The organism is Gracilibacillus thailandensis (genome assembly GCF_010994055.1).
Classification (GTDB): domain Bacteria; phylum Bacillota; class Bacilli; order Bacillales; family Amphibacillaceae; genus Gracilibacillus; species Gracilibacillus lacisalsi.
Genome location: NZ_WJID01000029.1, coordinates 1 through 57,671, shown reverse-complemented (window position 1 = coordinate 57,671; position 57,671 = coordinate 1). Strand labels below are relative to the sequence as shown.

General features: G+C 35.6%; 64 protein-coding genes, 1 other RNA gene, 1 pseudogene and 2 riboswitches (1 of these 68 running past the window's edge). Of the genes and pseudogenes, 33 read left to right on the top strand and 33 right to left on the bottom strand.

The genetic code is table 11. The annotated features are described in order from the left end of the window. The 6 genes from rhaA to cysK form a co-directional block, all read left to right on the top strand. Nucleotides 1-566, top strand: partial view of an L-rhamnose isomerase gene (gene rhaA / locus GH715_RS10395; protein WP_153835240.1) — the final stretch only. 697 nt of this gene lie to the left of the window's left edge; only the last 566 of its 1,263 coding nucleotides appear in the window; its start codon lies beyond the left edge, outside the window; the stop codon is at nucleotides 564-566. 97 nt (nucleotides 567-663) lie between these two features. Then, a complete protein-coding gene (locus tag GH715_RS10390; RefSeq protein ID WP_163578590.1) occupies nucleotides 664-2,730 on the top strand; it encodes a bifunctional aldolase/short-chain dehydrogenase in 2,067 nt (688 codons plus the stop codon). Between the two features lie 115 nt (nucleotides 2,731-2,845). Further along, complete coding sequence (locus GH715_RS10385; protein ID WP_153835241.1) at nucleotides 2,846-3,571, top strand: (Fe-S)-binding protein; 726 nt, start codon at nucleotides 2,846-2,848, stop codon at nucleotides 3,569-3,571. Next, entirely contained in the window at nucleotides 3,571-5,004 is a 1,434-nt protein-coding gene (locus GH715_RS10380; protein WP_153835242.1) for a LutB/LldF family L-lactate oxidation iron-sulfur protein, read from the top strand. Before GH715_RS10385 ends, GH715_RS10380 begins: the two co-directional genes overlap by 1 nt. After that, the gene (locus GH715_RS10375) at nucleotides 4,997-5,701 is read left to right on the top strand and encodes a LutC/YkgG family protein (RefSeq protein WP_153835243.1); all 705 of its coding nucleotides are present in this window, start codon (nucleotides 4,997-4,999) and stop codon (nucleotides 5,699-5,701) included. The genes GH715_RS10380 and GH715_RS10375 overlap by 8 nt, the downstream gene beginning before the upstream one ends. A 178-nt stretch (nucleotides 5,702-5,879) precedes the next feature. Then, a complete protein-coding gene (gene cysK / locus GH715_RS10370; RefSeq protein ID WP_153835244.1) occupies nucleotides 5,880-6,794 on the top strand; it encodes a cysteine synthase A in 915 nt (304 codons plus the stop codon). Between the two features lie 239 nt (nucleotides 6,795-7,033). Here the strand turns inward: cysK and GH715_RS10365 are convergent, their stop codons facing one another. After that, on the bottom strand, nucleotides 7,034-7,303 hold the full coding sequence (locus tag GH715_RS10365) for a hypothetical protein (protein WP_153835245.1): 270 nt from the start codon (nucleotides 7,301-7,303) through the stop codon (nucleotides 7,034-7,036). Between the two features lie 122 nt (nucleotides 7,304-7,425). Here GH715_RS10365 and GH715_RS10360 point away from each other — a divergent pair, with 122 nt between their 5' ends. Together GH715_RS10360 and GH715_RS10355 are read left to right on the top strand one after the other, a co-directional pair. Then, the gene (locus GH715_RS10360) at nucleotides 7,426-8,205 is read left to right on the top strand and encodes an alpha/beta hydrolase (RefSeq protein ID WP_153835246.1); all 780 of its coding nucleotides are present in this window, start codon (nucleotides 7,426-7,428) and stop codon (nucleotides 8,203-8,205) included. Continuing rightward, entirely contained in the window at nucleotides 8,205-8,354 is a 150-nt protein-coding gene (locus tag GH715_RS10355; protein WP_018933964.1) for a hypothetical protein, read from the top strand. Before GH715_RS10360 ends, GH715_RS10355 begins: the two co-directional genes overlap by 1 nt. Here GH715_RS10355 and GH715_RS10350 read toward each other — a convergent pair. Further along, nucleotides 8,351-8,794 (bottom strand): YaiI/YqxD family protein, encoded by a 444-nt coding sequence (locus GH715_RS10350; RefSeq protein ID WP_018933963.1) that lies wholly within the window; start codon nucleotides 8,792-8,794, stop codon nucleotides 8,351-8,353. The two genes, GH715_RS10355 and GH715_RS10350, sit on opposite strands and share 4 nt — an antisense overlap. Nucleotides 8,795-8,900: 106 nt before the next feature. Between GH715_RS10350 and GH715_RS10345 the strand changes: the two genes are divergently transcribed. Then, nucleotides 8,901-10,037: a M20 family metallopeptidase gene (locus GH715_RS10345; protein ID WP_153835247.1), complete on the top strand. Its 1,137-nt coding sequence runs from the start codon at nucleotides 8,901-8,903 to the stop codon at nucleotides 10,035-10,037. A 382-nt stretch (nucleotides 10,038-10,419) separates the two neighbouring features. Here the strand turns inward: GH715_RS10345 and dapA are convergent, their stop codons facing one another. Then, a complete protein-coding gene (gene dapA, locus GH715_RS10340; RefSeq protein ID WP_153835248.1) occupies nucleotides 10,420-11,310 on the bottom strand; it encodes a 4-hydroxy-tetrahydrodipicolinate synthase in 891 nt (296 codons plus the stop codon). Nucleotides 11,311-11,447: 137 nt separating this feature from the next. Beyond that, a riboswitch (Lysine riboswitch) is annotated at nucleotides 11,448-11,630 on the bottom strand. Nucleotides 11,631-11,780: 150 nt separating this feature from the next. Beyond that, a riboswitch (TPP riboswitch) is annotated at nucleotides 11,781-11,887 on the top strand. Nucleotides 11,888-12,055: 168 nt separating this feature from the next. Between dapA and GH715_RS10335 the strand changes: the two genes are divergently transcribed. The 5 genes from GH715_RS10335 (at nucleotide 12,056) to GH715_RS10315 (ending at nucleotide 16,386) form a co-directional block, all read left to right on the top strand. Continuing rightward, on the top strand, nucleotides 12,056-12,646 hold the full coding sequence (locus GH715_RS10335) for an ECF transporter S component (RefSeq protein WP_153835249.1): 591 nt from the start codon (nucleotides 12,056-12,058) through the stop codon (nucleotides 12,644-12,646). A 6-nt stretch (nucleotides 12,647-12,652) separates the two neighbouring features. Continuing rightward, nucleotides 12,653-14,107, top strand: a complete 1,455-nt coding sequence (locus tag GH715_RS10330; protein ID WP_153835250.1) for an ABC transporter ATP-binding protein — start codon at nucleotides 12,653-12,655, stop codon at nucleotides 14,105-14,107. Beyond that, nucleotides 14,097-14,891: an energy-coupling factor transporter transmembrane component T family protein gene (locus GH715_RS10325; RefSeq protein WP_153835251.1), complete on the top strand. Its 795-nt coding sequence runs from the start codon at nucleotides 14,097-14,099 to the stop codon at nucleotides 14,889-14,891. The genes GH715_RS10330 and GH715_RS10325 overlap by 11 nt, the downstream gene beginning before the upstream one ends. A 391-nt stretch (nucleotides 14,892-15,282) precedes the next feature. After that, the gene (locus GH715_RS10320; protein WP_153835252.1) at nucleotides 15,283-16,008 is read left to right on the top strand and encodes a YkgJ family cysteine cluster protein; all 726 of its coding nucleotides are present in this window, start codon (nucleotides 15,283-15,285) and stop codon (nucleotides 16,006-16,008) included. A 66-nt stretch (nucleotides 16,009-16,074) separates the two neighbouring features. Further along, nucleotides 16,075-16,386, top strand: coding sequence for a YckD family protein (locus GH715_RS10315; protein ID WP_163578589.1), 312 nt, complete (start codon nucleotides 16,075-16,077; stop codon nucleotides 16,384-16,386). 123 nt (nucleotides 16,387-16,509) lie between these two features. Here the strand turns inward: GH715_RS10315 and GH715_RS10310 are convergent, their stop codons facing one another. Then, entirely contained in the window at nucleotides 16,510-17,634 is a 1,125-nt protein-coding gene (locus tag GH715_RS10310) for a CAP domain-containing protein (RefSeq protein WP_153835254.1), read from the bottom strand. A 128-nt stretch (nucleotides 17,635-17,762) separates the two neighbouring features. On the opposite strand from GH715_RS10310, the gene GH715_RS10305 reads away from it, so the two are divergent. From GH715_RS10305 to GH715_RS10255, 11 genes are all read left to right on the top strand, one after another. Further along, complete coding sequence (locus tag GH715_RS10305; protein WP_163578592.1) at nucleotides 17,763-18,326, top strand: sigma-70 family RNA polymerase sigma factor; 564 nt, start codon at nucleotides 17,763-17,765, stop codon at nucleotides 18,324-18,326. Nucleotide 18,327: 1 nt separating this feature from the next. Further along, entirely contained in the window at nucleotides 18,328-18,738 is a 411-nt protein-coding gene (locus GH715_RS10300; protein ID WP_153835256.1) for a hypothetical protein, read from the top strand. After that, a complete protein-coding gene (locus GH715_RS10295; RefSeq protein WP_153835257.1) occupies nucleotides 18,731-19,810 on the top strand; it encodes a hypothetical protein in 1,080 nt (359 codons plus the stop codon). Before GH715_RS10300 ends, GH715_RS10295 begins: the two co-directional genes overlap by 8 nt. A 106-nt stretch (nucleotides 19,811-19,916) precedes the next feature. After that, the gene (locus GH715_RS10290) at nucleotides 19,917-20,447 is read left to right on the top strand and encodes a sigma-70 family RNA polymerase sigma factor (RefSeq protein WP_153835258.1); all 531 of its coding nucleotides are present in this window, start codon (nucleotides 19,917-19,919) and stop codon (nucleotides 20,445-20,447) included. Continuing rightward, nucleotides 20,440-21,384 carry a DUF4179 domain-containing protein gene (locus tag GH715_RS10285; protein WP_153835259.1) on the top strand — a complete coding sequence of 315 codons (945 nt, stop codon included), beginning with the start codon at nucleotides 20,440-20,442 and terminating at the stop codon, nucleotides 21,382-21,384. Before GH715_RS10290 ends, GH715_RS10285 begins: the two co-directional genes overlap by 8 nt. Nucleotides 21,385-21,565: 181 nt before the next feature. Further along, complete coding sequence (locus GH715_RS10280; RefSeq protein ID WP_153835260.1) at nucleotides 21,566-21,856, top strand: DUF5316 family protein; 291 nt, start codon at nucleotides 21,566-21,568, stop codon at nucleotides 21,854-21,856. A 359-nt stretch (nucleotides 21,857-22,215) separates the two neighbouring features. Beyond that, nucleotides 22,216-23,193, top strand: coding sequence for a S8 family peptidase (locus GH715_RS10275; protein ID WP_153835261.1), 978 nt, complete (start codon nucleotides 22,216-22,218; stop codon nucleotides 23,191-23,193). 135 nt (nucleotides 23,194-23,328) lie between these two features. Beyond that, nucleotides 23,329-24,231 (top strand): endonuclease I family protein, encoded by a 903-nt coding sequence (locus GH715_RS10270; protein WP_153835262.1) that lies wholly within the window; start codon nucleotides 23,329-23,331, stop codon nucleotides 24,229-24,231. Nucleotides 24,232-24,405: 174 nt separating this feature from the next. After that, a complete protein-coding gene (locus GH715_RS10265; RefSeq protein WP_153835263.1) occupies nucleotides 24,406-24,804 on the top strand; it encodes a carboxymuconolactone decarboxylase family protein in 399 nt (132 codons plus the stop codon). 220 nt (nucleotides 24,805-25,024) lie between these two features. Next, nucleotides 25,025-25,651, top strand: a complete 627-nt coding sequence (locus GH715_RS10260; protein ID WP_153835264.1) for a chloramphenicol phosphotransferase CPT family protein — start codon at nucleotides 25,025-25,027, stop codon at nucleotides 25,649-25,651. A gap of 60 nt (nucleotides 25,652-25,711) precedes the next feature. Beyond that, nucleotides 25,712-26,467 (top strand): DUF3891 family protein, encoded by a 756-nt coding sequence (locus GH715_RS10255; protein WP_163578588.1) that lies wholly within the window; start codon nucleotides 25,712-25,714, stop codon nucleotides 26,465-26,467. Nucleotides 26,468-26,530: 63 nt separating this feature from the next. On the opposite strand, the gene GH715_RS10250 is transcribed toward GH715_RS10255, so the two are convergent. From GH715_RS10250 to GH715_RS10225, 6 genes and pseudogenes are all read right to left on the bottom strand, one after another. Then, on the bottom strand, nucleotides 26,531-28,177 hold the full coding sequence (locus tag GH715_RS10250) for a thiamine pyrophosphate-binding protein (RefSeq protein WP_153835266.1): 1,647 nt from the start codon (nucleotides 28,175-28,177) through the stop codon (nucleotides 26,531-26,533). 16 nt (nucleotides 28,178-28,193) lie between these two features. Beyond that, on the bottom strand, nucleotides 28,194-29,795 hold the full coding sequence (locus GH715_RS10245; protein ID WP_153835267.1) for an ATP-binding protein: 1,602 nt from the start codon (nucleotides 29,793-29,795) through the stop codon (nucleotides 28,194-28,196). A gap of 75 nt (nucleotides 29,796-29,870) precedes the next feature. After that, nucleotides 29,871-30,050 carry a Spo0E family sporulation regulatory protein-aspartic acid phosphatase gene (locus tag GH715_RS10240; protein ID WP_240469375.1) on the bottom strand — a complete coding sequence of 60 codons (180 nt, stop codon included), beginning with the start codon at nucleotides 30,048-30,050 and terminating at the stop codon, nucleotides 29,871-29,873. A gap of 499 nt (nucleotides 30,051-30,549) precedes the next feature. Continuing rightward, nucleotides 30,550-32,052, bottom strand: a complete 1,503-nt coding sequence (locus GH715_RS10235; protein ID WP_153835269.1) for an FAD-dependent oxidoreductase — start codon at nucleotides 32,050-32,052, stop codon at nucleotides 30,550-30,552. Between the two features lie 242 nt (nucleotides 32,053-32,294). Next, a complete protein-coding gene (locus tag GH715_RS10230; RefSeq protein WP_153835270.1) occupies nucleotides 32,295-32,855 on the bottom strand; it encodes a GNAT family N-acetyltransferase in 561 nt (186 codons plus the stop codon). 80 nt (nucleotides 32,856-32,935) lie between these two features. Next, nucleotides 32,936-33,377: pseudogene (locus GH715_RS10225) on the bottom strand (recombinase family protein); the annotation flags it as partial. Between the two features lie 172 nt (nucleotides 33,378-33,549). Here GH715_RS10225 and GH715_RS10220 point away from each other — a divergent pair. Beyond that, entirely contained in the window at nucleotides 33,550-33,825 is a 276-nt protein-coding gene (locus GH715_RS10220) for an acylphosphatase (RefSeq protein WP_153835271.1), read from the top strand. Nucleotides 33,826-33,867: 42 nt separating this feature from the next. Here the strand turns inward: GH715_RS10220 and GH715_RS10215 are convergent, their stop codons facing one another. The 8 genes from GH715_RS10215 to GH715_RS10180 form a co-directional block, all read right to left on the bottom strand. Next, the gene (locus tag GH715_RS10215) at nucleotides 33,868-34,107 is read right to left on the bottom strand and encodes an indolepyruvate ferredoxin oxidoreductase subunit alpha (protein ID WP_153835272.1); all 240 of its coding nucleotides are present in this window, start codon (nucleotides 34,105-34,107) and stop codon (nucleotides 33,868-33,870) included. A gap of 115 nt (nucleotides 34,108-34,222) precedes the next feature. Then, nucleotides 34,223-34,792: a histidine phosphatase family protein gene (locus GH715_RS10210; protein ID WP_153835273.1), complete on the bottom strand. Its 570-nt coding sequence runs from the start codon at nucleotides 34,790-34,792 to the stop codon at nucleotides 34,223-34,225. 169 nt (nucleotides 34,793-34,961) lie between these two features. Beyond that, complete coding sequence (locus GH715_RS10205) at nucleotides 34,962-35,168, bottom strand: DUF6501 family protein (protein ID WP_153835274.1); 207 nt, start codon at nucleotides 35,166-35,168, stop codon at nucleotides 34,962-34,964. A 78-nt stretch (nucleotides 35,169-35,246) separates the two neighbouring features. Continuing rightward, nucleotides 35,247-36,290: an AbrB family transcriptional regulator gene (locus GH715_RS10200; RefSeq protein WP_153835275.1), complete on the bottom strand. Its 1,044-nt coding sequence runs from the start codon at nucleotides 36,288-36,290 to the stop codon at nucleotides 35,247-35,249. Nucleotides 36,291-36,337: 47 nt separating this feature from the next. Beyond that, nucleotides 36,338-37,300 (bottom strand): peptide-methionine (S)-S-oxide reductase MsrA, encoded by a 963-nt coding sequence (msrA, locus tag GH715_RS10195; protein ID WP_153835276.1) that lies wholly within the window; start codon nucleotides 37,298-37,300, stop codon nucleotides 36,338-36,340. A gap of 181 nt (nucleotides 37,301-37,481) precedes the next feature. Further along, nucleotides 37,482-37,976, bottom strand: a complete 495-nt coding sequence (gene vrrA, locus GH715_RS10190) for a VrrA/YqfQ family protein (RefSeq protein WP_163578587.1) — start codon at nucleotides 37,974-37,976, stop codon at nucleotides 37,482-37,484. Nucleotides 37,977-38,527: 551 nt separating this feature from the next. Continuing rightward, nucleotides 38,528-41,632 carry an AAA family ATPase gene (locus GH715_RS10185; RefSeq protein WP_153835278.1) on the bottom strand — a complete coding sequence of 1,035 codons (3,105 nt, stop codon included), beginning with the start codon at nucleotides 41,630-41,632 and terminating at the stop codon, nucleotides 38,528-38,530. 1 nt (nucleotide 41,633) lies between these two features. After that, nucleotides 41,634-42,785, bottom strand: coding sequence for an exonuclease SbcCD subunit D (locus GH715_RS10180; RefSeq protein ID WP_153835279.1), 1,152 nt, complete (start codon nucleotides 42,783-42,785; stop codon nucleotides 41,634-41,636). A gap of 112 nt (nucleotides 42,786-42,897) precedes the next feature. On the opposite strand from GH715_RS10180, the gene GH715_RS10175 reads away from it, so the two are divergent. After that, nucleotides 42,898-43,230: a YolD-like family protein gene (locus tag GH715_RS10175; protein ID WP_163578586.1), complete on the top strand. Its 333-nt coding sequence runs from the start codon at nucleotides 42,898-42,900 to the stop codon at nucleotides 43,228-43,230. 26 nt (nucleotides 43,231-43,256) lie between these two features. Here GH715_RS10175 and GH715_RS10170 read toward each other — a convergent pair whose 3' ends face one another. The 6 genes from GH715_RS10170 to GH715_RS10145 all read right to left on the bottom strand — a co-directional run bounded on the left by GH715_RS10170 (nucleotide 43,257) and on the right by GH715_RS10145 (nucleotide 46,395). Continuing rightward, a complete protein-coding gene (locus GH715_RS10170; RefSeq protein ID WP_018933779.1) occupies nucleotides 43,257-43,478 on the bottom strand; it encodes a YozE family protein in 222 nt (73 codons plus the stop codon). Between the two features lie 21 nt (nucleotides 43,479-43,499). Continuing rightward, a complete protein-coding gene (gene tatC / locus GH715_RS10165) occupies nucleotides 43,500-44,252 on the bottom strand; it encodes a twin-arginine translocase subunit TatC (protein ID WP_153835281.1) in 753 nt (250 codons plus the stop codon). Between the two features lie 201 nt (nucleotides 44,253-44,453). Then, nucleotides 44,454-44,627, bottom strand: coding sequence for a twin-arginine translocase TatA/TatE family subunit (locus tag GH715_RS10160; protein ID WP_153835282.1), 174 nt, complete (start codon nucleotides 44,625-44,627; stop codon nucleotides 44,454-44,456). Between the two features lie 29 nt (nucleotides 44,628-44,656). After that, complete coding sequence (locus tag GH715_RS10155; protein ID WP_018933776.1) at nucleotides 44,657-44,836, bottom strand: twin-arginine translocase TatA/TatE family subunit; 180 nt, start codon at nucleotides 44,834-44,836, stop codon at nucleotides 44,657-44,659. Nucleotides 44,837-44,931: 95 nt separating this feature from the next. Next, a complete protein-coding gene (locus tag GH715_RS10150; RefSeq protein WP_153835283.1) occupies nucleotides 44,932-45,423 on the bottom strand; it encodes a dihydrofolate reductase in 492 nt (163 codons plus the stop codon). A gap of 18 nt (nucleotides 45,424-45,441) precedes the next feature. Continuing rightward, nucleotides 45,442-46,395 (bottom strand): thymidylate synthase, encoded by a 954-nt coding sequence (locus tag GH715_RS10145; RefSeq protein ID WP_153835284.1) that lies wholly within the window; start codon nucleotides 46,393-46,395, stop codon nucleotides 45,442-45,444. A 177-nt stretch (nucleotides 46,396-46,572) separates the two neighbouring features. On the opposite strand from GH715_RS10145, the gene GH715_RS10140 reads away from it, so the two are divergent. After that, complete coding sequence (locus GH715_RS10140) at nucleotides 46,573-47,643, top strand: C40 family peptidase (RefSeq protein ID WP_153835285.1); 1,071 nt, start codon at nucleotides 46,573-46,575, stop codon at nucleotides 47,641-47,643. On the opposite strand, the gene GH715_RS10135 is transcribed toward GH715_RS10140, so the two are convergent. Further along, nucleotides 47,635-48,486, bottom strand: coding sequence for a DUF72 domain-containing protein (locus tag GH715_RS10135; protein WP_153835286.1), 852 nt, complete (start codon nucleotides 48,484-48,486; stop codon nucleotides 47,635-47,637). The genes GH715_RS10140 and GH715_RS10135 overlap by 9 nt on opposite strands. Nucleotides 48,487-48,785: 299 nt before the next feature. Here GH715_RS10135 and GH715_RS10130 point away from each other — a divergent pair, with 299 nt between their 5' ends. From GH715_RS10130 to GH715_RS10120, 3 genes are all read left to right on the top strand, one after another. After that, complete coding sequence (locus tag GH715_RS10130; RefSeq protein ID WP_018933771.1) at nucleotides 48,786-48,986, top strand: cold-shock protein; 201 nt, start codon at nucleotides 48,786-48,788, stop codon at nucleotides 48,984-48,986. Between the two features lie 210 nt (nucleotides 48,987-49,196). Then, nucleotides 49,197-49,883, top strand: coding sequence for a queuosine precursor transporter (locus GH715_RS10125; RefSeq protein ID WP_018933770.1), 687 nt, complete (start codon nucleotides 49,197-49,199; stop codon nucleotides 49,881-49,883). Nucleotides 49,884-49,905: 22 nt separating this feature from the next. Beyond that, nucleotides 49,906-50,298, top strand: coding sequence for a ribonuclease HI family protein (locus GH715_RS10120; RefSeq protein WP_153835287.1), 393 nt, complete (start codon nucleotides 49,906-49,908; stop codon nucleotides 50,296-50,298). Here the strand turns inward: GH715_RS10120 and GH715_RS10115 are convergent, their stop codons facing one another. Next, nucleotides 50,299-50,574: a DUF6123 family protein gene (locus GH715_RS10115; protein ID WP_018933768.1), complete on the bottom strand. Its 276-nt coding sequence runs from the start codon at nucleotides 50,572-50,574 to the stop codon at nucleotides 50,299-50,301. It lies immediately after the preceding gene. 89 nt (nucleotides 50,575-50,663) lie between these two features. Here GH715_RS10115 and GH715_RS10110 point away from each other — a divergent pair, with 89 nt between their 5' ends. Then, a complete protein-coding gene (locus GH715_RS10110; protein WP_324186987.1) occupies nucleotides 50,664-50,888 on the top strand; it encodes a cbb3-type cytochrome c oxidase subunit I in 225 nt (74 codons plus the stop codon). A gap of 243 nt (nucleotides 50,889-51,131) precedes the next feature. On the opposite strand, the gene GH715_RS10105 is transcribed toward GH715_RS10110, so the two are convergent. The 7 genes from GH715_RS10105 to GH715_RS10075 form a co-directional block, all read right to left on the bottom strand. Next, nucleotides 51,132-52,271: a THUMP domain-containing class I SAM-dependent RNA methyltransferase gene (locus GH715_RS10105; RefSeq protein WP_153835289.1), complete on the bottom strand. Its 1,140-nt coding sequence runs from the start codon at nucleotides 52,269-52,271 to the stop codon at nucleotides 51,132-51,134. A gap of 223 nt (nucleotides 52,272-52,494) precedes the next feature. Continuing rightward, nucleotides 52,495-52,880, bottom strand: an RNA gene (rnpB, locus tag GH715_RS10100) — RNase P RNA component class B. A gap of 80 nt (nucleotides 52,881-52,960) precedes the next feature. Further along, on the bottom strand, nucleotides 52,961-53,248 hold the full coding sequence (gpsB, locus tag GH715_RS10095) for a cell division regulator GpsB (protein WP_018933762.1): 288 nt from the start codon (nucleotides 53,246-53,248) through the stop codon (nucleotides 52,961-52,963). A gap of 62 nt (nucleotides 53,249-53,310) precedes the next feature. Then, the gene (locus tag GH715_RS10090) at nucleotides 53,311-53,871 is read right to left on the bottom strand and encodes an SLOG family protein (protein ID WP_153835290.1); all 561 of its coding nucleotides are present in this window, start codon (nucleotides 53,869-53,871) and stop codon (nucleotides 53,311-53,313) included. Nucleotides 53,872-54,052: 181 nt separating this feature from the next. Further along, on the bottom strand, nucleotides 54,053-54,490 hold the full coding sequence (locus tag GH715_RS10085; protein ID WP_153835291.1) for a carboxymuconolactone decarboxylase family protein: 438 nt from the start codon (nucleotides 54,488-54,490) through the stop codon (nucleotides 54,053-54,055). Nucleotides 54,491-54,530: 40 nt separating this feature from the next. After that, nucleotides 54,531-55,406: a sigma-70 family RNA polymerase sigma factor gene (locus GH715_RS10080; protein ID WP_153835292.1), complete on the bottom strand. Its 876-nt coding sequence runs from the start codon at nucleotides 55,404-55,406 to the stop codon at nucleotides 54,531-54,533. 105 nt (nucleotides 55,407-55,511) lie between these two features. Then, nucleotides 55,512-56,624 (bottom strand): MGDG synthase family glycosyltransferase, encoded by a 1,113-nt coding sequence (locus tag GH715_RS10075; protein WP_153835293.1) that lies wholly within the window; start codon nucleotides 56,622-56,624, stop codon nucleotides 55,512-55,514. A gap of 103 nt (nucleotides 56,625-56,727) precedes the next feature. Here GH715_RS10075 and GH715_RS10070 point away from each other — a divergent pair, with 103 nt between their 5' ends. Continuing rightward, on the top strand, nucleotides 56,728-57,576 hold the full coding sequence (locus GH715_RS10070) for a metallophosphoesterase (RefSeq protein ID WP_153835294.1): 849 nt from the start codon (nucleotides 56,728-56,730) through the stop codon (nucleotides 57,574-57,576). The last annotated feature ends 95 nt before the right edge of the window (nucleotides 57,577-57,671 follow it).

Below are 57,671 nucleotides of genomic sequence, written 5' to 3'. Positions count from 1 at the left end.
CTGAAGCATATGTTGTTGGCTCACATGAATTTTACATGGGATATGCCCTTAAAAACAACAAGCTTTGTTTACTAGACAGTGGTCACTACCACCCAACAGAAGTGGTTTCTAATAAAATATCTGCCATGCTTTTATTTAGTGAAAGGTTAGCCCTGCACGTCTCACGACCAGTTCGTTGGGATAGTGACCATGTCATTATATTGGATGATGAACTCCGTGAAATCGGGCTTGAAATTGTTCGAAACGACGCACTAGATAAGGTCATGATTGGTCTGGACTTCTTTGATGCCAGTATAAATCGTGTCGCTGCATGGACAATTGGTACAAGAAATATGATCAAGTCATTACTATACGCATTACTATTACCTAACGATCATTTAAAACAATTACAAGAAGAAGGCAATTTCACAGATCGATTAGCACTATTAGAAGAATTTAAAACATATCCGTTTGGTGCTATTTGGGATTATTATTGTGAACAGATGGAAGTACCCGCCCAAGAAAAGTGGCTCGAGGAAGTAAAAGATTACGAGAATAAAGTATTATCCAAGCGAAATAACGGATAATAAATCTTTGTTTATGTTGATTTATTTTTGTTTTGTAGTATAATCAAAACAGAACCAAACAAATCAAACAAAACAAAAATGTTGAGGAGGAAATGCAGTGGTACAAAACAAATGGAATGACAGTGAAGTTGCACAAGGTGACGGATTAGAATCATTAGTTTATCGTTCCAATCTATTAGGTTCAGATCGTGCAGTTGTTAACATCGGTGGCGGAAACACATCATCTAAGACGATGGAAAAAGATTTCAAAGGCGATGACATTGAAGTAATGTGGGTAAAAGGAAGCGGCTCTGACCTGGCAACGATGAAAGCTCATAACTTTACTGGACTCAAAATGGATGATATCCGCCCACTCCTTGAACGTGATGATATGTCTGATGAGGAAATGGTAGACTATTTATCACATTGTATGATAGATTCCAAGCATCCACGTTCATCTATTGAAACACTATTACATGCTTTTCTACCGTTTAAACAGGTAGATCATACACATCCAGATGCAATCATTAGTATTGCTTGTGCAGATAATGGAAAAGAGATAGCAGAAGAAATTTATGGAGATCGTTTTGTATGGGTACCGTATATTCGCCCCGGTTTCAAGCTGTCTAAAATGATTGCAGAAGGTGTCAAAGATAATCCGAAAGCAGAATTAGTGATTATGGAGAAACATGGTCTGGTAACATGGGGAGAAACATCTAAGGAAAGTTACAATAAAACCATTGAAATCATTAATGAAGCAGAAAGTTATATTAACCAAAAAGCACAAGGTAAGACATTATTTGGTGGTGAAAAATACCAGACGGTAGCAAAAGAAGAACGTGAAAAACTTCTCGCAGAAGTAATGCCTATTGTGCGCGGACAAGTTAGCAATGATAAGCAAATGTTAGCAACCTATAATGATGATGACGATGTCTTAACATTTGTGAATAGTGTAAATGCAGAACAGTTATCTCAAGTGGGAGCAGCCTGTCCAGATCACCTTGTTCATACTAAACGAGTACCATTATATATTGACTGGGATCCACAATCAGGTGATATCGATTTATTAAAAGAAAAAATTGTAAAAGGCATTAAAGCCTATAAAGAGGAATATGTCGCGTACTTTGAACGTAATAAGAATGAAGGCGACGAAATCATGGAAACGGCACCTCGTATCATTTTAATTCCCGGTCTGGGGATGATCAACACAGGGAAAGACTGGAAAGCAGCAAACATTAGTGAACAACTTTATCATCGCGCCATTGCAGTTATGAGTGGGGCAACAGTTCTTGGGAACTTTGTATCACTTAATGAAGAAGAATCATACTTAATTGAATACTGGCCATTAGAGCTCTATAAACTAAGCCTTGCACCACCAGAAACAGAATTTTCCCGTCAAGTTGCCTTTGTAACAGGAGGTGCTGGTGGTATTGGTACTGCAACAACCTATCGTTTAATTGAAGATGGCGCCCATGTAGTTATTGCAGATATCAACTTAGAAGGTGCTGAGAATCTAGCAAAAGAAATCAACGATAAATATGGTTGGAATCGTGCTTTTGCGGTGAAAATGGACGTTACAAAAGAAGAAGAAGTTCAAGCAGCGATAGCAGCATCTGTACGTGAGTATGGAGGTATTGATATCTTAGTTAATAATGCAGGTTTAGCAAGCTCTAGCCCTTTCGAAGAAACATCGATGGATCAATGGAACTTAAATATTAACGTTTTAGTAACAGGGTATTTCCTTGTCGCACGTGAAGTGTTCAAATTAATGAAAGACCAAGGAATTGGTGGTAACATGGTATTTATCGGATCGAAAAACTCGATTTATGCTGGCAAAAATGCTGCTGCATACAGTACAGCAAAAGCGGCGGAAGTGCATTTAGCTCGCACAGTTGCTGCTGATGGAGGTGCTCTAGGTATTCGCGTTAACTCTGTCTTACCAGATGCTGTTATTAGAGGATCTAAGATTTGGGACTCCTCTTGGAAGAAGGAACGTGCGTCTTCCTATGGCATCGGTACAGACGACTTAGAAGAACATTATCGTAAACGTACGATCTTAAACGTTAATATCTTACCAGAGGATATTGCTGAATCTGTTGCTTTCCTTGCTTCATCAAAAGCAGCAAAAACAACAGGTTGTATGGTAACTGTTGATGGTGGGGTAGCAGCAGCATTTACTAGATAATGATAGAACATGGATAAACTCTCGTTATGAGGGTTTATCCATTCTACTATATGGAGAAACCATGATAGAATGATAGAAAGAGCAATGGCAATGTTCCTAAAAGGGGAGTAAAAACATGAAAGTATCATTTTTTGTTACATGTTTAGGAGATATGTTTTATGTGAATGCAGGAAAAGCTGCAGTCGAATTGTTGGAACATCTCGGCTGTGAAGTCGATTTTCCGAAAGCGCAAACATGTTGTGGCCAACCTGCTTATAACAGTGGTTATCATAAGGAAACATTAGAGGTGGCAAAGCATTTAGTGGAAACTTTTGAAGACGCCGAATATGTTGTAGGTATTTCGGGTTCTTGTGTTTATATGATCCATGAATATGTACATTTATTTGAAGAAGGTTCAGAATGGCAGAAACGAGCGAGAAAACTGAAAGATAAAACATATGAGTTAACACAGTTTATTGTCGATGTTCTGGGTATTGAGGATGTAGGAGCTAACTATGAGGGAGTTGCTACTTATCATACGTCATGCCATATGACAAGGTTATTAGGTGTAACTGAAGCACCATTTAAATTATTGGATAACGTAAAGGGACTACAGCTGATTGATTTACCAAATCGCCACGATTGTTGCGGATTCGGTGGAACATTTTCGGTCAAGATGAGTGACATTTCAGAACAGATGGTCGATGAGAAAGTGGAACATATAGAAGAAACGAAAGCGAACCTTTTACTAGGGGCAGATGGTAGCTGCCTCATGAACATCGGTGGTCGTTTGTCTAGGAATGGAAGTTCTGTTGAGGTAAAGCATATCGCGGAAATTTTAAATAGCAGAGGTGATCTGTAATGCCGATGCACATTGGAGAGAAAGACTTTAAAAAAAGGGTGACAAAAGGATTAGAAGATGACTTTATGCGTGGAGCTGTACGATCTGCGCAAGGAAGGTTGCAAGACAAACGAGCAACTGCAGCAGATGAATTAGGTGATTGGGAAGATTGGCGTACACTTGGCTCAGAAATCCGCAGTCACACGATTGAACATTTAGATTATTATTTACATCAATTAAGTGAAAAGGTCGCGGAGCTAGGCGGGCATGTCTTTTTTGCCGAAACGGGAGCAGAAGCAAATGAATATATTCAAAAAGTAGCGACAGAAAAAGAAGCGAAGAAAATTGCTAAATCAAAATCGATGGTAACTGAAGAAATTTCCATGAATGAAGCTCTCGAGGATATCGGTTGTGAAGTAATTGAAACAGATTTGGGTGAATATATTTTGCAACTGGATGATCATGATCCTCCATCTCATATTGTGGCGCCAGCACTTCATAAAAATAAAGAACAGATCCGTGATGTCTTTCAAGAGAAATTAGCTTACTTGAAATCAGAAAAACCGGAAGAATTAGCGTTGTTTGCTCGTGAAAAATTACGGGAAGAATTTCTTTCAGCTGACTTAGGCATTACGGGATGTAATTTTGCGGTTGCAGAATCTGGTTCATTTGCTTTGGTTACGAATGAAGGTAATGCTCGCATGGTATCAGCACTACCGAAAACTCAGATTACCGTTATGGGAATGGAAAGAATTGTTCCAGGATGGGAAGAGCTTGATATCGTTGTTAGCTTGTTAACGAGAGCAGCCGTTGGTCAGAAATTAACTAGTTATATTACTGCCTTAACAGGTCCTAAACAACTAGAAGAAGCAGATGGTCCCGAAGAATTTCATTTAGTTATTGTGGATAACGGAAGATCAAAAATCTTAGGTACGGAATTTCAAGAAGCATTACATTGTATTCGCTGTGCAGCATGTATCAATGTCTGTCCTGTATATCGTCATGTTGGAGGGCATGCATATGGATCGATTTATCCTGGACCAATTGGTGCGGTGCTTTCTCCTTTACTATCAGACTATGATGAGTACAAAGAATTACCTTATGCCTCGTCCTTATGTGGAGCATGTACAGAAGTTTGTCCGGTAAAAATTCCACTTCACGAACAATTGATTATGCATCGGAGAAAAATTGTCGAGGATGAGAAAAAAACTACATTGTCAGAACGCGTTGTGATGCGAGGTTTCGAACAACTAGTCAATTCAGCAAATCTCTATCGAACTGCAACAAAAATGGCACCATTTTTAACGACACCATTTGCTAAAAATCAGTTGATCACGAAAGGTCCTGGACCATTAAAACATTGGACACACGCGAGAGATTTCCCTCAGCCTGCCAATGAACGTTTTCGTGATTGGTTTGAAGATCGCCAAAAACGAGGTGAAAAAAATGTCTAAAGGTAATATTATCAACCGTGATTCTTTTTTAACAAATATTCGTGAAAAGATAGGTGGCATTGCTGCCGATAAACCGGTAAAAAAACCTAGCTGGTCTGTGTCACCACAGAAAAAAGTGTTAGAAGGATATGATCAAGACCAATTAATTAGTGTGTTAAGAGAACAGTGTAAAGAGATTCACACAGATTTTTATCAAACAACATTAGCGGAATTAACTGGAACCATAACAGAAGTGATGGAGGAATACGAATCAGAATCCATTGTTTATTCAGATGATCCGAGATTTGATAATGCTAACATAGAGGAGTACTTACAAGGGTTGAATGCTTTTAAGTGGGACCGTAATGATCGAGAAAATTCCATTAAAATAGCAGAAAGAGCTGAGATTGGGATTACGTTTAGTGATATTACTTTAGCAGAATCTGGTACAGTTGTTCTGTTGAATGATAAAGGACAAGGGCGATCTGTTAGCTTGTTACCAGCCAATTATATAGCAATTATTCCGAGGACTTCCATCGTAAAAAGAATGACCCAGGCAACTGACTATATTCACGCTCAAGTCGAAAAAGAAGAAGATATTGCCTCCTGTATTAATTTTATTACCGGTCCAAGTAACAGTGCTGATATTGAAATGAATCTGGTAGTTGGTGTCCACGGACCAATTCGAGCTGCTTATATTGTTGTAGGTGATTTGTAAATATATACAGCTTGTTTATTGTGATGCTGTTGATGATAAAGTGCTTTAAGGTGCATCTGAATTCAGAAAAGGGAGGAAAAAGACCAAACCCTATTTTTTTCGATTCAAGTATGATGCTTGTATTTGTCGAGGATTCCTTGCTATGATAGGAGAAGATGTTGTAGGAAGGGGTAGGCAGATGAATGTTTATCAAAATATGACGGAGTTAATTGGAAACACTCCTTTAGTTAAATTAAATCGTATTGTACCTGAAGGTGCTGCTGATATTTATGTAAAATTAGAAATGTTTAATCCTTCAAAAAGCGTGAAGGACCGAGCTGCTTATAACATGATTATCGAAGCGGAAAAGGCGGGGATGTTGAAAGAAGGTTCTACTATTATTGAACCAACAAGTGGAAATACAGGCATCGGATTGGCACAGACTTGCGCTGCCAAAGGTTATCAAGCCATCTTGGTGATGCCAGATAACATGACACAGGAACGGATTAATATTTTAAAAGCATATGGTGCTAAAGTGGTTTTGACACCGAGTGCAGAAAAAATGCCTGGAGCTATTAAAAAGGCAAAAGAATTAGTTGAAGAAATTCCCGATAGCTTTATGCCACAACAGTTTGAAAATAAGGCAAATCCAGATATTCACCGAAAAACGACAGCTCTTGAAATTCTAGAACAAACAAACCATGACTTAGATGGATTTGTTGCAACAGCCGGAACTGGTGGAACTATCACAGGTACTGGTGAAGCATTAAGGGAAGAATTGCCCGAACTGCATATTGCTGTTGTCGAGCCTAAAGGATCGCCTGTACTATCTGGTGGTAAACCAGGTAAACACAAGTTAGTTGGCACAAGTCCTGGTTTTGTTCCTGATATTTTAAACACTTCTATTTATGATGAAATTATTCAAATCGCAGATGAAGACGCAGTAAACACATTCAAACGGCTAGCATCTGAAGAAGGAATTTTTGTTGGTCCTTCAGCAGGCGCAGCAGTTTTTGCTGCTATCCAAGTAGCAAAAAAACTTGGAGCAGGTAAAAAAGTTGTCTGCATTGCTCCAGATACAGGTGAACGTTATTTAAGTATGCACTTGTTCTAAAAGCATAAACGATTAACAATGCAATTCCTAAAGGTATACACTAAACACTTTAAGAGATCAGTCAGAAACTGATCTCTTTGTTATACAATGGAAGAGCTCTGTTCCTTGGCAAAAGTATGAACCGAAGGAATAGAAACGAATATCCAAGGAAGCATTCCTCATGCTCCTTGGATCATCCTGCTCTGACTTATAAATTTAGCTATTCATGTTCTCTGTTTTACAATGTTGAAATTCAATTTTTAAAAAGGTCCAAAATACGGCGATCCTGGTCCATATGGTCCTGGTGGAAATGGTGGTCCATATGGAGGATAATTGTAGTAAGGTGGATGTGGCGGGTATGGATAAGGCCCCGGTGGACCGTCAAGGATTTCGCCTCCTAAATATCCTAACCCAAAACCTAGTAAACCTGCTCCTAATGGTCCGATTGGTCCGAAAAATCTTTCTTGCCCGTGTGGCTGTTGTTGATGGCGAAAATGTTGAGGTGCCATTTGATAGTGGTGATGATGCATTAAGCATTCCCCTTCCTTCTGTAAACTTTCATCACTTGATAGTAGCCTATGCACGAAATACAATTTGGGATGGGATATACACCTATTTTTGAAAAAATAATTTATGGAAGGTGGTTGGTTCGTTGCAAATAATTGAGAAAGACAACGTAAAATGGGAAGAGGAGTTTTTGCATCAAGATGTTCCAAGTATTACACCGTACTTAATCGAAGGAGGTCGAGCAGCACCGATCATCTTAGTTATACCAGGAGGAGGCTATGGTCATCGCGCTTATCATGAAGGGGAACCTGTGGCAAACTGGTTAAATCAAAATGGATTTCATGCATGTGTATTAAGATACCAAGTTGCACCGATTTCACAACAAGAAACGATTGAACAGGCACAACAGGCTATACAAACGATGAAAATCAAAAGAACTGATTGGGGATTGAATGATCAACATAAAGTAGGGGTATTAGGTTTTTCTGCCGGTGGTCACCTGGCAGCTATAATAAGTAATCGTTACTTAGAATCAAAAGGTTATACATCAAGACCTGATTTCCAAATCCTATGTTATCCAGTGATTACCATGGACGAATTTACACATGAAGGTAGTAAAACAAATTTACTCGGTGAAAATCCAGATCAACAATTGATTGATCAGTATTCATGTGAGAAAATTGTACATGAAAATACTCCGCCCGCATTTATCTGGTCTACCGCAAATGATCAATCGGTGTTATCAGTAAATAGCTTAAAATATGCAGAGGTATTGCAACGCTATCAAATCCCTTATGAGTTACATATTTATCAAGACGGCAGACATGGTTTGGGTCTTGCTGATGAACATCCTAATACAGTAGATTGGAAACAAGCTTGTATTCGTTGGCTAAGTGCTTATATAACAGAAGGTGAGGAAGACTAATGGCAAAAAAGGTAAAAATGCTCGTGCAATCCACTTATAACAAGGAATTACTGCGAGCAGGTAAAGTATATGAAATCAATGATGAAACAGCAAAACGTTGGCAAATTAGCCGAATTGCTGAAATCATTGAAGAAGAGGAAAAAGATTAATGTAGCTCCAATAGCTTTCGTAACTTCATGCGGAAGCTATTTTTTTGTTCATCGGTAAATTTCTTTGGGCCTTTCGTTCGTATACCAGCTTTTCTAGCTTTAGCATTTACATGTCGCTCTTGTAACATTTGGTTTATTTTATCTTTTGAATAAGTAAAACCAACATGATGCAAACAATAGCAACCTTTCTCTAAACAAAGTGCTGCAAGCCCATAGTCCTGTGTAATGACGAGATCATTACGCTGAACCATTTGTACAATGCGGTAGTCAACTGCATCAGCTCCGTCATCTACATATTTTACTGTTACATGTTTAGGTGTATCTTGTAACGAAAAATGGCTGTAACTTTTTACTAGTACCACATCTATTAGAAAACGCCTAGCCTCGTCTATAATGATTTCAGTAACAGGACAAGCATCTGCATCAACAAATATCTTCATAAAATACGCTCCATTCTAAAATATTAGTAGCCATGAATAGTATAGCAAAATCGGCAAAGTTATAGTATGATTTTCATAATCAATATATAGAAAGTTAGGGAATGAGATGAAAAGTTATTTAAAAGACCAACAAGAGCATATGCTGAACATGTTAGAACAGTTAGTCAATATCGATAGTGGCTCTTACGATAAAGCTGGTGTCGATAAAGTAGGGGCATTCATGAAACAATTATATCAACAAATTGATTTTGAAGTGGAAGAAGTGAAACAAGAAGAAGCAGGCAATCATTTAATTATTCGAAAAAAGAATGTGGATCCTACAAATCAAACAATATTAATCCTTACACACATGGATACCGTTTTTGAAAAGGGAACAGCTAAGGAAAGACCATTTCATATTAATGGGAATCGAGCATACGGACCTGGAGTAATCGATATGAAAGCAAGTCTTGTTTCAGTATATTATGCGATGAAAGCATTACTAGAACATAAGAAAGCGGCTGTCGAACAGGTGGAAATATTACTTACTAGTGATGAAGAAATCGGTTCTCCAACCTCCAGAGCATTAATCGAGAAACATGCGCAAAATAAAAAATTTGCTTTAGTAATGGAACCTGCCCGAAAAAACGGAGCAATCGTCTCAGCAAGAAGAGGAAAAGGGCTTTATAAATTAGAAGTGATCGGCAAAGCAGCTCATTCTGGTATTGAACCGGAAAAGGGGAGAAGCGCAATCGAAGAGTTAGCGTATAAAATTATTCAATTATACGATATTACCGATGAAGAAGAAGGGATTCATGTCAATGTCGGATTAATAGAAGGCGGAACCTCTGTAAATACTGTTTCCGATCATGCAACAGCACAGATAGATGTGCGCTTTCGAACACAAGAACAAGCAGAAGAAATTAAAGAACAAATTGCTGCAATTATGGCTAATACAGAAGTAGATGGAACAAAAGTAAAAATCGAAGGTGATATTAATCGCCCACCGATGGAAAAAACGGAACAAACAGAAAAACTACTTCGGATTATTAAACGAGTCGGGGACGAACTAGATATTTTTATTAAAGATACAGAAACAGGTGGTGGGTCTGATGCTTCGTTTACATCAGCTTTAGGTATACCAACTGTTGATGGACTAGGACCGATCGGGGGACGAGCCCATCGAGAAAGTGAATATTTAGAATTAGAATCATTTGTTCCAAGAACAACACTTTTAGCATACGTGATTGACGAATTAGCATAAGAAAAACTGAGTAACAAACGCTCAGTCCTAAAAGCTAAAGATTTACCATTTCTCTAGCTTCCATTATGAAATAATTGAACAGCATTAACCGCCACTCCGGCTGCCCACTTCCCTTTCCGTGGGGTTTGCCCTTCAGCTAACTTTTTCGAGCAAAACCCACTCGAAAAAGTGGATCTTCAGGTCAAACCATTCCCACAGGAGTGGAAGTGTGCGGCCTTCGCTAAGATCTGCTCTACAACGCTAGCATGAGGTAACGTGGTTGTTTTTACTCATAAATAGCAATTTCTAAACCATTGTAAAAATGTTCCACCAATGGTTAAATGTTTTCTTTATATGAAAAAATAAAAACAGTTCACTTTATAGTTAGTGAACTGTTTTTATATTAACCTGCATAATAATTTTCTTGAAGGAAATGTAAATGGTGTCTTAATATTTGCATTTCTTCTTCGTTTAGTGGAACTAATGGTAAACGGACATTTCCTACATCTATACCATTCATCCCTAGAGCTGCCTTTACTGGTGTAGGACTTGGTGCCATAAACATCGTTTGCATAATTGGGAGTAAATATTGATGTAACTCCTGCGCTCTCCAAAAATCGCCATTTTGACAAGCAGCAACCATTTCATTCATTTCGTTACCAATAATATGTGAAGAGACTGATACTATTCCATTTGCTCCAATGGCAACAGCAGGGAGTGTTAAATTATCATCACCACTGTATAGAGAGAAGTCCTGGCTTGTTTCTCGAATGATTTTGGTCATCACATCGAGGTTACCACTAGCTTCTTTTACAGAAACGATATTATCGATTTTAGCAAGTTCAATAATCGTTTCGGGATTCATATTTACACTAGTTCTACCCGGAATATTATACAACATCACTGGAAGTGTAGTAGATTCCGCAATGACTTTAAAGTGTTGATACATGCCTTCCTGTGAAGGTTTATTGTAGTAGGGTGCAACAAGCATAACCCCATCTACACCAATCGTCTCCGCCTTTTTCGTCATTTCTATAGATTCACGAGTGTTGTTTGATCCTGTCCCTGCTATGACAGGTACGCGACCATTAACGGTTTTGACAGTAAATTTAATCAGTGATAATTTCTCTTCTTTTGATAGTGTAGGAGATTCTCCAGTTGTTCCGGCAATAACTAGTGCATCAGTTCCATTTTGTAGTAAATAATTAATTAATCGTTCTGTTTTTCCATAATCAATGTCTCCATTTTGATCAAAGGGAGTTACCATCGCTGTTAATACACGTCCAAAGTTCATGATATATCCACCTCTATTCAAAGATTTAAAACAATTTGACTAGTTCCATTGAATAGAGGGTATCTCATCACCAATTGAAAATAAAAAGATGCAACAATGAGGGCATTGTTGCATCTGGAATTCAAATTGGATTCGATGCGTGAGATAGCCCTCCATATAGCGTGGCACTATATGACAGCCCTGCATTTGTTCAATGAAGGACCAGTAAAATAAGTTGATGCGTACTTATTTTACTTCGGCAAATTCCCCTTTCGATAGCTTTCTCAGGCAACACCAGCCTCCCACTATGTACTAATGGTTTTTGCACCTCTATTCTCACTTCAATAAAAATTGAAGCAAAATATTTAATTGTTTTACGTTGCTACCAACTATATCAAAAAATATCGATTCATGCAATCTGATTTACAAAAAAATTTTCTTGACAATATGGAAAAATTTGATATGATGAAGTCGAATTAAATATTATCAACACATTCCACTAGGGGTGTCTTTTAAAGACTGAGATTAAAGTAATACTTTAAGACCCTTAGAACCTGATCTGGTTCATACCAGCGTAGGGAAGTGGCTAGTATCTAATATACTGCAATACTTTTTATATGGATAAGTATAGCCACTATCTCTACGTATGTATGGATAGTGGCTTTTTGTGTTTGGAGGAGGGTTTTGCTGGTAACTAAGTGTGTGATCAAGAACGGGTAAGACTCGACAAATACTTATTCTTAATTAAAAAAGGAGATGGATGTAGATGAGAAAAACGTTAACTTTGACTGATATTTTAATAACAATTGTTATTGCCTTTATTTTTAGTGTTATTTACAAACTGTGGGGTCCATTATACAGTTTTGTAGGGATACTTGGTTTACATGTGGATCAGTTAATATACGGGATGTGGTTTATGGCTGCAACTGTAGCTTTTCTGATTATTCGCAAGCCGGGTATTGCTTTATTAGCAGAACTCGCAGCTGCTCAAGGAGAATTTTTATTTGGTGGACAATGGGGTATATCTCTCCTTCTATATGGTCTTGTACAGGGATTAGGCTGTGAACTGATCTTTGCTATGTATCGATATAAGAGTTATCGTCTGTATGTTACTTGTCTAGCGGCAATAGGCGCTGCGGTAGGATCGCTCCTATTAGATGTTTTTTATGGATATATCGATTCATTAGCACTATGGAATCTTACATTATTGATCGTTGCTAGATTAGTAGGATCGATATTGATTACGGGTGTCTTTGCTTATTACTTAGTAGAAGCATTGGACAAAACGGGTGTCACAAAGGCAATCCGTCCAGTATCTAATGATGATTATCAAAGACTCGAAGATGAGATGAGGTAAATTGGCATGCTTGAAGTGAAAAATTTACGAGCTAAATATCCAAATGAAACATCATTATTATTTAAAGATGTTTCACTATCCATTCAACAAGGTGAGAAAGTATTGCTTGTCGGTCCATCAGGATCTGGAAAGTCCACCTTACTCCAGATATTGGCTGGCTTAATACCGGACGTGATAGAAGTACCTATTAAAGCAGATAAACGGAAGATTTCAGAATCGTACGGTATGGTTTTTCAAGATCCAGATGCCCAGTTTTGTATGCCTTATGTAGATGAGGAGATTGCTTTTGTACTAGAAAATAGAAACATACCACAGCAAAATATGGCTTCCTTAATTAGCCAATACCTAGATCGGGTCGGTTTACAATTAGCAGATGAGCACGTTTCTATCCAGGAATTATCAGGCGGAATGAAACAGCGGCTTGCGATAGCATCGGTATTAGCATTGGAACCTGAAGTGTTGTTCTTAGATGAACCGACCGCTATGCTGGACCAGGTTGGCACGAAACAAGTTTGGGATACCTTGAAGGAAGTTTCTGAAGATAAGACAGTGGTGATTGTAGAACATAAAATTGATCATGTTTTACCCTTAGTTGATCGGGTCATTATTTTAGATGAAATAGGAGCTATAGTGGCTGATGGTGAACCAAATGATATCTTCAGTCGATTCCGAAGTAAGTTGTATCAGTATGGGATATGGTATCCAAATATTTGGGACGACTATGCCCAGCAACTTCCTAATTATGCGCAATATGATAACGTGGATCAACCGATCATAACCATGGATTCCTTTCATGGTTACTACCAAAAACAAATAAAAATGCATGTTAATGATGCAGTGATTCATCGAGGAGACTGGCTAGCGATAACTGGTGAAAATGGTTCAGGTAAAAGTACGTTGATGCTTGCTATAATGCAATTGATTAAAACATCAGGAGAGATTAACTATTTTTTATCAAATAATATTAACACATGTGATTATCGGAAGATGGGGTATGTGTTTCAAAATCCTGAACTGCAATTTATCACCAATAGTGTTTATGCGGAACTAGAGCACTCTTTGAAAAATAGTGATGTTCACCCAGAAGAGTTTGCTGATAGGATAGAAGCACATTTGAAAAGATATAACTTATATCATGTTAAAGACCACCATCCCTATCAATTATCGATTGGTCAAAAGAAACGATTAAGTGTAGCAACCGCTACGATTTCAGATGTTGATATTCTACTATTGGATGAACCGACCTTTGGTCAAGATGCCAAAAACACTTTTCAAATGCTTGAACTTTTTGAAGAATGCCGAAAAAATGGCATCACCATTGTGATGGTTACCCATCAGCCTGAAATAGTTGAATTATATGCAACGAAGGAATGGCGAATAAAAGATGGGGAACTTATGGAAAGCTTAGATCTTTCCAGAGTGCAAGAAAATATCTTGAAGGATGATATGTATGTCTATTAGTATTAGTTACCAACCAACCTGGTTACATCAGATAAATCCTAGTTTTAAATTATTGACATTAACTGCTCTATTTATTGGTTTGTTGTTTGTCCATAATCCTAACTTTTTGTTGTATATGATTACTGGAATTGTTGTACTTTATCTTTTCGGTACCGGTCATCGTTGGAAAGTTATTGGGTTAATAGCTATTCCATTAACGATTATTTTTCTTTCCTCCTCTACAACGATGATCTTTTTTGGGGAGGGAGAGCAAACGTGGTTTAAATTCGGTCTCATACATATCACAGAGGAGAGTTTTTATCGTGGCATTCACTTAGGATTAAGAAGTATGGTTTTTGGCCTTTTAAGTTTACTATTCGCTTTAACGACTAGACCTGTATATTTATTTTACTCCACGATGCAGCAATTAAAGTTAAAGCCGAAGTATGCTTATAGTTTTATGGCAGCAATCCGTATGTTACCGATCATTGTGGAAGAATTTCAAACATTACGTCAAGCGTTAAAGGTGAGAGGTGTCCAATATTCAAAGGGGATTAAAGGGATGTACGAAAAAGTAAAATTATATGCCATTCCTTTATTAGCCCAAAGTATTAGACGAGCACATCGAATTGCCGTATCTATGGAGGCGAAACAATTCTCGAAAAATAATAAGCGAACTTTTTATTATCATTTAGGTTATACGAATAAAGATTTGTTATTTTTTCTCATCTTAGTTGTTTGGTTAATTTTTTCGTATGTTTGCAGTAATCAATTTACCGTATTTCCGGTTGAAAATGTGCGATGAAAGATAAACAATTAAGGAATAAACCTGTTTAATAAAACATGGTTTATTCTTTTTATTTCAAGACGGATTTTCATTGTAAGTAGCTTTCAATGCAAGCATAAAAATAATGAAAGCAATCTCTTAACATAATTAGAAGATGATTTACTTGGAGAAAAGAAGGTTGGTACACATTCCAAAAGACAATTAAGTACTTTTCTTCATTTAAGTAACTCAGGAAATCTTCATATTTGAGGCTAGCTTTTTTAAAAATTTGAGTCTAAAATATTGTGCAAAAAGGGGCATCATAGCATTAAAATGGAGACATATATGTAAGTATCGGGTATAAATAAATATATAGCTTTAAAAAATCTGTTACACTAGTGAAGGAAATAAAACTAGTAGGAGACCAAATATGAATCATTATTTAACACAGGAAGAAATTATAAAGAAATGTAACGAATTAAATGAAAAATACCAAATTAACGAAGATGCTTTCTATCAGATTGTTGATCAATTAATAGATAGCAATCTTTCCACAGACCAAAAATTATTTAAAAGTTTTCAGCTTCTGCTTGAAGCCGTATCAACGGAAATTAATCAGATGGAAAAGGCCGTAGACCTAGAGCCAACTTGCCGAATGGGTTGTGCTTTTTGTTGCTACTTTCCGATTGTAATTAATAAGATGGAAGCAAAGTTAATCAAGCGTTCTATTAGACAGATGCCTGTAGAGCGAAAAGAAAAAATAGCGGAGCATTTTGCCCATTACTATCGAGAGTATAAGGATAAGGTAAAACAGTTTTCCGAATTGGATGTAACAGACCACAACCACAAATATGACTATAAAAAATCTTTATTACCTTGTGTTATGTTAGACACAGATACGAATCAATGTTTGGCATACGAGATAAGACCTTTACCCTGTCGAACATACGTTAATTATAGTGATCCCGCAGTTTGTGCTGATCAAGTCATGCCTGAGGAGACAATCAGTTATGAATTTCTGTATCAGGAGTACATGGGAGCTATTAATGAGCTATTAATGTATCTATATGAGCAGGAGGATACAGGAATTATTGAATATCCGAATGACTTGTATCAGGAAGATTTGCTAATAAACTGGATGAAAGATTTCAGCTAACCACTCCATTTTTCGCATAAGTGTGCAAAAGATTGCAATACTATGGGAAAAAGGAGTGTGAACAAATTGCGGAAGTTTTTTATTGCATGTATATTGACCATTTCCATTGGAGGATTATTCCTTTCGTCTGTACAGGCAGAAACAGAGGAAGTGAAACTATCTGATGAGCAGATAGATGAAATCAAAACTCTGAAACAGAAAGTAATGGAAAAAGAAAAGCAAATCATTAAGAAATACGTAGAATATGGTGTTTTTCCAGAAGAAAAAGGTCAAAAGATAATCCAACATATGGAGAAAAAATATGAAAAGCTCCAGGAAAATAACTTCATTCCAAAATGGGATCATAAACATCACATGAAACATGATAACGAAAATTAATAAGAAAAGCGTAGAGCGCCCGATTAGAAACGTAGCGACGGGCGATTCGTGAAGTCACCTAGTTTCTGGGTGCTTGGAGCTAGACAAATCAAAAAAATAATGCTTACCTTTAGAAGGTAAGCATTATTGCGTTAAATAGGTTTCAGTATAGAATGGTTGCCCATCTTCTTGAAAAGCAACCCCTACAGACATTTGTCTAAAATCGGAGTTTAAAATATTGTCCCGATGCCCTTTTGAATTCATAAGTCCTTGATGAGCAAAGATACTGCTAGGCTGTCCTGCTGCTAAATTTTCTCCAGCCATACGGAATGTGATGTTATCTTCTTCCAAGCGGTCAAATGGTGATTGGTTATCTAAATTGGTATGTCCAAAATAATTATTTTCCGCCATATCTTCACTATGATTTTGAGCGGTTACTCTAGAGGTTTCATGCCATTCCAATATAGGTTCTTCAAATTTAGCTCTTGCAGCATTAGTAAGATCAAACAGCTGATATTCTAAACCCTCTGCTAAGGCACTATCGGGAGCTGCAAAATAGTCCTCCTTTTGGTCTTCCAGACTTTTATCAATTATTTGAATAGCCGCTATCCTATTTTCTTGATGAATGTCATAAAAAATGGTGACATAGTTATCATCGATTAAATAAGTGTCCTGTTCATCGTTATCATTGATACGATATTTAACAAATCCTTTTTTAATGGAATCAAGCGGTTCTCCAAATGTTTCTCTAACATCATTCTTATCGTTTTGTAGAGTTATATCAACGCTCGAACTAATCAAGTCTTGATTGGTGTACAGCCCTACGACCTCATTATCATCGTTATAAGCAACCATGACAAAATTTTGATAATGTTCATGGTAAGTGTACCAATTTGTCCCATATTCATTTAATGTACTTCGTTTCGAGTCATTAAGAATACTTTCAACATCTGCCTTTTTATCATTAATTACGATGTTATGAATCGAAAAAGTTTGTTCAGAAGGTTTCGTGAGATCAGGTGATTCTATATTAGGAGAAGGTACATCTTCAGAATGATCGTCTGTCACGGAGTCAAAAAAATTTTCTAATTCGAAACGAAGGTTTTTGATTGTGCTGCTTATCTGGTTATTATTTTTTAATTGATTAAAATCATCCTTCATCTCAGACCAAACACCAGTTAATCCATCTTGCTTAAAATCATCTTCATATAAAAACCATATTAATCCTCCTATTAACAGGAAGAAAACAATCGTGCGAAACCTGGGCAAATCCTCACTCCTGACTTCTTTGGTATTCTATTCTTTCATTATATCATGATTACAGATAAATATAAGTGAAAAAATTTTAATATTTTTGTAGTCATTCTCTTTTTTTAAACGTCAATTAAAGGGGAGACATAAAAAAGGAAGGGGGGAGCATCATTCAAGATGAACAACTGATCAAAAAAATAAGAGCGGGCAATCAACATGCAATCCGCTTGTTGATAGAGCGGTACAAACATCATGTTTTTAAAGTAACGTATAGTGTCGTACATGATGAAAAGATCGCAGAAGATCTAGCGCAAGAAACCTTTATTAAAATGATTGATGCTCTTTCTTCCTATCAGCATAAAGGCTTTAAAACTTGGATTAGTCGTATTGCCCTACATAAAGCAATTGATTATAAGCGAAAAAAGACAAGACAGAAAGAAGAATTAGAAACCTTTGAAGACTTTGAACCAGTAAGTATGCAGACAGATCCAGACGAACAAATCATCAGTAAGGATACATTAAACAAGGTTCATCAATACATTAATAACATGCCGGAAAAGTTTCAAATCGTGGTGAAAGCTTATTATTTTGAAGAATTATCTTATAAACAAATTGCACAAAAGTTAGGTGTGGAAGAAACGAATGTCAAGATGAGATTATATCGAGCAAGAAAATGGATGAAGGAAAACTGGAAGGAGGAGGATTTTTAACATGAAACATATGACAAGAGACGCTCTACTGGCTTATATAAATGCAGAGTCTAACCAGGAGACAGAAGTTGAAAATCATTTATTAGAATGTGAAACATGCACTGATTTATATTTATCAATCGTAGAGGAAGTCGAAATGAACAGCGGGGTTTCAGCTGATTTTACGGATGATACACTTCAGCAATTGGAAATCAGACTACCTGCTCCTCCGCAGAAGAAACAAAACCATGTATTCATCCATTACCTTGTAGCAGCTGGCTTAACGATTTTACTGACTATAACTGGTGTATTCCAAGGAGCATTAGATGTATCAGATATCCAGCAGAAAAAAGGTGGATCTATTACGGACCACCTAATGACGAAAACAGATAATGTATTACAAGAAATAAAGGGGGTTCATCGTCATGAATAAATCAGGATTAGCGGCATTTTTTCTAGGATTCATTCCAGGATTTGGACATATTTACTGGGGGCATAAAATTCGGGGTGTTCTTTATACACTTGCGTTTGCTGGAACCTTGTTATTAGCTTTTTACATGGTGATATTTGGATTTGATCCCTATCATGACACTTTTTTTATGCTAGCCTTTTTAGCTTTCATGATATGGGGTATTAATATGATGGATATTACGATTACACTTTTCATAGCAAAAGTGCACAATGGTACAAATGAGAGTAGTAGTGAAACACATCACCTAAAGGAAACATCTAACGAAAGAGTGACTACCATGTTGTTGTCGGTAATACCCGGAATGGGACATTTTTATTTAGGCTTGTCTTATCGTGGATTAACCATACTTGCTGCTTTTTTCGGCGTGATTATCATGGTTTTCTTTATTAGCTTTCTAACGAGTGCTGTCTTTTTAATTTTTCTATTAGCACTGCCAATTATTTGGATATATAGCATGTTTGATATTATCCAGCTATTAAATCAAAAACAGGCAGGTAAAGAATTAGAAGATCGGACCATCATGGACGATTTTAATCGAATGCATGATAATGAGAAAAAAAGTAAGATGATCGCGACTATCTTATCGATTTTCCCTGGAGCAGGTCATTTATACTTAGGCTTGCAAAAAAGAGGTATTCAGTTAATGGCATCCTTTTTATTTTCGATTTATATTTTGGATGTCCTAAACTTATCACTTTTTCTATTTCTGATTCCGTTAATTTGGTTTTTTAGTTTCTTTGATGCCTTACAGTTAGCGAATCGATTTGAATATGAAGTACTGAAGGATGTTCCGATTATAAAATATTTAGGTAGTTATCAAAAATGGATTGGAATTGCGCTCATTATACTTGGTTTGTTCTATTTACTTGATTCAGTGTTGATGCCCGTCTTTGCTAGTTATTTAGAAGAGTTATTTCATATCAATTTTCGCCGATTATATTATCAGTATTTCCAAGTTACAGTTATTAGTCTTTTGCTAATAGGTGCAGGAATTCTACTTGCTATCAATCAAAAAAAAGCTAAAAACAAATAACGAAGATAAAGAAGGGAAATTGTGATACATTTTCTCTTCTTTTTTCATTTATAATGAACTTATGGCATGTTTCAATACTCTTATATAGGAGAGGGGGATAGCGGTAATGAATATAGCACTAGTAAAGAAAGCAAAAAAAGGGGACAAAGAAGCACTTTTAAGCCTGATTTTAAGTCAAAAAGATGATTATTATCGCTTGGCATTTTCCTATATGAGAAAGGAAGAAGATGCTTTAGATGTCATAGAAGATATGATTGTGAAGCTTTATGAGAACATTCACTTATTAAAAAACAACAAATCTTTTTACAGCTGGAGTAAAAAGATATTAGTCAATTGTTGTCATAATGCCTATCGCAAAAGAAATAAAACCGTTCTATTAGATGAACAGGATGCAGAAAATACGTTGAAACAAGCTCATAATGATTTTGAACGAGTGGAGAGGCAATTAGACATACATAGCATGCTGGCAAATCTTAATGAAAAGCAAGCGGAGGCGATACGCTTAAGATATTTACATGACCTTGATTTCCTAACTATCGCCAACATGACGAATACTTCAATAGGAACGATAAAATCAAGAGTATTTTACGGTTTAAAAAAGTTACATTCTTTGTATCGAGGTGATCGAAATGAGTAGTGTAAAGAAAGAGATACAAAAAGAAAAGCAACAATTAGCCTCTCTTCATGCTCCGAAACATCTAGAGGATCGTTTACGTGCTGCCTTAGAGAGAGAAGATAGTAAAAAATATAATAGAACAAATGTCATTTGGAAATTTGCGGTAGCTATCATCTTTTTTTCGATCTTGATAAGTTATAGTTACCAAGGGCTAGCTTATTATGGTAAGAAAATAATAGGATTCGATAACGTCGATGTCATATCGGATACGTTACAAGATTTAAATGAAATGGGAAACGGCCAAAGTATTAATGAAAGCATAACATTAGAAAGTGGGGTAATATTTACTGTTAATGGAGTAATGGTTGACGATAATCAATTCATTCTATACTATACCGTAACGAGTGAATCGAATAATTTGGATGATCCCGAATTAGATTATACACCAATTAAACTATCTGGTTTTCTTACCAATTCTCATATGGACAGTGGAGCAGCCAATTTAAGTGAAGATAAAAGTACAGTAAAGGGGACATATTCCTTCGAACCACCAAATGGTTTTGCTAAGGAATTAACTTTACATTTTCAAATGTCAGACAAAACACTAACCTTTGACTATGATCCAAATAAAGCGATGGGGGCCAGTTTCAAACAGCGAATTGGTCAAAGAATGGATTATGATAATGGTTATGTAGACTTTGAGACGATTACGGCATCACCAACCACAACCGTGATTAGGGGTTCTACAACGAAAGAAATGATCGATCAAAATTTGTTTGATCAGCTAGAGCTTGTAGCTGATGGTAATAAAATAGAGCCTATGGGTAGTGATTACAGCAGTAAATGGACTGGTGGTTATCAATTTGAAATACGCTATGATGCATTGACTACTGACGTATCCCATCTGGAAATCAGTTCAAATGTATCTGAAGAAAGAATAGAAATTATCGCCGATTAAAAATGGTTAGGGTTGTCCCTTTATACAGGGATAATCCTTTTTAAATCATTACATACCGTTGCATTTGTATATTTTAGCAAAAAAGTTTTTTAACAGGTGAAATCGCAATAGGATGTTAGCTAAATTCCTAGGTGAAACAAAATTAATATTTATTCGTAAATGTATATCAAGGAGGGATAACTTGAGATATTTTCTTATCGGTATTATTTTCGCTGTAATCGGTGTTTTACTATCAATTATTATATGGGGAGTGGATAAGGCATATGTGATTACCGGTGGTATTGGCATCGTGTTCATTGGAATTTCGATGATTTTTTCAGGAGCCCTGCTAAGCGGAGACCGAATGAGAGCCAATTATGCAACAGAATCTGCAAAGGATAGAAGAAATAGAAATATTGTTACCTTTCGAGCAGCTTTAATTGGCATAACTAATCTGATCATTGCGTTATTCATTTATTATTTTATCAATTAAAAACATGATATCTCTGATATAAATATATTTATCTATATTGTACTAGCAGAAGATAGCTTATATTATGTAGCAAAATAATGGTAGTAAGCGCTAGAGTTACAAATGATATTACCTAAATATTAAATGAGGGATATTAACGTTCCTCATTTATTTGTTTATACATAAACGATTGAGGATATATGTATAACAAAAGGCTGATTGTATATAAAAGCCTATGAATACGAATACGACCCATTTCTCTATGTAAAAATAAAATGTCAAATATTACAAATATATTAAATATAGTAAAACTAGTAAACTTTAGCAAGCCTAGTACATATATTATAGAGAGAAGATATTTTACCGAAGGAGGATGACGTATGACACAAAAAAAGGTTCATTTAATACCTTACACGATTCAGTCAATTGAGGATTCAAGAAATGAGACTCCAGAAGGTATTCAATTAGTACAGGCTCCTGCCATTTGGGAGAAAAGCAATGAAGGGGAAGGTATTGTTATTGCGGTTATAGACACTGGTATTGAGTCGGATCATCCAGATCTAAAGGAGCGAATAATTGGTGGTAGAAATTTTACATCAGATTATAACGGAGATCAAGACAACTATGAAGACAATAACGGTCATGGCACACACGTATCTGGAACTATTGCAGCAAGCCTTGATGGAGAAGGAGTTGTAGGTGTTGCTCCAAAAGCTAAACTATTAAGTCTAAAAGCGTTAACAGGGGAAGGTTCAGGTGAATATGACTGGATCATAGATGCGATAAACTATGCAGTTGAATGGCGTGGTCCAAACAATGAGCGTGCTCGAGTTATTTGCATGTCTCTAGGTGGTCCTAATGACGTAGATGAGATGCATAAAGCGATTCAACATGCAGTTAATCAAGATGTATCTGTCGTTGTTGCGGCGGGAAATGAAGGGGACGGGGATGAGGAAACACCTGAGTATGCTTACCCTGCAGCTTATACAGAAGTGATTTGCGTTGGTGCTGTAGATATGGAATTACAGCTTGCTCCTTTTTCTAATACTAATAAGGAAGTGGATCTTGTAGCTCCCGGTGTAGATGTTTTATCAACATATATAGATAATAAATTTGCTAGATTATCAGGAACCTCGATGGCAGCGCCGCATGTTGCAGGTGCTTTAGCCTTACTAATTAATTTAAGTGAAAATGAGTTTGATAGATCTCTAGTTGAACCAGAAATCTATGCGCAACTTATCAGACGTACGCTTCCACTTGATTATCAAAAAAGCGCAGAGGGAAATGGCTTTCTCCTATTGAACCTAGTTGACCAATTAGATCGGATTAGTGCTCCAAGTGTGGAGGGAACTGATTAATCTTAAAACTAGATAGGAAAATCTCGGTCTAACTATCATGTCGTAATGTGCGTTGTTATATATGAATGGACAGGTTGGCTGTTAAAAATCCTCCTTCCTGTCCTTTTCTTATGGTAAGTAGAAGGGGGAATAATCTTGAATAAGTCGGAAGGGAAAGATTTAAAAAACGCATTGTTGGAATTAAGGGAGTATCAAAAGAAAATTAAAAATACGAAAGAGTATTATGATGAAGAGGAAGACTCTCGTATTGTCATGGATTATTACTGTGACATTAACTTTGATGAAGCGGGTAAATCTAAATTATTTGAGCAACTTCATCAGTTAATTAAAACAACACACAAAAATCAGCTTCCTTATAATTCTGAAACACGTGATCACCTTTATTCTACAATTGATCTCCATATGGACGGGAATCTTAAAAGTATCTATTCAGGTAGCCACAAAAATCCTGAGCAAACCATTAGAGAAGATCACGAAGCAGCGCTAAAAAGAAAAGAAGAATATGATAAGTTGTTAAATAATAAAACTCAAAATGATGATGTATGGAACAAAGCGGTAGCGGTCATTAAAAGGGAAAACATGTTTAATTGTGAACATGTCGTACCTCAATCATGGTTTGATCAGGGCAATCCGATGAGAGGGGATTTACACCATCTTTTCACATGCGATAAAAAGTGTAATTCGACCAGATCTAACTATCCTTACTTTGATTTTGAAGACTACACACCAGAAATGGAATCCGAAACGATAAAAACAAGTTGTGGGAAATACGAAGATGAGAAATTTGAACCCGAAAGTGGAAAAGGGGAGGTTGCCCGAGCTACATTGTACTTTTTGCTAAGATACCCAGGGAAAATTAGTCAATACAACGATAAAGACATTGAAATGCTATTAAATTGGCACAAAGCTTTTGCTGTTTCCGTCTACGAAAAACATCGAAATAAAGAAATCTATCAGATGCAAAAGAATAGAAATCCTCTTATTGATTTTCCAGAATACGCAGACAATATCGACTTTATGTTAGGTTTATTGAAATAAAGATCATATACCATTTGAGCTAGTAGAGTGTGAAGAAGCCTTAATAATGTTCTTCACACTCTTTTTTACTGATTTTGAACTGTAAAGTATCGTCATAATCGTTAGTAAAATAAAGGAATATTCAAATGAATATAGAATTAGTAATTAATGATTCTAATAGAAAGGGGTGAAAACATGGATAAACGACAAATGGGGTGGAACAAAATTAGAGAAATTGCCGGTGAGCAAGGGGTTAAAACGATGGAAGCTGTGCAGGCGTATTCTCCTAGGCTAGCCAACATGGCTTTAGAATTCGGATATGGCGATATTTATTCTAATGATACGTTAGATTCTCGTCAACGTGCTTTGGTTACGTTATCATCTCTTATTTCACAAGGTGATCACGGAACTGCGCTAATTTTCCATTTCAAAGCCGCTCTTAGAGTAGGATTAACAAAGGAAGAAATTCTAGAATTGATTAATCATTGTAGTGGTTATGTCGGTTTTCCTAAAGCGATAGCTTCTTTGAACCTTTTCCAACAAGCGTATAGTGAATTTGAAAATGAAAGAGAAGATGTAAGTTTATCCGAATAAGAGAACATTCATTATAAGGATACAAATATGAGTCAAGATCATTTAGATTTCTTAGCTACTAATACTTCTAATTCGATTGTTGCTCTTTTATCCTATAATGAATGTTGAACAAAAACTCTAGCAATAAGCAATCGAACTAATACAAATTAGTTACCTTATTGGGAAGGGGGCGCAAAGATGTACAGTTGAAACAATACAGAAAAAAGGGAGGAATGAATAGTTGTTGAATGAAAATGAATATGGAAAAATAATAATTCTAAACGGTACACCAAGGTCTGGTAAGTCTAGCATAGCATTAAGTATTCAAAACACTTTTGAAGGTGTATGGATGAACTTAGGTGTTGATCAGTTTATGCAAATGACTCCAGATCGATTTCAGCCTGGCATTGGTTTACGACCTGGAGGTGAACGACCGGATCTCGAGCCACTTGTCAATACCATGTATCAAGCTATGTATGAAGCAATAGCAGCGTTTAGTCGTTCAGGGTTAAACGTTGTGATGGACGTTGGTCATCATGAAGGATATTCTGTTCCTCTAGGAATTCTTCACAAATGTACCAAGATACTAGAAGGCTTTCCTGTTTGGTTCGTGGGTGTCCGTTGTCCCATAGACGTTGTTATGGAAAGAAGAATAAAGACATGGAACGGTGATTACAACAATGATAGTACCGTGCCAAAACCAGTTGCTTTATGGCAAAAGTTTGTCCATGTACCTGGTATTTATGACATAGAAGTTGATACTTCGTTGCATTCTTCTAAAGAGTGTGCTCAATTAATTCGCAGACGGCTCGAAGATGCTCAATCCGCAAAGGCTTTCGAATATATTAGAAAAATGATGTCACAATAATCTATGATTGTATCCAAAGGTTCGTATTTATTTTGAAACATATACATGGGAGGTTGAATGATGATCGTTTTAGATACAGGGGAATTTTTTAAAATGACTACACAGCATCACCATGCTGAATTTTCAGGAGATCTTGCAAAGCAGCTCAGAGATGACTTTTTTATTCATACTAACTATCGAGACACTGTTATACTTTCCATAACCGAGCATGATCGTGCCTGGATTAGATTGGACCAAGTTCCCATTTGGAATGATCAGCAAAATTCTCCATATTCATTTACAGATTATCCTCTTTTACCTAAAATAACGATGTATAAAAAGGGAATTGATGAAGTAGAAAAGATCAATCCGTATGCTGCTTTGTTATGTAGTATTCACTATACTTCATTCGGGGATATCCGCCAATCTGAACAACAGGATTGCAAAGACTACATGAAAAATGAACAACAAAGACAACAACAAATAAAAACGAAATACCCTGATCTCAACGATAAAGTGATTAAACAGCATTACCGATTATTACGGTTCTTAGATAAACTATCTCTTTACGTTTGTTTAAACGAGGAAGGGGCGACCAAAAATGAAGAGCATCACTGGTTTGTTAATGGGTTTAATACATGGATAAATGGTCAACAATATGCTGCGGAGTGGAGAAGTAAAAATGAAATTAGAATAACTCCATTTCCATTCAAATCAGATTTTGACATTACCTTAAAAACAAAGTATGTACCAAAAGATTTAAGAGAAAAAGATGGTATCAACTCAGCATATCATGACACTAGTTATACGTTTAGTATATTAAAAATAGTACATTGAATAGATAATTTTACTGAAAGCCCCTTATCTAATGGAACACCGAATTGTGAAAAAACTAGTAGCTTAAACCCTGTTTAAAATCGGAGGAGTTTCATTTGGATCAACCAATACTTCAACAACTGTTGGACCATTATCTGTTTTAAGTGCCTGAATAATAGCATTTCTAATATCCTCTGTATTGCGGCATTGATAAGATGTAGCTCCTAATGATTCCGCAAACAATGTAACATCTAATGCATGTTGATATGTAGCTCCAATAGAGTGTCCAATCATTTTTCTCATTCCTTTATCTACCATATCAAGAGCAATGTTATTAAATACAATATAAATAACAGGTAAACTTTGATCGACAGCAGTTGCAATTTCAGTGCCATGCATAAACGTACAACCATCACCAGTTAAGCATACAATTGTTTTTTCTGGTGAAGCCAATTTTGCACCGATAGCATATCCAATTGCATGTCCCATTGTTCCAAACACATCATCAAAATAGAAAGTTCCTGGTTCATAAATGTCGTAGTGTTTTATGGCATAAAAGGTATGACTCCCATCGTCACCGAACAATATTGAATCTTTTGGTAAGTATTTTCGAACTACTTTAATTGCTTGTTTCGCAGATAGATAGGCTTCATTTTCATTAATATCTGAAGGAGCATCATTTTCTTCAAGATATTCGGTATAGCGGGGAGTCCTTTTTATTTCTACACTTTTAACTCTAGATTTCCGTTGAAGTTCAACTAAATTAGCTTTAATATCTCCTTGAATATATAAAGTAGGGAGCGGAAGGGACTTCTGTACAAACGTAGGATCAAAATCAAATTGAATGAGCTGTTTCGGATAGACTGCTTCTGAAAAACCTGCTAAGGACATATCACTAAGTTTGCTACCAATTACAATCATTTGATCGACTCTATCTTCAAGGAACCTAGTTGCTTTTTCATTACCTCCCAACCCAAACGCACCTAAAGATAGCAGATGATTAGTTGGAAATGTCCCTTTACCACCGGGAGTAGTCATAACTGGAACTTGCCATTGTTCTGCCAACCACCTTACTTCTTCATAAGCTCGTGATAGGTGAACACCTTTCCCTAGAAATAGAACTGGGTTTTCTGCCTCGTTTAGCTTGGTGATGACAGTATCCAATTGATTGGATACTACAGTAGACTTAAAAGTTGGCACATCAACTGTAAATGCTGGAATTTCTTCTTGTAAAATATCCATCGGTATGGACAGGTGGACTGGTCCTTTTATACCTGAAGTCGCTTTTTCAATCGCATGCTTAAACAAGAGTTCTAATTGATCGCCTCTGTCAACCCGAGCACTAAATAACGTGACAGCTTCAAACATTTTGACAAGATCAGTACCAAATATAGAAGAGTCTTGTCCCTGTGCTTTACCTGTATCCTTGGCCGATGGGTGTCCCGTGATAAACAAAGTAGGGGAGTGATATGCTTTCGCTTGGCCAGCAGCTGTTAACAGATTAGTTCCTCCGGGGCCAGATGTGCCTAATGCTACACCTATCCTTTTTTTAAGTGCATAGCCAGCTGCAGCAAAACCTGCTCCTGATTCATGTCTGGCAAGAACAAATTGTATATCATAATGCTCACATTCAACTAATAATGGTACGATTGCTTTACCTGGTATTCCAAATACATGAGTAATCCCTAACCGTTTAAGGTTTTCTACCAATACTGTTGAAACTTTTTTCATCATCGATTTTCCTTTCTTATTCATTATTTTGAGGTAGGACTAAATATACTTCAGTTCCTTTTCCTTTCTCAGAATGAAATTCAATTCTTCCGTTATGAGCATGAATGATATCAAAGCAAATAGGTAACCCCATGCCAAGTCCATTTTCTTTAGTAGTGAAAAAAGGTTTACCTAAGTTATCCACTTGTTCCTTTGTCATCCCTATTCCTTCATCCTTTATACAAATATGAAACTCATTATTTTTTAAGTCTGTTTCTATCCCAAGACAAATATTTCCACCATCAGGCATAGCCTCAAAGGCGTTTTTCATAAAATTAATCAGTACTTGTTTGATCTTATGTTTATCAATATAAATTTCGGCATCTTTTACTGAACATTCGACGTATATGTTGACATTATGAAGACGAGCATTATTTTTCATTAACTCAACAGTTTCACGAATAAGATCATGTATACAGCAGCTTACACGATTAATAGTAGTTGGCTTACCATATGAGACAAATTGATTCACTAAATTATCCATTCGTTCTAATTCAGCAGTAATAATATCAAGATATTCAGCTTTATATTTATTTTCTTTCATTAGATGGGTGAGACCGATAATGGATGTAAGAGGATTTCTAATTTCGTGTGCTAATCCGGCCCCTAGCTTACCTATTGTAGATAATTTTTCAGACTCTATAAGCTTCTGTTGTAATTCGTGGTAATTAGTCATATCTCTAAATTGAGCAAAGGCACCAATCATTTGGCCTTCATCAAAAAGAGGTAACACATCGAGAAGGAGGTTTTTAGAGTAATCGCTTTCTCCCAGCTGAAATGAAAATTCAGCGTTTTCTACTTTTTTCTCCGTCTCCAGAACATAATTAGTATATTCACCTATCTGATCAATTTGTTCAAGTCCGTTAACCAATACTTCTTCTCTTTTAATACCGATTATTTCTTCAGCACTGGAATTAAATTCTAGCAAATTACCATTATTGTCTGTCATTACTATACCTATAGGTGTCGAATCTATCAATATTTGATTCAATAAATGAAGTTGGTGATTTTGTTCTTGAAGTTGAATTTCCCGCTCAATTGTATCAACAGCCGATGACAAAAGTCCGAGATAAAAGTTACTAGCAAAGTTAACGGTTGTCATCATGGAAACAGTACCAACCAAACTACTATTAGTTGAAAAGCAAAAAGGGGAGGAATAGCATGCAGCTTCTGATAAGTAATCATGAAAATGTTCTTTGCCAATTATTGCAATTGGTTTTTGGTGTTCTAAAGCTAACGAAACTGAATTTGTGCCAACATCCTTTTCGTTAAATCTAACCCCTGGCGTTATTCCAAGGGAATCAACCATTTCTTTAATACTCTGATCTCCGTAAATATCTAATATATACCCTTGATTATCTGTAGTAATAATCAATGTTGGAATACCTTCCATATACTGAATTAGCTTTTGCATAAAGTGTTGAACAACACTTAATTCTTTAACAAATCTTTGCTTTCGATTTTGTAACTCTTGTTTAGTAAGCCCAACTTTTAAAAAAGGAACTTCATTAGGAATCATATTATAGGTCGTTTCACATTTGTTTTTAGAAGCTCGTATGTAAGTATCAAAATCATTCATTGAATTCCTCCTAGCTGCTAGCTGTAACACAAACTATACTTGAATTGTAACAAATTAGTTAAGAATGTGACAATTTTACTTGTTTTTATTACGTAGTTTCAATTTCTGATAAAGGATAATTTTCTCATCCAGCTGTTTACTTAGCTCTAAAATTTCCCCGATAGAGTACTGATTTGTTTCATTTCCTAATTCATATAATTGGCTCTGCAACAAACGAATTTCAGCTTCTAACTTTCTTATATCCAAAAGCAACATCCTAACAATTTACAATTTCTTATAGAATACCATAAGTAATCATAGACTTCCTTATCTTTACTCTAAAACAGTATATTTTGACTATATTATGGAATAGAAGAACAGGAAGATTGTAACTATTATTGGGCATTATATAAACGGAGTAAGCTAATTGGCTAATGAGCAAGAATTGTTGCAAAAGTAAACAACACATATATCATACATAAAAAAACAGAGAATTAGTAAATGCATGATTACAAACCAACATTAATGAGGTTAGCTTTATTACGAGAAGGTGGAATGAATTGATGTTGTATTTTTTACAATGAAAGAGAGGGGAGGTGGCAACATACTTAAGAGAATGATGTGTGTTGAATTGTTTATCGAGAGAAAACAACTAAAGAAGAAGAAAAATCTTAATTTAATTTGTTAGTTTACATAATATATATTATAGGAAGTAATGTGAAAAAGGGTCTCAATATCTCAAATTAAAAGTATACTTAAGATATTGAGACAGAATTTAATTTTCAAGATCGATTTTCTTTAAATGTTTAGTTGCTGGACCTTCAATAATTTTACCGTCATATGAAAATCTTGATCCATGACACGGACAATCCCAACTTTTTTCAGCTTGATTCCAGTTACACTCACACCCAAGATGTGTACATGTTGTATCGACAGCATGTACTTGGTTCTGTTCATCTTTATAAATTCCTACAATTTGTCCATTGCGTTTCCTTTTTACAGCTGTTTCTGGTTCTAGGTTATCTTGTTCATTCTGGACATCTAGTTTTCCTTTGACAAATTCTTTAGTTACATTGGAATTGTAACTGATAAATTTCTTTACATCTGGATCAGTATGAAAACGCTGTGGTTGATACAGCTCTTTGTACGGATTATCTTTATCCATAATGAGATCTGTTAACAAATGTGCTGCTACAACACTATTGGTCATACCCCATTTGCGAAATCCAGTTGCAACGTATACATTGGGATGTCTTCTGTTCAATGAACCGACATACGGAATTTTATCTAACGTTGTAAAATCTTGTGTTGACCATTGATATTGCCAATCCTTTACGTCTAAGTATTGTGAACCAAAATGTTGCAAGTCACAATACGGATCAGTATTTTCTTTATGATATTGCCCTGTTTTGTGTGATTCTCCACCTAACAACCAAACGGTTTCATTTTCATGTGTTACATAACGAATAGATCGTTTCGGTTGATCAATATCTAAATACATCCCACCAGGATAATCCTGATTAGATGTTAAGCCTAGAACATATGATCTCGAAGGATACATTCTGGTGCTGTAAAATGCTTGTCCTTCGTAGAAAGGAAATTGTGTAGCAATAATAACATGGTCAGACAAGACATTATGGTTGCGAGCTGTTCTTACGATCACTTTGTTTTGATAATCAATATCTACTGCTGTCGTGTCTTCATATATTTCGCCGCCATTTTCCAGTATCTTATCGATCATTACTTTGAGAAAATCAATTGGATGAAATTGTGCTTGTTCATACATTACTAACGCCGACTTGAGTGGGATAGAAAAAGGGATGCTATCCTTTAAATCTCCGGTAATTTTCAATTTGTGATAAGCTTTTGCTTCCTCCTCTAATTTTTGTTGATTTTGTTCACTATTTGTATATAAAATGGCATCTTGGTAATCAAATTGACATGGGATTTGATAGTGATCAGCAGTATCTTTAATAAATTGGATTGCTTCAACTTGGCTCTGATAATATTTTTGTGTATTTTCTAAACCAAAATGTTCCAGTATTTCATGATAGATTAAACCGTGTTGTGCCGTTACTTTTGCTGTTGTATGTCCGGTCGTTCCATGAAGCAATCTGCCTCTTTCCAATAACACAACTCGAATACCGTTCTGAGATAAGAGATATGCGGATAAAACACCGGTAATCCCACCGCCAACAATGGTGACTTCGGTTTGAAGGCTTTCATTCAAGGCAGAAAAACGTCTAACATCTGTTGCTAACCAAATCGATTGATGCATAAGAAATCCCCTTTTTTTAAAATATTATTTCTAGCATAACCAAAAAATAGAGGAATATCACAAATTCCCCTTTGTTTGCGCATCATATTAAAATTTCTGAGAGGTTTGTCTACTTTCACTCTTACCTTCATCATCAAATGATTTCTTAATTTGTATTATTAAGCTAAGATATACTGAGCGTTAATTAAAATTTAATCATTTCATAGTTGAATAAAAAATTCCATTATTGTCTTGTTTGCTAATTATAAATCTGTTGATATTGAAATTTCAGGTTTAACAAAATAAAAAAGTAAAATTCCAGAATACTTTTTTAATAAATCATAATATTCATCTTTGCTAACAACATTTCTATTTATCATAACCTCATATAAATTTCCACTATCATTAATTTTAAGATTTGTACTTTGATACCCATTTCGTAGATAAAACTTTTTTCTTTTAACTCTTTGCTTGTAATTATATGAATTCTCATCAATCGCTTCTATATTAAGTATTATTCGATTATCAGGGTACTTTTCTTTAATTTGGGACAATACCATTTTTCCGTAACCTTTTGATCTAATTTTAGCGTTTATTGCTAAATATAAAACGAATGTTAAATCTTTATTAGTAATTAAGTAAGTAAATCCAACAAACACATCATTATCATAAATAGCTAAGAAATCCACAAAATCTCTTTTCGCTCGCCACAATAAAAACCTTAAAGGTATTTGTTCATTTTTAGGAAATGAACCATACAATAAATCTTTTACTTCATCAATTTCCTTTGATCTTTTATTTATCGACTCTACTCTTAAATTCACACCATCACTTCCTTCTCTGTCTCATTGTTTAAATAATGGAATTACCTTGCTTCTATATTTACAAGCTCTGTATTACGTTCTTATTTCTTAATTTCTTTTAACTTTCTGTATAGTGCAGCCCTTGATACATTTGTGATTTTACATATTTGATTTACAGTCATATTTCCCTCATTATACAACTCTATCACAAAAATCATTCCGGCATGCTTTTTGTGGTATTTTTTAAATCGACCTTTAAACTTTCCTTCTTTCTTGGCCAACTCAATCCCTTCACGTTGTCGCATACGAATCAAATCACGTTCTAATGCAGTGCTGTAATTAAGAATTAACTGTAGGGATTATCTTCTGATAAATCTAGACATGTATCCTTGAGTGATTTTAAGCTTGTTTTTTTACTTCGTATTAAATCAATTAAGTCAAATAAATCTTGTGTACTCCGAGTAATTAGTGTTAAATCGGTAACCTAAATTGTGTCACCATATTGTAACCCTCTAATATTTTTTGAAGTTGCTCACAATCCTTTCCTTCATCACAAATAATTACAGTGGATCCAGTTAAGGCAGTTTGACTTTGATTTTGACCGATTTTAAAGTCATCTATTTGATTTGGATAAAGCGGTTTCGTTTCAACTTCTTTCGTTAACTTTGAATTGTGAAATTTACAATGATACTATCATAGGAAAGAGGTGATTATATTGAGACAAGTTCATGTAGTAGTTTCAGGTCGTGTACAAGGTGTAGGCTTTCGTTCCTTTACGCAACAAGTAGCAGTCGAGAACAATATTATTGGATGGGTGAAGAATCTTAATGATGGATCCGTAGAAATTAAAGCACAAGGTGAAGATAATAAAGTTGACGCATTTTTGTTGCAAGTAAAAAAAGGGCCCTCCTTCTTTGCAAAAGTGAAAAATATTGAAATTACAGAAGAGGAAGTAGAAACTGCATTTCAGAAGTTTGAAATTAAGTATTAAAAAACCGCTATTCCGTTATAGCGGTTTTGCAATTTGTATGGTTTAATTATCCTCAAAGAACTTGCGGTTTAATGAGATATATTCATGCTCATCATCTGGTACTTCATCTTCCATATAAATCGCTTCTACTGGGCATACAGCTTCACATGCACCACAATCGATGCAAATATCGGGATCGATATAAAACATATCTTTTCCTTCTTCTATACAATCTACAGGGCAAACTTCTACGCATTCGCCTGCTTTTTCTTCTTTACAAGGTGAAGTAATTACAAATGCCAAGACGGTCCCCTCCTTTAACGATTAATCGTTATGTATCTCTATACACACACATTCTATCACAACTTTTAAAGTTCGAATACCATTATAGCTTATTTCATTGAGTTTGCAAATCATATTAATAAAAGTGAGATTGTTTTTCTTCCCAAATTCTTTCGGTAATATATTCGCCACCAATACGCTGAATTAAAAAGGCATCAGGGTTTGTAAGAGTTTTCCACTCATGAAACCCAAAATCAACATGAAATTTCTGCAACATAAGGGCAAGTAAGTTGCCATGTGTCACTATAATAATATTCTCATTTACCTCATCTTTCATGCACTCATTTAAAACCTGTTCTGCACGTTGATATGCTTCGTTTGATGATTCCCCACCAGGAAGCTTGAAATGGAAATTTTGAAAAGATTCTTCTAAAATATCGATCCAGTCATCTACAGGCTGCTCACTCAGCAACCGTTCCTTTAGTCGTTCATCAGTTTCTACTGGAATGCCTTGGCGAGCAGCAAAAGGTTTGATACTTTCTTGAGCACGTAAATAAGGGCTCGTAATAATACGATTTATTGGAAAGCTAAGTCTTTCTAATTGTCTTGCCAATTCATATGCTTTCTGGATGCCTTTTTTTGATAGAGGCGAATCACTGTGTTGGCCTAAAGCCTGACAATGACGGATCAAAAGAATTCTTTTCATTTTATCAGCTCCTATGGAGAATCTTTGAAAAGTTTATCATTTTACATAAACAATACGAGGCTTGCTTTAAGGAAAAAGCCTTCGTTTTGCTTATACTAAAAACTTATACGATTATATAGTATAAAATCCCTATTATATATATTTTCCCAATATATTGAATTAATAAACATTATGGGACAATTTCGAAGTAATCCTTTTTAAATCCAGCTATTCGATTGGTATTATCAATAACAAAATAAAATTCCTCTGTTTCGTTTTTTACTTCATATACTGCTCCTTCGGATAAAACAGAATTTACTTTATATTTTTTAGCATTAGTATGAACACATTTAATTTTTTTAATTGTACGGTTGTTTTCCCAATTTTGATGAATCATTTATGTCCCTCCTTCCCTTCTATCATAAACATTTATCAGCTGTTACACAAGGAACTTTACCGAGTTAACATAATATCATTATGGTTTACTGAAGGAAGAAGTCATTTTTTTAAAGATAAAAGGTAGTACCAAAATAATAAATAACAGTCGTACCAATTGCAGTGACCCTACTATCGATGGATCTGCCCCTACTTCACCAGCGGTAATGGCCATCTCTACCAATCCACCTGGTGCTAGGCTCAGCATTGCTGTAGCGAAACTGAGGTCAGACATGATAGCAAAAATATATCCAAGAACAGTCGATATCATGATAATAATGCAAGTGAATAGGAAGAAAATCCAGGAGAAATTACCCGCTTTTTTAAGGTCTGATATTGTTATGGATAAGCCTAAGTGAATACCGATTGACAATTGAGCGACATGATATAAACTCACCGGTACATCACTGACTGGTATAGATAGCAGTTTCAGACTTGCTATAACCAACATAGGAATCAGGACATATGGTGCCGGCATTTTATAGCGCAATAGGTATGCGATTCCAAATAGTAATAGATACAACAATACTGTCCAACCATTTAATGCAATTGCCGTGTCAGTCAGCATTTGTTGTGCATCTGTCTGAGCAAACATAAATGATGCCATCAGCGGTACAAGAAATAGGACGGCCATTAGTCTAATCGTGTGAAAGATGGCTACTAAGCCAGTATTAGCATTCATCGATTCACTCATTGCTACCATAACGGATAAACCCCCGGGAATACTTCCTAACATACCAGTTGATGATTCGATATTTGCATATTTAGCTAATAATTCTCCGCTTTTCATACATAGATAAATGAGTAATAACGTTATGATTAAAAATGGAATAAAATAAGGAATCACTTTACTTAAAGTATTCGAAGTAAAAGTAGATCCAATTTGTGCACCAGTAAGTAAAAAACTGATGTTCAAGATCGTTTTGTTCTGTGCAAGTGGTTCCTTTACTAACCAATTCAAGATAAATACAGCAATCAGTGGCCCTAATATCCATGGTAATGGGAAATGAAAAAGAAGGAACAATCCGGTTATGACTAATGAAGCAGCATACATGAACAAAAGATAACTAATATTTCTAACCATAGTACACGCCCTCTTTTATGTAAAAACTTCCCGAAAACAACGGGAAGTTATTCGAATAATGCCAGGTACTCTTCAAAACCTTCTTCTTTCAACTTATGCTTGGGAATAAATCGTAAAGCTGCGGAGTTAATACAATATCTCATTCCGCCTTTGTCAATCGGTCCGTCATCAAATACATGCCCGAGGTGAGAATCAGCCTCATCACTTCTAACTTCAATTCTTCGCATACCATGTGATGTATCTAGTTTTTCTGCAATCCTATTACGGTTTAACGGTTTGGTGAAACTAGGCCATCCACAACCTGCATCATATTGATCAGTGGTTGAAAATAATGGTTCACCACTAACGATATCTACATATATCCCCTCTTCATCGTTACTCCAATATTCATTGTCAAATGGCCTTTCTGTACCATTTTCTTGTGTAACATGATATTGAATCGGAGTTAGGCGTTCTTTCAACTCTTCTTTTGAGTAATGTTTCCCCCAGTTTCTTTTAATAAAATCTGCTCTTCCCGAACCTTTTTTATACATCTTATAATGAAAGCTCTGTTTTTTATAGTAATCCTGATGCTCTTCTTCTGCTGGATAAAAAGGTTTAGCAGGTAATATATCTGTCACAATAGGATCACTAAACTTACCGCTTTCTTCTAATTTTTGCTTAGATTGTTCTGCCAATCTTTTTTGTTCATCATTTGTATAATAGATAGCGGTTTTATAGGATTCACCGCGATCATGAAATTGGCCACCAGGATCAGTCGGATCGATTTGCTGCCAGAAAATCTCTAATAGCTTTTGATAGGGAAAAATGGATGGATTATACGTAATTTCAACTGCTTCACGGTGACCTGTTGTATTGGTGCACACTTCTTCATATGTTGGATTAGGCTTGTCTCCACCTGTATAGCCTGATACCACTTGTTCAATACCTGGCTGCTCATCGAATGGTTCCACCATACACCAAAAACAGCCACCTGCAAAAATTGCTTTCTCGAGAGCTTGCTTTGTCATGAAAAAGCCTCCTACTTAACGTGATTACTTTTATTGTGCTCTTAGTCTAAAAAAAATGCAAGTGGTCTGTTTTGTACTGGAAATTATAAACTTTTAGCGTTGATTAACTCAACGTAGTGAAAACTTTGAAGGTTGAAAGAATAAGTAGAACTTTTATAGTTGTTAATAGGTGGAGGTTTTTCTAAATAAACAGTTTTGGTTGTGATTCGCTTGTGCGAATTGGCTTAACTTTATTTTTCGCTTGTTTTTGGGAAGATGATGTGCTTTCCGTTATCGTTAATTCTTCCGCTTCCTCTATTTCTTCTTCCACATCATCCACAATCTCATTGTCATCTTCATCTTCATTTATTTCGTTTAATGCCTTCATCATATTGATTAATTTTGGCGCGTTCTTGATCATCGGTCCATATTCTTTGATTAGTGGTGTTGCCTGTTGTGCTACTTTTAAAACTTGTTGCACATTATTTAGCGTTCCCATTAGATTAGAACCGCTACCTGCTGCCATATTTGTTGCCTGGGTCATGTTAGAAGCTTGTGATGGTAAGAACCGTTGTAAGATTCCTTGCAGTCCAGTTGGATTTGTCATTTGATTTGGAACCGGACCACGAGGAAAGAGTCCCTGAGTTGGTATGTTTTGTTGTGGGAACATAGGTGGTTGGTTTGGTGGTCGAAACATATACATTCTCCTTCCGTATAGCATGTTGATATAGTATATGTTCATTTGTCCAGAATGGTATAGGCAAACAAAATATTTAAGAAAAACCGGGAAAGCCCACCCGGTCCTGTCCAAAAGTAGTTATTTTGAGCTGGATATACGGAAAGGGAAGTGGGCAGCCGGAGCGATGCTTTCCGTCTACACATCATTTCAAAATGACCACCTACGATACAAAAACACTATCATGCCGCGGATTATATACTTTCCTATCTGATAAAAAAGGTATACAAGTGCTTTGTGAATTACGTGTATACCACTGTTCTATAACTCTATTATTCTGATATAACATCAGATGTAATAATTATTGTTCTAGTACTAGATCAAAAAGTACTGCTGATAACATCATTATTCCTCTTCTGTACCTTTATAGATAATTTTATCATATAGGATGAAAAGGATGATTTCTATAACGGGGAATGAACATTTGATAACAAATAATATTTCCTGGGTAAGCGCATGTTTTGACAGCATTTATATTGTTTTTGTTGAATTTTGTATCATTATGCGTGTTTTTAGCCTATTCTAAACTTCGCAGTAGAACCGTTAGGAGATGATTCCACTACTAGTTTTGCTTTAATTTCTTCTTTTAATTGTGCAACATGGGAAATAACGCCGATGACTCGGTGATCTTGTTGCAAGTCTTTCAAACATTTAATAGCTTGCTCCAGTGATACCTCATCAAGTGTACCAAACCCTTCATCAATAAATAACGTATCCAATTGTACACCGCCTGCATGAGCTTGGACAATATCAGCCATTCCTAATGCCAAGCTAAGAGCCGCTTTGAATCCTTCCCCACCAGAAAGGGTTTTTACTGACCTTTTCTTACCGGTATAATGATCAAGCACCTCAAGATCAAGACCACTCTGTGCACCACGTTTTGCCAACTCTTCACTTCGAATTAATTGATAACGATGGTCTGTCATTTGATCCAGACGTATATTTGCCTGTAACAATATCTCATCCAGAAAAGTCGATAGTACAAATCGTTCAAATGAAAGCCTTGCCGTATTATCACCTCTCGCTAGATCAGCTAACTCTCCGATGTGATAATAATCATCGTTTATTTCCTTCATTTTTTCTTCCAACCCTTTTATATTGCGAACCGTATCAACTAACTGTTCGATTTCAAATACAATAGATTGAATCTGTTTATTCTTTTCATCTTTTTCTTTTTCCACTTGTGCTATCTTTTCTTCTATTTTTGTTAAATCAGGTTTTTCTGTATCGTCTATCCATTTTTTTAGATTGTCTAACCGATTTATTACTAGGTTTTTTTGCTCATTATGCTGCGATATCTCCTGTTCTATTTTTTGTTGCTTATCAAAAGGAAGCAGTGCTTGTTTGTAGTCTGTAATGGAGGCAAATTGATAATTGGCAAGAGCTTGATGAAATTTTTCTTCTTGTTGTACGTATTTTTCTTGTAACTGATTCGCAAACTGTTTTGCCTCCTGATATTGAGTGTCCACCTTGTTCTTTTCCTCGATCATTTTTTCATAAAGAGCCTGGATGTTTTTCCACTGCTGTATTTTATCATTGAGTTTCTTCTCCAATTTCATAACTTGTTGCTTAAAAGCAGCAGGTGATTCCACATCTGCTGGAAGCAGTGCTTGAAGCTGTATATATTTAGCATGTATTTGATGGTATTCATTACTTAATTCCTGATACTTATCTTGGATTTGCCCTAATTCTTGTTTTAATCGATCATAATCCTTAATTGCCGTTTGTATTTGGTTGAACTGCTTTTGTAAATCTTGAACATTAGTGTTATGCTTTTCTGTTTCATTATTATTGTTTTGGATGCTTTCGCGTAGAAATGTATCTATTTGTTGCAATTGTTCTTTTGTCACCTGTTCTGTATCGATATTTAATGCTTGCATTAACCGTGTAACAATTTGCCTCTTCCCTTCACCTTGCTCTTTAATTTGCAGAAGTGTCATTTGCATATTTTTAGTTTCTTCTTGTAACGTAGAAAGATATTGGGTCTCTTGTTCAATCATTTCATCCGAGATAGTGGAATTTTCCATATTGGCGAGCTCAGGATGATGAATAGATCCACAGACCGGACATTGATCTCCATCTTCTAATGATGCTGCCAAATAACTTGCAAAATGTTTTTTTCTTTCCTGTTCAAGCTGTTCACATTTCTTTTTCTGTGCATCAACTTTTGTTTGCAATTTATTAACTACATTTTGGTATTGCTGATAATCTTTTCTTAATACGAGTAACTCTCGATATTCATCCTTTAAATCTCGCATATCCGCAGCTTTTCGTTGTAGTTGTTCTTTATCATGATGTAGTTGTTGCAATATGCTTTTTAATTCATGGATCTTATCTCTGATCTCGTAACTCGTTTCTTTCATTTGTTCCAGTTCTTTTACTTTATTTTCTAATAAATTTTGTTTTTCTTTTATTCGCTTTCTTGTCTCGTCCAATTTATTTAATTCTGTTCCGGCAGCTTCCAATTCATCCATTTTCGCTAGTAATTGCTGTTGCTCTTTAAATTGAAATTGTAAGGCTTCACGTTCTTGCTCTTTCTTTTGCTCTACTTCATATTTATCTTTAGTTTGTTCGAAATGAAATTGCATTTCCTGCTGTTGTGTGGTTAGAGCTTCAAGCTTCCGTTGTTGAGTTTGCCACTCTTGTTGCCTTGTCTGCATTAATTCTTCTAAAGGCTTTATTTTTTCAGCTGTTTTTGCCAGTTCGAGTTTTTCATGTAATAAATCTATTTCTTTTTGCTTTTGCTGTAACAGTTTCTGCTTTTCTAGCAGTTGTTCATACTCATCAAAATGATCTACGAGTTTCTTTTGCTGGTAATATTGTTCATGTAAATAGGTTAATTGTTTGTTTACTTGCTCTAGTTCTTTCGTTAGCGTTGCTTTTCGTTCTTCTAGCTTGAGATAGTGATTTTCTAACTGTTCGTTTATCTTTTTATCGGAGTCAGGATCAATTATCTCATTAGGGAGCTTATTTAACTCTTGCTGATATTGCCAATCAAGCTTTTCTAATTGCTCTTCCAAAGCTTTGGCTTGTTCTTTTAATTTATCAGTAATATTTTTATAAAAATAAGTCCGGAAGATTTTTTGAAGTACCTCTTCGCGTTCTTTACTATTTTCAGAGATTAATTTACGAAATTCTCCTTGAGGAATCATAATCATCTTCTTAAATTGCTCGTAATCAAGGCCGATCATTTCTTCGATCGTTTCATTGACATCTTTTATTTTCGAAACGATTAATTCCCACTGCTGCTTTTGATTATAGAGATAAAGACTTGCACTAGCCGCTTCTTCTGTATACCCTTCTCCTCTTGCTTTCGGTTTTTGTTGTTTGGGACTACGAATAACACGATACGTTTTATGATGTAATTCAAAGGTAAAATGAACGGATGTCAGTTCAGAAACATTGGCGAAGTGACTACGAAATCCATCCTGATCTCGGTCAGTTCCACTAGCTTTGCCATATAAACTATAGCAAATCGCATCAAAAATCGTTGTTTTCCCAGCACCAGTTGGACCGGTAATCAGAAATATCGGCTCTTCCCCTAAATCGGTAAAATCTATTTGTTGTTGTTTTCGATAGGGTCCAAATGCGGTTAATTCAAGGTTCAAAGCGCGCATACTATTTCTCCCTCTCTTCTACCATAACTTTTTGTATTACGTCTTGTACATATTTCGCCCGTTCTGCGGAAAGTTCCGATCCTTTGATCTCTTTGTAAAACGATGCAAATAGTTGTTCATGGGTCATTTTCTGTTTTTCCTTTATTGATTGAATTTCTTTAAGAGATTGATGAACTACATGTTGTTTTCGTTCTAACCGTAAAATATTAGGGAAAAGCTTACGAAGTTTTGTAACAGGATCTATGATTTGTCCATCATCTAGCAATCTTATTTGCAAGTAATCTTCGGTCGCTTTCACTACTTTTTCCGCTAATAATTCTTCAAAGTATCCTTCTACAATTCGTAAGTCTTTTGGCGCGTTTAAAGGAATCGTGTATACTGTTTTCTCAGTACCATCTAATTCTAAGATGGCGACAGATTTTTTATGGTTTGCTTCTGAAAAGGAATATTTCATGATTGACCCGCTATACCGGATAAAATCATTTTTAATTTTTTGAGGTTGATGAAGATGTCCTAAGGCAATGTAATCAAAAGATTTAAATATAGAAGCATCGATATAAGGAGTACCACCAATCATCGTGAGTCTTTCTTCAGACTCCGATTCCATTCCGCCCGCAATAAAGGCATGTCCAACTAAAATATGTTGAGCTTGATCCGTCATTTGTACTTCAATCTCTCTCACTATCCGCTCCATCGCTTGTTGATGTGTTTCGATGGAATCGTCTTGAAAATAGTACTTCACTTGTTCTGGTTCAATATAGGGCACTAAATGAAAATAGACATCATGTTCGCCTTCATTAAAATGGATGGGTTGAAACACATCCTCAATGGATGTTGCTAAATATAATTGTTTGGATCGAAACAAACTTGCTCCAAACCCGAGCCGATCAGGACTGTCATGATTACCAGAAATAGCAACGATCGGGATCTCCATTTCAACGGATACTGTAGTAAAAAATGAGTTTAATAATTCAACAGCCTCTCTTGGTGGCACTGCTCGATCATAAAGGTCACCTGCAATGATGATTACATCCGGTTTTTCTGCTTCGATAATTTCAATCAAATGCTGGAGAACTTTACCTTGATCTTCTGTCATGTGTAATCCATGAACAATCTTTCCTAAATGCCAATCTGCAGTATGTAAAATCTTCATAGTCGCATTCACATCCCTTCCATATTTTCACTATTTATTATACACGAACAGGTGATCGAAGTCTATTGATTAAGAACGAATGTTCGCGTATAATAATACTGAGGTGATTTGTTTGGTACATGATCGAGGTAAAATAAAATGGGCTTCTTTAATGTTGCCTGAGCATGTTGAAATGCTTCAAGATTTCTTTGCTGACGAACCCCTTAAGGAAAAGCCTATTTTAGACGAAGATTACGTCAACGAAATGGAGTTAACGTTACAGCAAGCGATACATGCTCAACAAAAGATAACATTAAACTACTACCAAAATAGCTCTTTTAAGTCCGCTATTGGCCATATTATTAAAATGGACCCAATCGCAAGAAAGCTAACTATTCAAGAAGGAGCTTTACAACGAAAAGTCCCAATTGAAAATATTGTAGCAATAGAATTATTGCATGAGTAGGAAAAGCCATGAGTGGTTAGCGACACTCATGGCTTTTCTTCATCTATATACGCCTCCCATAAATGATCATATGTTGCAATCGCTTCTGGAAAAGGAGTATGCCATTCCAGATAACTGCTAATTTCATAATAATCGTGAGAATGCTTGGGAAAGTCATGATCATAAAACATCCAATCAGCTAACCTTCGGGCATCATCAAGTTGTTTATTTCCACGATAACGCATCATAAAGTGATAAAAAGACTTCATACGTTTCCTCAATCCCTCGTGTTAATTTTCCATAAATTCACGATGCTGTTCTTGTTTTTTTCGGTATACTATTCGTGATAACATGATACTGATTTCATAAAGTATGATTAACGGAATCGCAACGACAATTTGTAAGATAAAATCTGGTGGTGAAATCATGGTTCCGATAATAACAAGGATAAAATAACCGTACTTTCTTGTTTTGCTTAAAAATTGTGGTGTAACAATCCCTAGACTCGTTAAAAACATCGTAATAACTGGGACTTCAAAAAATACAGCAAATGGCATTGTCACTTTAAATATAAAGCGGAAATAGTTTTCTACTGTAAACATCGTATCAAACATGCCATCATTTAAAGATAATACAAATGGAAGAATCAGCTGTATAAAGATGAAATAGCCAAAGGTTAGTCCAGATACGAATAAAATAAAAATAACTGGAATATAAGCCAAGGAAATTCGTTGCTCTCTTTTCGTTAAACCGGGTTTAACGAATAACCATAATTGCATACATAGAAATGGTAATGTTGCAGCAAAGGCAACAACAAAAGCAATCATGAAAATGATCCAAATAATTTCTTCAGGTGAAATGAGATTTAATGTGATATCTATATCATTTAAAAAGAAATTCCTAATATCTTCGACAAAATAAAGTCCACCAATAAAAAACAATACAAATACTAGTGCAGTCCATAACAGCCGATTGCGTAATTCAGCGAAATGGTCTAAATAACCCATTTCCTTCTCATTTGGTAATGATTTGTCTTGCTCCATTTTAAACGTCCCTTCATCATAAGCAAGTGATATATGTAACGAAAACGTGGCATATCACCAAGTAATGGGACAGCCTTCGTTTTTCTCGTACTTTATGCATTTAAAATTGTTGCTACGTTGAATTTCTGTTTTGATCTATTTTAGTTCTACTAACGTGCAAGAAAAAGATGTAAAAGAATGTCTTTTACATCTTTTTGTACCTTATTTGCCTGAATTATCTTTATCTTCATTCATAATGTCATGAGTAGCTTTTTTAAACTCACGTAAAGAATGGCCAACAGCTTTACCGATCTCTGGTAATTTCGAAGGACCAAAAATAATCAATGCAATAACTAATATTAAAAATAACCCTGGAAAGCCAATATTAGATAACATGACATCCACCTCATTTATTGGTCAAAAAATTACGAATTGTTTTCTTTTTTCTCTACTTCTTCATCTGTCAAATCACGTGCAGATTTTTTGAATTCACGCAATGTTTCCCCTGTTGCCTTACCGATTTCAGGCAATTTCTTCGGCCCAAAAACCACTAATGCAATAACTAATATTAAAATCAGTCCAGGAATACCAATAGAAGATAACATTTTTTTATGCGCCCCTTTATGTATATCAAATTATTATCATCTTTTATCTTACCATGATTTAGCGTGCTTGTCTTGGTTAACGCTAAAAAATAGGGTTACTTTTTCCGATCATATTGAATAAAGTAATAATCGTAGCGATTTTTCTCGTCTTTTTTGCCTTTTTCTTTCTTTGTTAGGTACCACTCTTGTTCATCAAAGTCAGGGAAATAAGTGTCGCCATCAAACTCTTCATCAATATAGGTCATATAAATTCGATCTGCAAAATCTAGCACCTGCTTAAAAATCTCTTCGCCACCGATGACAAACCATTCTTTTTCGGGATTTGCCTTGTCCATTTCTTTAATTGCATCAACGGAATGAATTACTTTGCATTGTTCATGTTTAAACTCTTTTTTAGTCGTTAATACAATATTATCTCGATTTGGCAGAGGACCATTCATCGACTCAAAAGTTTTTCTTCCCATAATAATCGCATTTGACGTTGTTAATTCTTTAAAAAACTTAAGATCATTAGGTAAATGCCATGGTAATGTGTTATCTTTTCCGATCACGCGATTTTTGCCCATTGCAAATAATAATGAGATCATTTTTGCTCCTCCTTTTTGTTATACTGCGACTGGTGCTTTTATAGCAGGATGTGGTTGATAATTATCTAGCTTAATGTCTTCGAGTTCGATATCAAAGAGGGAAACACCATCTTTAATAGAAATCGTTGGTAATGCTCTCGGCTCGCGTTCTAATTGGGTTTTTACCTGTTCAAGGTGATTGGCATAAATATGTGCATCACCGAATGTATGAATAAATTCTCCTGGCTCTAAGCCGCATTCATTAGCAACTAATACGGTGAGCAACGCATAACTAGCAATATTAAACGGTACACCTAAAAAGATATCACCACTTCTTTGATACAACTGACAACTTAATTTACCATCTGCTACATAAAATTGAAAAAGGGTGTGACATGGCGGTAGTGCCATACTTGGAACATCTTCTGGATTCCATGCAGAAACAATATGTCTCCTTGAATAAGGGTTATGTTTAATGGATTCGATCACATCTTTTAGTTGATCAATTGTTTCTGTTTGTGACGTTTTCCAAGCTCGCCATTGTTTTCCATATACAGAGCCTAGATCACCAAATTTGCTTGCAAAAGCATCATCTTCTAAAATGTTCGTTTTAAAAATGTCCATCTGCTGATCATATGTTTTTTTAAATTCGGAATCCTGTAGTGAACGATGACCGAAATCAGTCATGTCAGGTCCATCGTACTCATCACTTTCCACCCAATTTTTAAAAGCCCATTCGTTCCAAATATTGTTATTATGCTTTAAAAGGTAACGAATATTCGTATCCCCTTTAATAAACCACAATAACTCACTAACAATTAAACGAAAAGGTACTTTTTTAGTTGTTAGTAACGGAAATCCTTCTTGTAAGTCAAAGCGCATTTGATGCCCGAATATCGATAGCGTACCGGTGTTGGTGCGATCATCTTTCTTTGTCCCTTCCGCAAGTACTTTTCTGCATAAATCTAAATAGTTTTGCTCACTTATTGACATCTTTCATCTTCCTTCCTCGCCATCATTTACCACAGCGTTATCCATCATATTAGGGTCATTCCTACTGATGGAAGCCTCACTTTATTACAAATACGTAACAAAGTTAACTTAAGATCATATTTCCCCCATTTTAACATAAATTTTTCTGTAAGTAATTATTTCGTAAGGGGTGGTTTTATGTTGTTACAAGATCAAATATCACGAGTAGTAAAACACTCCGTCGCTTACAGTTTTGCATTTAGCCAGCCTTTTTCTTTTTATGTCGATGCCTATCCTATGATGCAGAACGAGATATTAGAGCAATCGGACGTACTGAAATACGGTATGCAACATGAATCGGTTCGGATGCTGCAACATAAATTACAACGATTATCGTACTATGATTCTTCTATTGATGGAGAGTTTGGGGTTTTGACAGAATATGCATTAAAGAAATTCCAAGAAGACCATTTAATGGACCAAAATGGAAAAGCGGATAAAGATACTATAAAAGCCATCATAAACAAGGAAGAAGCTTATTATGAAGACATATTAGAACAACATGAACTTACATTTTCTATTGGTGATCGTGGAGATGATGTCAAAGAGGTGCAGGAAGCTCTATTTTATTTTGGTTACTATCGCGAGGATATAGATGGTATATATGGTGAAAAATCAAACGAAGCAGTAAAAGCTTATAAACAGGATACAGGAATGGAAATCCACCATGTTGAAGCAGAGATACATGAAGAAACAGCTGAAACGCCACAAATAGCATCAGTAGAAGTAGAGCAAGCCGAACAGGATTCCGCGAAATCAGAGAACACGACTAATCAAGATTCAGAAGCAGCTGATCAAGAAAGTTCTCTATCGGAAGAAAATACGTCATCTTCTGCATCCTCGGTGAGTGTCAGTGAAATCATTTCTAGTGCGAAAGATCATCTTGGCACACCATACCGGTGGGGCGGCACATCTACTTCAGGATTTGACTGTAGTGGTTATTTACAGTACGTATTTAATCAACTAGGTGTAAACCTCCCACGAACTGTAAGTGAAATATGGAATGCCACCAAGCAAGTTGAACAACCGTCCGTGGGAGATATCGTATTTTTTGAAACATATAAACCAGGTCCATCCCATGCTGGAATTTATTTAGGCGATGATAAATTTATTCATGCCAGTGAATCTAACGGTGTAGATATTAGTGAGTTAAGTATGAGTTATTGGTCAGAAAGATACTTAGGAGCGAAACGAGTCATACTAGATTAAATCAAAAAAGTCGATCTGTTTAGGATGTAATCCTTGATACGTTATATCGAGTAAATCCAATAATTGTTTAGCATTATCAGCTGCATCTCCGCCTGAATTATTATTAAACAATATCGTTATTTCTCTTGCTTGTTTATCTAATTCATGTATGCGTTTCACCCACTTCTGTAATTCTGTTTGATTATAACGATATAAAAAGCGAACCTCCCTCCAATTTTCTTGACCGTGATTATTCCATCCATGAATATTTCTTCCATGGAATCGGATTAATACGCGGTCATTTGTTGTCTCTAAAACGGTCGGAACAGATCCTTCTCCTGCTTGAGGTTCATCACATATGACGTGTGTTACCCCTATCTCTTTTAAAAATGCCAATGTCTCTTGTTGATGATCTTCAAACCAAGTTCGATTCCTGAATTCAATCGCAATTGGAATATCGCCCATCCATTGTTTAATCTTTCTAATTTTCTTTATGTTCCGTTGTTTTAGGTCAAACCATGGTGGAAATTGAAATAATACCGTATTTAATTTGTTAGCAGCTATTACAGGTTGAATCGAATTGATAAAAGCATCCACTAATTCCTTTGCTTCACGATTGGTTAAATGTTTGCGATCATGACCTGTTAAACCTTGATACGCTTTAATAACAAAGGAAAACGTTTCAGGTGTTTCACTCACCCATTTTTGATAATTTTCGGTAGATTGGATCGCATAAAAAGAGCTGTCAACCTCAACAACCGGAAAATGTGAACTATAAGCAGTTAATTTGAATTGTCTATCCTTTGCATGGTCGTAAAGTGTGGGATGATCTCCCCATCCTGTTAAGCCAATTAGTATTGTCAATCGTAACACCTCTACACTAAAATTCTGTTATTACAATACCATGTTCATTTCGAAATGAAAAGGTTTTATTCCTTGTAAACAAAGGATTTATCTCATATGAATATCTTGACGTATTTGGTAAAATAAGCTATAGTAGTAACAAGCAAAGAAGATGTTTGGGTTCATTATTATCAGGTAGCTTCTATAGAAGTAAATGGAATGGTGATCCTATACTTCTATGGTTGCTACCTTTTTCTTTATCCGCCATCTTGTTTGTATTAACACGTTTTTGCGTGAAAGGTTTTAGGAGGAAAGATAACATGGAAAACGGTGTAGTAAAATGGTTCAACGCAGAGAAAGGCTATGGATTTATTCAGTTGGAAGAAGGAAATGATGTATTTGTACATTACTCCGCTATTCAACAAGAAGGTTTCAAAACGCTAGAAGAAGGTCAAGAAGTATCTTTTGAAATTGTTGAAGGTGAAAGAGGCCCACAAGCTGCTAATGTTGAAAAAAAATAAATGAAAATGAACAAGGCGATGATTCAGTCATCGCCTTTTATATTTATTCGTGAAGAAAGTAAACTCACCGTGATTCCTTTATCTTAGTTATTCCTGTAATCGCTACGTTTCTAAACGGGCGCTTTGCGCTTTTCTTACATAAATCCTGAAACTATGGTAATTTTATTTATTGACTGAAAAGAATTTGATGAAGAAAGGCAGGAATAAATATTGGCAAACGAATTATTATGGATTTTATTTGCTATTCTTAATTTTGCGTTATTATTATTGATGTATCGAATGTTTGGAAAAGCCGGTTTATTTGTGTGGATCGGAATGTCTACTGTAATAGCTAATATTCAAGTATTAAAAACAGTAGAAATGCTCGGTTTAGTAGCTACACTTGGTAATATCACGTATGGAACGGTATTTTTAGCTACAGATATATTAAATGAAAATCATGGTAAGAAAGAGGCGAAAAAAGCTGTATGGATGGGGTTCTCTTCCCTACTGATTATGACAATTGTAATGCAATTTGTCTTGCGGTTCACCCCACATGCAGATGATTTTGCACAAGGTGCGCTGGAAACCATCTTTGAACTGATTCCGAACATTGCTATTGGAAGTATGCTGGCCTATGTTGTTAGTCAATATATTGATGTTTGGATTTATGGTAAGATCAAGCAATTATTACCGTCCAACAAGTATCTATGGATCCGCAATAACGGCAGCACGATGATCAGTCAGTTTATTGATACACTTATTTTCTGTTCGATCGCATTTTATGATGTCCATGAATGGAATACTTGGCTTAGTATTTTATTTACAACTTATATCATTAAATTTGTGGTGTCTGCACTAGATACACCGTTCTTATATCTAGCCAAAAAAATAAAGCCTAAGATTGAACATAAATGAACTAAATGTTAGGGGGATGATAATGATCGAAGTCTATACAGATGCTGCCAGCCAAGGAAATCCAGGTCCAAGTGGTATCGGCATTTATATCAAAACTGGACAATTGCAAATAGAGGAATGTCTATTTATCGGAGAATACTCCAACCATGAAGCAGAATTTATAGCAGTGATTAAAGCGTTGGAGTTATGTAAGGAGCGCTTTCCGGATGAGATCATTTCCTGTAGATCAGATGCAAAAGTAGTAGTTGATGCCATTGAAAGAAATTATGTAAAAAAAGATGTTTTTCAGTCATACTTAAATCAGATTAATCACTTATCAAGTTCTTTTCCCTATTTCTTTATGAAATGGATTCCTGAGAAACAGAATAAGCACGCAGATGAGTTAGCCCGAAAAGCTCTAAAATTGAATAACTAACTATTTCATTAAGCCGTTTTGTGTTAAAAGCAAGATGGCTTCTTTTTTATTTTGAATATTATGTCGGCTAAATAACTCAAGTAAACTAATATAAAAACTTCTGTCAAATGACATTTGCAGCTGTAATGTAAACGATAATGCTAGCTTGACATGCTCTACAGAAGTATTCGTGAATTTTTGCCCAAAATATATGAAGCTAACTTCTTCATCTGTTAACTTAAACCCTTTCGACCACAAATTTTCTAAGAAATATGCCAATATTTCACTGTCTTTCACTAGAAATCCCTCACTCATGTAAAAACTTTTTATCTTGAATACAAAATTGTTTATATCGCTAGTATAGATTTTTTTAGATTAGAAGTCTAGTGTTCTTTTCACTTCTAATATGGTTAATTCCATCACTTACAGAACGAAAGTTAACGAAGAAAATCAATACGCTTGGGATCATTCAAGCGATTGTTTGGAGTGTGGGAATGTTAGTCATGTCCGGATCTTTGCACATTGCCGGATTATTGGGAAAACCTATAAGATCTGCATATTCAACCTATACAGGTGCTGGGCAAGTAGATACATGGGATAAGATAAAGTGAGTTTATTTTAAATGGGGCTTAGCCTGGGCTAGTTGATAGCCGATCAAATTCTAAACCTTCTGAACCTGGTGGGGAATGCTTGCCCCTCACTTAGCTAACTTGTGCTATTTGAAGCTTGAAGAGTACCATCATAAATGAATGAATAACCAAAAACCCGTTTCAATTATTGCATGAAACGGGTTTAGTATATCAGCAGACTCTCCCGATTAAGAGAATAATGTTGATATTGATAGTATACTTTTTTTATTTCTTTATTTTCTTTCCAAAATACTGATAATAATCCGTTTTGATAAACGCATTGAACAGTTTGCGTTTCTTGGAAGCTTTTTGACCGAATAGTGCTTCGAAGTTTTCGTTTGCCGTCAGAATATAAATACTCCATGTCGGATAATTTCTCAATACTTCACCAAGGTTCCGATACATCTCCTCTACTTCTTTTTTATCACCAATTCGCTCACCATATGGCGGGTTACTGACAATATACCCCCCGATTTCATTGGAGTGAAAATCCGTCGCCTGCATTTGCTTCCATTGCACTAAATCAGCAAGTCCAGCTTCCATTGCATTATCTCGTGCAATTTCAACCATTTTCGGATTAAGATCAGATCCATATATTGCGAGTGGTTGATCATAATTAGCTAAATCTTCCGCTTCTTCTAAAGCTTTTTCCCAAACAGCTGAATGAATAAACTCCCATTCTTCCGCTGCAAAGGATCGGTTAAAACCGGGTGCAATATTTTGCCCGATCAATGCTGCTTCAATTGGAATAGTGCCCGAACCGCAAAACAAATCATAAAATGGTTCATCTACACGCCAGTTAGTTAGTTGTACTAATGCTGCAGCAAGGGTTTCCTTTAATGGTGCGTCTCCCTGCCCTATACGGTAGCCTCTTTTATGTAAACCAGTACCCGAAGTATCTAATGTGACGGTTACTTTGTCTTTTAAGAGAGCCGCTTCAATTTTATATTCTGCACCAGATTCTTCTAACCAGTTAGCAATTCCATGTTTCTGTTTTAATTTTTCAACAATTGCCTTTTTAACAATCGCTTGACAATCAGGAACACTATATAATGTTGATTTATGTGATTTTCCAGTCACAGGGAACTTCCCATCTTCCGGAATATATTGCTCCCAGGGTAAAGCTTTAATCCCTTCAAACAATTCATCATAGGTTTTTGCTTCAAATTCCCCTATCAGTAATTTCACACGATCTGCTGTTCGTAACCAAAGGTTACAACGCGCGATCGCCTGGTGATCTGCTTCAAAGATTACTTTGCCATTCTCAACCGTCACGTCTTCATACCCTAAATGACGGACTTCATTTGCCACAACCGCCTCTAATCCCATCGCCGCTGTAGCAATTAAGGTAACTGTTTTTGTCATTTAATAAAATCCTTCCTTTTGATCATCTTGTGGACCGTTCTTTTATAATAGGACAAGAAAGTATAAAATTAAGATATTTGTCTAGCTCCGAGCGCCCAAAAACTAGGCGATTTCACGAATCGCCCTACGGTAAGTCATCATCGGTTCGCTTTTCTTATTATGTACAACAAAACCCCTTTTAATAAGAAAGGGGTTTGAAATCCTATTTAAGACCGGAATGAATGTACGTAAGCCATGTTCTGTCCTTGTCGTACTGCAAACGGTGGTCAGCCTCGTACCAAAGGAGTAATCATCTGTCTACAAGCTCTCGAAGCTTGTCCTTCGTTCGGTTGAATTCCCTAATAGAAGATGCCCCTACCAATATTTGGGTTGCTCACTCGAGGGGTTTACCTCGTTCCACCTAAATAGTTTCCTATTTAGCTACGTCACTGTGGCACTTTCAAGGTATTCACACCATATCTAAAGACGTAGGTGTTTTCCCTGCCGTTAACCTCTAAAAGGTTACCTTGACTTATGATTTCGTCAAGCACGAACACTACAAGCATCTCAGCTTGTGTGAGCATGGACTTTCCTCTACACATGAAAATGTGCAGCGATTACTTCAACATTCATTCCTCTTTATTTAAGCCTCCATTATTGTAACACGAATGTAGCAATAGTCAATGGAAATCTGAAGATATAATGGTAGTTTATTCCTCATATTTCTTTCCAAAGACTGCTTTCTCCAAATTGGATAGTCGTTTCAAAATGTCATAATTAACTTGATGATTAGACGTACTCGGACGAATCCGTGTGTGATCAGATTGTTTTCTTAATCGTTCATTTTCATGCTGTAATCGATTAATTTCTTCCTGGAAATATTCGTAATCTTGAATAATCACATCTAAATACTCGTCCACTTCTTCCTGATTATATCCTCTCATTGCCGTTTTAAAATTCTTCTCTAAAATGTCTTTTCCATTTAGTTGATTTGCCATTATTTCCACCTCATTTAATCGTTAATTATCATTTTTTCAAAAAAGATATAAGTTGTCAATTTTTAATCTAAATGACTTTCATTATACTCCTGCTGGTCCCTGACAATGTCTTCTAAATCATTCGGTGTAATATACCAAATCGAATAGTTAGAAGTTTCTGCAGCCTTTTTCATTTTGTCCAAGATATACCCTGCACTACCTGGGTATTCTTCATCGACCAGTGCTAAACATCCATCTGTTTTTTCGATAAACCATACATCTTTGTTAATAAATTGATAGGGTGCTTTATATGGTTCATTATACAATGGTTGATAAAAATCAGCTTGCTCGATAATTTGCAGAAATGCTTCCTGATAAACATCCGGCCATCTAGATTCATATTCTAAAAATGGCGGGAATATGCCTAATTTTATCGGATATTCTTCTTTTAATTCTGCTATCACTTGTGCTGCCCATAGTTCAATTCCCATTTGACCGGACATAATTACCCATTCTAATCCTTCGTCAATGAACGAAATCAATCTTTGCTTCAGCGCGATCTTGATAAAAGGGATTCGATGATCATTTTCATTTCGAATGTTTAATTCCATTGGTTTGTTTCCAACAACTGTGATAACTTTCAATTGAACACTACCTTTTCATATAGATACTGTAAGTCATAGTATAAAGGAAATGAATATTATATTCTAGTGATGCCAATATTTCATATTACTAATTGGCAAATATGATTATGTATAAAAAAAAACTCTAGTATGTCCATTAAACATACTAGAGTAGATCTGTTAAGAAAATCTTCAGTGAAATTCACTCTGGAACATTATGATTTGCAATTGATAATCGGTTCCAGCAGTTGATTGTTATAATAATCCCTACTAAGTCGATATATTGCTTTTCATCGAAATGCTTACGGACTTCCTGATATACTCGATCTGGTACACCTTGCTCTGCAATGTTAGTAACAGTCTCAGTCAATTCCAAAGCAGCTTTTTCTTTTGCTGTATAGAATTCTGTCTCTCTCCACGCACTGAGGCAATAAATTCTCTGTTCGGTTTCTCCTAAGGCTCTAGCGTCCATTGTGTGCATATTAATGCAATACGCACAATTATTAAGCTGAGATGCGCGAATTTTGACTAATTCAATCAGTTTCTTATCAAATCCTGTTCGTTTTTTGTACAACTCCAATTGACTAATAAGCTTGATTAAATCAGGTGCAACCTCCACATAGTTGATTCTTTGTTCCATGTCTCTTCCTCCTTTCTTTTGCTTTCACTTATAAGACAAATTAAAAGGAGAAATTGTGACCTATTTCTTGTAATTTATCGGGGTTCATTACAATATAAATATGTTGAACACCGGTTTCCGTAAAATCGAAGGTAATCAATTTGACTGGCTCCCCCTGCTTTTGCTGCAGAATCCCGATGCCGGCATTGACATTCACCATTCTAAGCTGCCCTTGAAAACTCCCTCTTTTATGAATTCCTTGTAAAAAGGCAACTACACGATTTTTATTATAAATTGGATACATAGCTGAAAGCACTTTGCCTCCTCCATCTGATATGAGGATGACATCTTTGGTAAGGTGGTCAATGAAAGGTTCAAAATTACCACTTTCCACAGCACGCAAAAAAATTTTAGCTAGTTCGTCTGCTTCCTTACTAACTGTTTTTTTACATGGTTTCATTCGTTGTAATTTTTGCTTTGCTCTACTATATACTTTTCTACAACTTTGTTTTGACTTATTTAATATCACAGAGATAAATTTGTAATCAAATATAAGTACTTCCCTCAGTAAATAAATGCACCTTTCAAGATCAGTTAGTTGATGAAGAAGTACTACAAATGCATATGAAATAGATTCTTCTTTTAGAAGATTGTCTAAAGGTGTATTTTCATCTAGGTTAACAATAGGTTCCGGTAGCCAGGGACCTGGATATATTTCACGTTTCTTGACAGACGATTTCAGGTAATTCAAGCATTTATTAGTAGTCATTTTTGTTAAATATGCTTTCAAATCATCAATATTAGTTAGATCGATATTATCTAACTGCACGAAAACATCATGCACAATATCTTCTGCTTCTTTAATTGTACCTATCATTTGATAAGCTACTGTAAAAAGCAATGGTTTATACGTATCGTATAAATTGCCGTAGTCCATATTTATTACCAGCTTTCTTTTTTAATCTATAATGAACAGTAATGGGCAATTCTTGTTGTTCACTACAAATTATAGCAAATGATCGAGAGTTACTAGTAATAAATTTTACAAAATTTGTTTAATAAGTTCAGTTATTTTTTGATCAGTAAGTTGTTTATGGTAATTCTCTAAATTGCTGTTTATTTCTTCAAGGTGTTCTTTACTTTCAAAAAAAGTGAATAATTGACTTTCGATATCATCCCAATTGTTAAGGTAATAAACGACACCTAGTTGCTGTAATTGATCAAGGTTAATCACCTCTTGCCCTGGTAAAGCGTGATAGATAAACATAGGTATTCTTTTAGTTAAACACTCACTGATTGTCACACCACCTGGCTTGGTTAAAATACCGTCTATTGAATCGTATAATTCATTCATTTCTTTTCTGGATGTAATATATGCTAAAGGGATAATGTTTTTATTATTTAATCTTTTCAGTTTTTGATACAGTACATTGTTTTTTCCACACAAGACATAAAACTTGATTTTACCACTCGTTTGTATATTGTGTAACAAACCTTCCATCGCACCCACTCCTAGGTTTCCTCCCGTTACCATGATCGACAATGTCGGAGTGTGACCTTTCCTAACATGAAAGTTGTTAGGCTTAATCTCATGGTGGGTAGGAATACCCGTAAACCATATACGCTCTTCTGGAATTCCTTTTTTTATTAAAAGTTCTTTCATATTAGGAGAGGAAACAAAATGAAAATCAATTTGATCTGTTCCCCAAAAGCGATGTATAAAAAAGTCAGTGTACACATTAATTACGGGTATGTTCAGTATCCTCTTTTCTTTCATCACGTTTAACATATAAGATGGCAGCGCATGTGTGCAAATCACACAATCTGGTTGTTTTTCTTTAACGAGTCGTTTCATTTGAGCTAAAAAAAGCAGTTCATATAACTTGAAGTTTTTTGGCTGTTCAATATTTTTATAAACACTTTGCTGATAAATCCAATTATATACATGGGGAAATTTATGAATCCATTTAAGATAAATACCTGAGACTAAAGCTTCAATTTTTCCGTAGCTATAGGAAAGTATTTCTGCTTTTTCACACTTCATGCTTGGTTCGTTTAATTCCAATTCATGAATAAGGGAATCTGCAACTTGATGATGGCCTGAAGGTATGTTTAAAAAAGGGAGAAATAAGATCTTTTTGGAATCTAGTGTCATGATGCACCTCATACATGTCTGGTTGTATTGGAAATCTATCCATGAATTACCGTAACAATTAAGGATAAAACCTTGTATAATTAGGACTAGAGGAGTGATGAATATGTTCTTGTTCTTATTAATTAGTTTTATAATCCTAGTTAGTCTAGTTATGTTTAAAGCATATAAAAACACCCAAAATATTGTCGTAAGAAACGTTAAGATAGATCACAATGAAACAGAATCCGTTACAAGCTTGAATATTTTGCATCTTTCTGATTTACATTTGGAAAACATCTCGATATCTGCTGAGGTGCTTTATGAAAAGCTAAAGTATGATGCAATTGATTTAATTGCTCTCACTGGTGATTTTCTTGATCGTAAACGAACAATCCCAAAGCTTATTCCTTATTTAAAAGTTTTTAATAAATTGAATCCTAAGTATGGCATTTACACGGTTTTAGGTAATCACGATTATGTTTTAAAAGGCGATCATTTACAGTCATTAATCGACACATTAAATGAATACAATTGCCAGGTCATGCAAAATAGCAGTAAAACTATATATATTGAAGATCAACCAGTAAATATTATAGGGATCGATGATTACAGCACGAATCGTAGTGATTTGCTCAGCTCTTATCAATCCACCCAAAAAGGTACGAATTTAGTACTGACACATGATCCTAATATTGTACTTGATATGAAGAAGTACCATTTTGATTATTTGTTAGCAGGTCATTTCCATGGTGGGCAGATCTGTTACCCTAAAGCGTACCATCTTGCTAAAATGGGGAAACTTGCCAAAATGAACATTATCAAAGGACTTCATTCGCATGATGGTCGTCCTTTTTATATTAGTGAAGGACTGGGCCAAACTGGTGTAAACATCAGAATTGGTAGTCTACCTGAAATAACACTTCACCAATTAGCGATTGGTAAGGACAATACTGATTTAAATCCAGCAATTTAATCCGTGTGTTATTATTATTTATTGGATAGCTCAAGCTATACATTCCTATATTTGGATTTTTGAACTACCCCCACTTAACCTCCTTTCAGGATGTT

Coding starts and splice junctions, on each gene's coding strand:
- GH715_RS10375 (WP_153835243.1), top strand. CDS start 4,997: ATGTCTAAAGGTAATATTATCAACCGTGATTCTTTTTTAACAAATATT.
- GH715_RS10160 (WP_153835282.1), bottom strand. CDS start 44,627: ATGTTATCTAATATTGGCTTTCCAGGGTTATTTTTAATATTAGTTATT.
- GH715_RS10170 (WP_018933779.1), bottom strand. CDS start 43,478: ATGAAGTCTTTTTATCACTTTATGATGCGTTATCGTGGAAATAAACAA.
- GH715_RS10185 (WP_153835278.1), bottom strand. CDS start 41,632: ATGCGCGCTTTGAACCTTGAATTAACCGCATTTGGACCCTATCGAAAA.
- GH715_RS10130 (WP_018933771.1), top strand. CDS start 48,786: ATGGAAAACGGTGTAGTAAAATGGTTCAACGCAGAGAAAGGCTATGGA.
- GH715_RS10250 (WP_153835266.1), bottom strand. CDS start 28,177: ATGAAAAAAGTTTCAACAGTATTGGTAGAAAACCTTAAACGGTTAGGG.
- GH715_RS10285 (WP_153835259.1), top strand. CDS start 20,440: ATGAGTAGTGTAAAGAAAGAGATACAAAAAGAAAAGCAACAATTAGCC.
- GH715_RS10335 (WP_153835249.1), top strand. CDS start 12,056: ATGAGAAAAACGTTAACTTTGACTGATATTTTAATAACAATTGTTATT.
- GH715_RS10290 (WP_153835258.1), top strand. CDS start 19,917: ATGAATATAGCACTAGTAAAGAAAGCAAAAAAAGGGGACAAAGAAGCA.
- GH715_RS10255 (WP_163578588.1), top strand. CDS start 25,712: ATGATCGTTTTAGATACAGGGGAATTTTTTAAAATGACTACACAGCAT.
- GH715_RS10365 (WP_153835245.1), bottom strand. CDS start 7,303: ATGCATCATCACCACTATCAAATGGCACCTCAACATTTTCGCCATCAA.
- GH715_RS10350 (WP_018933963.1), bottom strand. CDS start 8,794: ATGAAGATATTTGTTGATGCAGATGCTTGTCCTGTTACTGAAATCATT.
- GH715_RS10330 (WP_153835250.1), top strand. CDS start 12,653: ATGCTTGAAGTGAAAAATTTACGAGCTAAATATCCAAATGAAACATCA.
- GH715_RS10320 (WP_153835252.1), top strand. CDS start 15,283: ATGAATCATTATTTAACACAGGAAGAAATTATAAAGAAATGTAACGAA.
- GH715_RS10240 (WP_240469375.1), bottom strand. CDS start 30,050: ATGTTGCTTTTGGATATAAGAAAGTTAGAAGCTGAAATTCGTTTGTTG.
- cysK (WP_153835244.1), top strand. CDS start 5,880: ATGAATGTTTATCAAAATATGACGGAGTTAATTGGAAACACTCCTTTA.
- GH715_RS10080 (WP_153835292.1), bottom strand. CDS start 55,406: ATGGACTACGGCAATTTATACGATACGTATAAACCATTGCTTTTTACA.
- GH715_RS10205 (WP_153835274.1), bottom strand. CDS start 35,168: ATGATTCATCAAAATTGGGAAAACAACCGTACAATTAAAAAAATTAAA.
- GH715_RS10300 (WP_153835256.1), top strand. CDS start 18,328: ATGAAACATATGACAAGAGACGCTCTACTGGCTTATATAAATGCAGAG.
- GH715_RS10200 (WP_153835275.1), bottom strand. CDS start 36,290: ATGGTTAGAAATATTAGTTATCTTTTGTTCATGTATGCTGCTTCATTA.
- GH715_RS10105 (WP_153835289.1), bottom strand. CDS start 52,271: ATGACAAAAACAGTTACCTTAATTGCTACAGCGGCGATGGGATTAGAG.
- msrA (WP_153835276.1), bottom strand. CDS start 37,300: ATGACAAAGCAAGCTCTCGAGAAAGCAATTTTTGCAGGTGGCTGTTTT.
- GH715_RS10070 (WP_153835294.1), top strand. CDS start 56,728: ATGTTCTTGTTCTTATTAATTAGTTTTATAATCCTAGTTAGTCTAGTT.
- vrrA (WP_163578587.1), bottom strand. CDS start 37,976: ATGTTTCGACCACCAAACCAACCACCTATGTTCCCACAACAAAACATA.
- GH715_RS10295 (WP_153835257.1), top strand. CDS start 18,731: ATGAATAAATCAGGATTAGCGGCATTTTTTCTAGGATTCATTCCAGGA.
- tatC (WP_153835281.1), bottom strand. CDS start 44,252: ATGGAGCAAGACAAATCATTACCAAATGAGAAGGAAATGGGTTATTTA.
- GH715_RS10145 (WP_153835284.1), bottom strand. CDS start 46,395: ATGTCAATAAGTGAGCAAAACTATTTAGATTTATGCAGAAAAGTACTT.
- GH715_RS10085 (WP_153835291.1), bottom strand. CDS start 54,490: ATGGAACAAAGAATCAACTATGTGGAGGTTGCACCTGATTTAATCAAG.
- GH715_RS10245 (WP_153835267.1), bottom strand. CDS start 29,795: ATGAATGATTTTGATACTTACATACGAGCTTCTAAAAACAAATGTGAA.
- GH715_RS10275 (WP_153835261.1), top strand. CDS start 22,216: ATGACACAAAAAAAGGTTCATTTAATACCTTACACGATTCAGTCAATT.
- GH715_RS10120 (WP_153835287.1), top strand. CDS start 49,906: ATGATCGAAGTCTATACAGATGCTGCCAGCCAAGGAAATCCAGGTCCA.
- dapA (WP_153835248.1), bottom strand. CDS start 11,310: ATGAACTTTGGACGTGTATTAACAGCGATGGTAACTCCCTTTGATCAA.
- GH715_RS10140 (WP_153835285.1), top strand. CDS start 46,573: ATGTTGTTACAAGATCAAATATCACGAGTAGTAAAACACTCCGTCGCT.
- GH715_RS10385 (WP_153835241.1), top strand. CDS start 2,846: ATGAAAGTATCATTTTTTGTTACATGTTTAGGAGATATGTTTTATGTG.
- GH715_RS10210 (WP_153835273.1), bottom strand. CDS start 34,792: ATGAAAAGAATTCTTTTGATCCGTCATTGTCAGGCTTTAGGCCAACAC.
- GH715_RS10380 (WP_153835242.1), top strand. CDS start 3,571: ATGCCGATGCACATTGGAGAGAAAGACTTTAAAAAAAGGGTGACAAAA.
- GH715_RS10265 (WP_153835263.1), top strand. CDS start 24,406: ATGGATAAACGACAAATGGGGTGGAACAAAATTAGAGAAATTGCCGGT.
- GH715_RS10325 (WP_153835251.1), top strand. CDS start 14,097: ATGTCTATTAGTATTAGTTACCAACCAACCTGGTTACATCAGATAAAT.
- GH715_RS10075 (WP_153835293.1), bottom strand. CDS start 56,624: ATGACACTAGATTCCAAAAAGATCTTATTTCTCCCTTTTTTAAACATA.
- GH715_RS10355 (WP_018933964.1), top strand. CDS start 8,205: ATGGCAAAAAAGGTAAAAATGCTCGTGCAATCCACTTATAACAAGGAA.
- GH715_RS10180 (WP_153835279.1), bottom strand. CDS start 42,785: ATGAAGATTTTACATACTGCAGATTGGCATTTAGGAAAGATTGTTCAT.
- GH715_RS10150 (WP_153835283.1), bottom strand. CDS start 45,423: ATGATCTCATTATTATTTGCAATGGGCAAAAATCGCGTGATCGGAAAA.
- GH715_RS10345 (WP_153835247.1), top strand. CDS start 8,901: ATGAAAAGTTATTTAAAAGACCAACAAGAGCATATGCTGAACATGTTA.
- GH715_RS10235 (WP_153835269.1), bottom strand. CDS start 32,052: ATGCATCAATCGATTTGGTTAGCAACAGATGTTAGACGTTTTTCTGCC.
- GH715_RS10155 (WP_018933776.1), bottom strand. CDS start 44,836: ATGTTATCTTCTATTGGTATTCCTGGACTGATTTTAATATTAGTTATT.
- gpsB (WP_018933762.1), bottom strand. CDS start 53,248: ATGGCAAATCAACTAAATGGAAAAGACATTTTAGAGAAGAATTTTAAA.